The sequence below is a fragment of the Anoxybacillus kestanbolensis genome (genome assembly GCF_001996285.1).
In the GTDB taxonomy this organism is placed as follows: Bacteria; Bacillota; Bacilli; order Bacillales; family Anoxybacillaceae; genus Anoxybacillus; species Anoxybacillus kestanbolensis_A.
Window position 1 is genome coordinate 1 of sequence record NZ_MQAD01000008.1, and the last position, 57,671, is coordinate 57,671.

Below are 57,671 nucleotides of genomic sequence, written 5' to 3' on the forward strand. Positions count from 1 at the left end.
CCGTTGTTTCCACATATCTACGATCTTCTTGATGACGTTGAAGCATCCGATTTCCCCCTCCTATACCCTTATACCTATATATTAAAACAGCTTGTCGACTTTGTCGACAAGCTGATCCTTTTATTCATCTCACCGTCGAAACTTCAACCCCAAGCGGCAGAGCGGCTCCGCCTGCATGCATCAGTTCAAGTGAAAGAACGTCTTGGTTTGAGAAAACAGTATAATCGATATAGGCCGATTGGGTAATCGGTTGAAGCGGTGGGATGAGATAAACAACCCCGTTTATTTTCACAGCTCCACAATAAGCCCCGCCGCGACCGCTAAAACGAAGGCGAATCGTTTTTATTTCCCCTGTTTCATTTTGAATCGGAAGCGATAGACGGTATGTTAAGCCGTAATGCCCTGGATTGTGTACCGTTTCGCTCGGATGGCTTAATGCATTGGCTACTGAAAGTAAATGGTCCGTTTTTCCGTTTGATATACTGTAAGCAACAGGTTCACCATCGATTGTATATGTCGGCAATGTTGCTTCTAATGTTGTCCCTTTCCATACGCCGCGCGGATGGGTTGCATAAGAATCAATCGGTGCGAGCGTAGGAGAAATGGTTGAAAAATTAGCTGCTGCATTTGTCACCACCGTGCGAATACGATAATTTGCTATGCCGCTTTCTTGTTGGACGGTAAAGTCATATAAAAATCCGAGCAGTTGGTTGTTTGAGACGTCAAATGCTTGAATGACCGCGCTCGTTCCTGCTTTCACTTTCACTGCTTGAGCAGTTGCGAGCGATTGGCGCAATATCGCTTCGGCAAGTGGCAACCCGACATCGTAATGCCCCCAGCTATTTGGACTTGTGCGGTATGTTCCTTTTATATTCGTTACTATTATGTCGTTTGCTGAACGATTATCAATAATCATTGCGACAGTGACGCGCGTGCCTAAGTTATTGACGTGCCAGCCAAACACGCGATGGTCCATTGCTTGAAATGAACCTTGTACGTCGTCAAGCGCTAATGTTGCTTGTCCAAGCGGCACAGTAGTAGCAGTTAACGCTTCTGGATTGTCGCTTATTAATAGACGCCGTCCATCTGCCATGCTTGGCGTTGTGACGTGTTGTGGAACAGTAATGGGAGCTTCGGTAATCGGTAGCAATGGACTACGAAACGTTGTTCGTGGGATAGAGAAACATAAATCGTTATTTCCGTTGCGAGTCATTTGTGCACCAAAAACAGTCATCACCCATGAAGCCGATACGTACCATTCATCGTTTAGTCGAATGGGAGCAAGTGGTGCGACGATTTCATGATCATCAACGACTAATTGTTTTTTTCCTGCCGTAATTGTCATTTGTCCGCGAGATAAGCGAATGCGCATCGTCTCATCTGTTTCGATCCAGTCGACATTGACATCAATGGCCGTCAGTAGTTTCTTTAAGGGAATATATGTATATACTCCATCGGTCATGGCGTTGTTTGTTATTTTCGTTTCGTTTACGTACACCGCCCCGGCACTTGTCTGGAGAGTTGACCAAGAGAGGCGCACCTCTTTTCCTGTCCATTGCACATTCGCATCGAGCGCTTCAGCGATAAAACGAATCGGTACAAGCGTGCGTCCTTTGTAAATGATCGGCGGGGCATCAAGTGTAACGGTTTGATCGTTGATGGTCGCTGTCGATGATTGAACGGTAAGAAAAATGACCTTTTTGTTTTTTTGAACAGTCACTTGTTTTGTATTTGCATTCCAAAAAACATTCGCTCCTGTTGATTGGGCAATTGCTCGAAATGGCACAAGAATACGATTGTTCACCATGATCGGTGAAGTATCTGTTTGTAGCACTTTCCCGTTTGAGATGATGGGGATACGTACCGTTCGAACATTTGTCGCCTCGGCGGATGTCGCCATAGTTGAAAAACTAATGAAAGCAACAAGTACATATGTAATCATTTTTTTAAACAAAACTATCACCCCTTCCTAGCACATTATACCATACGATTTCCTTTTGTCACGTATTTTGGAATTTGGAGTAAAAAAGACGCCCGTTTGGACGTCTTTTACTGATTAACGACTGTAATTCTACCTTCTACTGTTGGAATTGGTTTTTGTGCTTGTAAGTAGTTCATGACGACTGTACTTAACAATTCACCACTATCAAATTCGATGTTGCTTGCGGCGAACATATCGTAACCGTCGCCACCTTTGGCGATAAAGTCATTTGTTGCGACAGTATATGTTTTCGTTTCATCAAGCGGTTGACCGTTCACTTCAACAGATGTTACACGAGATCCAGCTGGTTTCGTGGCATCGAATGTAAAGCGAATGCCTGAGACATGCGGGAAGCCCCCGTTTTGTTCAGGGTAGAGACGCACGCCGTGTTCAAGCGCTTTTTTCAAGTCTGCGCCACTCATTGATACTTTCACAAGTGTATTGGCAAAAGGTAATGTTGTTAGCACGTGATTGCGTGTGACCTCTCCTTGTGGAATAGAAGCGCGAATGCCCCCACCGTTTGTTAGTGCCACATCCGTTTGAAGTGCTTGGCGCATCGCATCAGCGATAAGGTTACCAAGGTTCGTTTCTTTTGTGCGTACGTTTGCACGCTCGCCGTCCAAGTTGACATCAATCGTTGCGATCACTTGTTGTAGTGTGGAGTCTGTCGTATTTTTGTACGTGTCTACGATGGAACGGATCGCAGCATCTTCTTGTTTTGTCGCATGATCGCGATATAAGAAACCGTTGACGCCAATCAGTTTACCTTTATAAAACAATAAATTTGTTTGTCCGAGCGCTTTTCCGTATTCGAACGCTTGCGAAACGTATGCGTATTTAAACTTTTTCGGCGCCTCAATCGTATCGTGGCTATGACCGCCGAGAATGACATCGACACCCGATACATTGTTTGCCAGTTTTTCATCCGTCTGTAAACCAGAGTGTGATAGGACGACAATATGGTCGACTTTTCCTTTTAATTCGCTCACAAGTTGTTTTAACGTCGCTTCTTCATCAGCGAATGTGATGCCGACGATGCCAGCAGGGTTCGTTTTGACTGCTGTGTCTGTCGCGGTTAAACCGACAAGGGCAATTTTTTTATTGCCGACTTGCTTAATTGTATAAGCAGGTAAAAACGGTTTTCCATCTTTGTAAATGTTTCCGCTGACGACTGGGAATTGAACGGCTTGCTTTAGCTCAAGCAAACGATTTTGACCGTAGTTGAAATCGTGGTTGCCTGGAACCATCGCATCATATTTCATCGCATTCATTAAGTCGACGACAGCTTGTCCACTATTTAAGTTGACGTATGTCGTACCGTGGAACGTATCACCTAAATCGACAAGGAGTGTTTGTTTATTTTTTTGACGCACATCTTGGGCGATTTTTGCGATTTTAGCAAAGCCCATTTCGCCGTTTTTTTCGTTCGCAATAATGCGGCCATGTGTATCATTTGTATGAATGAATGTAATTTTTTCAATGTTTGTTTCGTATCGTTTTAAAATCGCTTTCGTTTGTTCAGCTGTGAGCCATTGTTGCGGTCGAATCGTTTTGTCGCTATATCCTTGAAGTAAGCCGAGGTGAAGGGCTGCAGAGAGCGATTGTTGCGCCCAAGGTTTTGCTGTTGCTCCGTCTTTGTACAATTTAAAGACGTTCGTTGCGTAATGATGGCGAAGCTGTAACGAACGAATGAGAAAGACATACGCTTGTTCACGCGTTATTTTTTCGTTTGGTGCAAATGTCGTTTCTGTCTTTCCGTTTGCGATGCCAAGACGAATGGCCGCTTCGACGTAAGGTGCAAGTTGTGGATCAACGTCTGTAAAAGGAAGCTCTTTTACTTCACTTTTGACGTCTACGCCAAGTGTTGTGATGAGCTGCTGTACAAACTCTCCGCGCGTGACATATTCGCTTGCTTCCGATGCTTGTGGCTGAAGAACAAAGGCAACAGCAAACATACAAGCAAGCATCATCCATTTTTTCATTTTGTGCATCTTTTTTCCTCCTCTATGTAATTTTTACTCTATTAAATTATAACAAGTTTTTTCACTAAAATGTTAAAAAACTATTATTTTTTAGTTAAATCTCTATTTTTATGAAGTTGAAATTTTTGTCTATTCTTGTCGAAATGGACGCGATACAATGGAAGTACGTAGGAGGGAATTTCATATGAGTAGATGGTTATGGCTATCATTTATTTTTCTTTTTATCCCACAAGTCGTTTGGGCGAGTGAAAAAGAAGAATGGATCGTTCAAGTTCGCCACACCTCGGACGTTCGACATCTTCAACCGTACGTTGTGGATACGATCGGGACGTTTGTGAAAGTGGCGGTAACAGAAGAAGAGCGAGAAAACATATCCCGTTTACCGTTTGTGTTAAACATGGAGAAAAATGACATCAAACGAGCCGCTGTCGATGATCCGTTGTTTTCGGAGCAGTGGTCTTTAGCGATGATTGATTGGCATATCCCCTCGCTAACATCTATGAATCGGCTAATTGGTAAACAGATGATTGTTGATGGACGAGAATACGTGTACGATGGTGAATCGTTTGAAGGGGAACATATCGTCATTGCGCTCGGAGAAGAAACATTATCTCGCCTTTCTGTCACAGTCGATCATATCGAAGGACCGTGGCGTATACAAGTGAAAGATGAAACAGGGGCGATGTTAGGGGAAAACGAAGGAGAACTTGCTCGTCTGGATGTTCTTCTCTCTCGCCCTTCCTCAACGGTTCATTTATATGTTACAGCACCAAATTGGACGAATCGTCCGCGCATCGTGGAGTTGAAAGGAGTCAATCATGTCATTGTGGCGATTGTCGATTCGGGCGTTGTACAACATGAAGATTTGAACGATCATGTGCTGTATAGTGTAAGCGTTGATTATGCAGAAAACAAGCGGTATGCGGATGATACGTTTGGGCATGGGACACATGTGACAGGCATTTTAGCTGCTAGCGTCAATAATGGAAAAGGAATAGCAGGGCTCATTGGAGATGCGCCGATTGATATTTTACCGATTAAAGTGTTGGACCGTTATGGAGTCGGCGGTGATTTTGAAATTGCAAAAGGAGTGAAATATGCCCTCGATCATGGCGCTTCCGTTATTAATTTAAGCTTAGCCGGTCAAGGAGAGACGGAAGTGTTAAAAGCGATCATTGAAGAAGCTGTAAAACGTGGCGTGCACGTCGTGGCAGCGGCTGGCAATAGCCATATGCCAACGACAAACATTTATCCTGCTAGTTATCCAGGGGTCATGACGGTAGCGGCGGTTGATCGGAAACAAATGCCGCTTTCTATTTCAAATTATGGTTGGGACGTAGAAATAAGCGCCCCAGGAGATTTTTTAATAAGCACATATTTGTCTGGCTATCGTACGATGCGTGGAACATCGATGGCAGCTCCGCACGTCTCTGCATTACTCGCTATATTGCGCGCGATGTATCCTGAAGAAGATGCGATTCAGCTTCGTAAACGTGTATGGAAAACAACAAAAGACGTGTATTGGCGTGGATATGATATGTATACCGGATATGGGATGATCCAATGGCAACAAGCACTTGCGTTATCGGCTCCACTAGGTATCGATTGGCTCAATTTACAACCGGGGCAGCCTATCGAAAAAAATCGCACGTATATTTTAGGATTATCTTCTCCATTTGTCGGGAAACAAGGTCATCTTTTTGTGGATGGAAAACTCGTTTATTCGTTTAACGTAGATAGGGAAATGATGTCGTTTCGCTTATTTGATTTAATGAAACAGCAAGGGGATGTGGCGGTCGTCATCACGGACGAGAAACGAGTGATCGCTTCCGATGTTCGTGCTACCCCTATTCGGCCAACGCCGTTTTCGGATGTAAAGAAAACATATTGGGCGTATAGCGATATTTTACAGGCGCAACAGTTAGGAATGATACGCGGGTATGGAGATGGTACGTTTCGTCCAAATAACCCTCTCACGCGTCGCGAAAGTATTGTAATGCTTGCTCGCCTATTCGATTGGGAAGCGCCATCTTTGTTGTCCGCTCCTTTTGTCGATGTGCCATTGACAACTACAAATGCACTGTTAGTAGCAACAGCGGCGGAAAAAGGAATTGTGAAGGGGGTAGGGGGAAAAGCGTTATTACATGAGCGGCTGACACGCGGACAGCTTGCGCTACTTCTTGTACGTGCACTTCAACTAGAAAATGAACCGATTCGCTCCGTTTACCCATTTCAAGATGTGAAACAACAAGACGTGTGGAAAGCGGTACAGCTATTAGCGGAAAGAGGGATTGTTGCGAAAGTCCCACATTTTCACCCGAATGAACGTGTGACGAGGGCGCAAATGTGTGCCATAATGGTGCGAGTGTCGACGTTCGTTCGACAACATTCGACAAAATCAGCATAAAAAAAGCCCCGTCATTTCCAAATGACGGGGAGGCTGACTTAGCAACCAAAACCTTATCGCATAAGTAAGTATAGCCGTTTTTTCAAAAAAAAACACTACAAAAATAATAACTTTGTTGTATATTTTTGTCGTTTTGTGTCGTTATTTGTCGAAAAAGATTGAGGGATTTGTCGAATAGAAAAATGTGCATTATCGGGTATGGAAAAGGTTAGAATTGTTTGTTATGCTTAAGGATAGAAAAATGTCGAAAGGGAGAAGAACATGCTGGGGAAACGACGCGTATATTGTCTAATTATCGTTTTTCTTGCTTTGTTTTCTGTTGCTTCACCTAGTTGGGCGAATACGGAACTAAAGCAAGCAGAGCGATTCGTTGATGTCACGGACGATCATTGGGCAAAAAATGAAATTGATTTTTTAGCAAATGAGCAAATTATTAACGGGTATTCAGTTGGACAAACATCAGAGTTTCGTCCAGCACAATCGGTGACGCGAGCAGAAGCAGCAAAAATGATCGTCAGCGCGCTTGGACAAACGGAGTGGAAAGAAGGAACGCTATCGTTTCAAGATATTCCTCCAAATCATTGGGCGCGCGACTGGATTGCACGCGCAGTGCAAATGGGTATTATGGGCGGAGACGGGACGGCGAATTTTCGTCCGGACGCCGAATTATCCCGTGCAGAAATGAGCATCGTGTTAGTCAATGCTTTTTCTTTGCCGAGCAAAGGGGCTGCTGTTGAATCTGCTGCGGTGTTTAAAGACACAGCAGGACATTGGGCGTTAGCGCATATTAATCGTTTATATTACCACGGCATCGCGAACGGAAGGGACGGTCAATTTTTCCCGAGAGATGCCATTTCACGCGCAGAATTTGCTACGTTGTTAGCGCGAACGATTAACGATCAATTCCGCTTGCCGCTACCGGATTTAATTGAGCAAGGGAAAACGAATATTCAAGGTATAGTGACGACTGCAACTCTCAACGTCCGACAAACGCCGTCTGCGACAGGAACGCTTGTCGGAACTTTGAGAAAAGGACAAGTTGTCGATGTGTACGATATAAATGGGTATTGGGCAAAAATCGTTTACAATGGTCAATTTGCTTACGTGCATAAAACGTATGTAAAATTGCGAAATGTAGCAGGCTCTCCGGTGAAAGGGCGCATTATCGTTGTCGATGCAGGACATGGTGGAAAAGACCCTGGTGCAGTTGCTGGTGGGGCGAGCGAGAAAACGATCGTGCTTGAAGTGGTGAAATTATTAAGAGAGAAGCTTGAAAAAGCGGGAGCAACGGTTGTTATGACGCGCGAGACGGACGTGTATCCGACGTTGCAAGATCGCGTTGATATTGCGAAAAACAATTATGCGGAAATGTTTGTCAGCATTCATACGAATTCGGCGACGAACACAAGTGCGAAAGGTGCTGAAGTATATTACGATTCATCGACAAATCCGAATGCTGAAGAAAGTAAAAAATTGGCACAATACATTCAAGGAGAAATTGTTCGTATGGCGAACATGGTCGATCGTGGCGTGAAAAATAGCGGATTGTATGTGTTGCGCAACAATAGTGTGACGAGCGTGCTCGTGGAGCTTGGATTTATTTCTAACGCTGAAGATCGTGCGAAATTAACGTCAGCAGAGTATCAAAATATATATGCCGAAGCGATTTATCAAGGGATTGTGAAATACTATACGTCACAATAATGGAGGGAATGTTTTGAAAAGATGGATTGTTTTCATTAGTTTGCTTTTCCTTGCGGCATGCGAGCAAGAGCATGCCGGAGCAAGTGGGGGACAGGAAATTGCGACGGCGCCATGGACGGAGCAGCAGCTAGCGGATACAAATAGCCGTATGAATCAAATCGATGACAAAATGAAACAATTGGAGCAGGAGTTAGCTAAAATAAAAGTAGCTGCCGATTCTCCGCAAGTGTTTAAAGATGTACCGATTGATCATTGGGCGTATGTTCATGTTGTTCGTTTATATCATCAAAATATTGTTGGCGGTGTCGGAAACGGCTTGTTTGCACCTAAACAGGCAATTACGCGCGCGCAAGCTGCCGCAATGCTCGTTCGAGCGTTTCAATTGCCATTATCAACAAAACCGTCTATTTTTACGGATGTGCCAAACTCTCATCTGTTTGCGCGCGAAATTATGACAGCGTACGAGGCAGGCTTTTTCGGCGGATATCCAAACAATCGCTTTGCTCCACAAGAGTCGATGAAGCGGCAACATATGGCAATGGTTATTCAACGGGCCTTTCGATTACAAGCAACATCCGCACCGTATGCAGGGTATAAAGATGTGAACGAAAGAACGCAAGGAGCGTTAGAAATTCGTATCATTTCCCAACATGGTATTGCGGAAGGGGATAACGGTTATTTTTATCCAGAACAACCAACGACTCGTGCCCATTTTGCGACATTTATGGACCGAGCGCTGCAAATCAAATAGGCTGTGCATATGCACAGCCTATTTGATTTTTTTCACTTCAATGCCTTTATAATAATGTTTCAAAATTTGATCGTATGTGAACCCTTTTTCAGCCATAGAGCGGGCACCCCATTGGCTCATGCCGAGTCGATGTCCCCAGCCATTGCCTGTGAACGTAAATTCCGTTGGAGCGGTCGGATAGTACATCGTTTCGTTTTCTGTCCGAATCGAAGCATTTCCTGTTGCGATCGTCGTTTGTCCGCTAGTTGTTTGAAGCGCATAGCCAGCGATGTGATCAACTGTCTGCTCGGATCCGTCTGCTCGTTTAATTTTCACGTTTGCATTTCCTTTTACATCAAAGGCAATACTTTTTAGTGAGACGCCAAAAAACGAACGAAACGCATCAGATGACGACACGAATGAAGGGCGAGCTTGGACGACTCGCTTTTGCCCTGTTGCAGCATTGTACACTGTTGCTTCCATTTGTTGAACGCTTCCGGCATTCGTTCTTTGTGTAACGCGAAGGGATACGACTTGTTCGTTTGTTAACTTAAATCTTGATGATACAGTGCTTGTCGCAACTTTTGTATTCCATCCGTAGTGTGGGTTGCTTGCATGGCGATCGTACGGATCGGCAACGGAACGGATGTAAGGAACGACCGAGCTCCATACGTTCTCGCTATTTTCCGTATTTCCACCAGAGCTTGAGTGAAAATAAGCAGAAATCGGTTCATTTTGGTATGTCGCATATACACCGGCTGTTTCATTTACTGCCGCAGTAGAAGCAGCTTGTTCTTTCGACTTCCCGCCATATACTTGGCTCGCTACTGTCATTTGTAAAAACGACGTATTTTTCAATTGGGCATACGCATAGCTACGCGCTGCGACCGCTTGTGCTTTTAGCGCCTCTTTATGCCAAGAAGCAGGCATTTCTCCAGGGACGACCCCTTTTAAATAATCTTCCATATCTAACGTATTAAATAAGTTTGGTGCTGTCGTCCCAGGAGTGATCTCGAATGAACCGCGATATGTGACGGGTGCAGACGTGCCTCCTGCTTGTTGAATGCTGCTGATAGTGACGTCATGTTGTTCGCCTCTTGTTACTTCATCTAATAAAAAGCCGCTTGTTGACGTATACGAAACGCCATTAATTGTCGCGACGACTGCTCCGTTCGTTTGTGAAAAGACGATCGGATTTGTAAACGGGATGACTTGTTTCGTTTTTATATCGATCAGTTGATAGTTCCCATTCACCGTTGCTAAAAACGTTGCAGTCGGCAATAGTTTTACTTTTACAGGTGTTGGGTACGAAGCGGCGGCAACCGTCTGTGGAACGAGCAACAACATACTAAACGCAAAACATATCCAGCGAGCGATTTTCATATTTATTTCGCCGCCTCTAATTGTCGTTTTAGCTTTTCGACTTCTTGTTCGAGCTGTTGCACCCGCTGTTCTAGCTTTGTTACTCGTTCATTTAACGGATTGATTTTTGCTAGTACCCATTCTACACTTGCAAGTACAGGTTCGCTGTTCGCTAACGCTTTTGATGCAGATACAGTCAGCATCGCAGCAAGCAACATGACGGCAATCGTTTTTTTTCTCACTTTTTTCTCCTCCCTTATTCTATCTATCTCCCATTATAGCAAATGATTTCAACAAAAAGGACGAAAATGTAACAAAATTCTAGTTTTCTATTTTCTATTTGTCGATTTTAAAATTTATGGTATAATGTCTGATAGGTTTGCGAAAAGAGATGGTAGAAAGTGTTACTTTTTAAGCAATAATTGATCGAAAAATCGGGAATGCTAACAAATAGGGAGGTTTCCTATGGTTTATTTCACCTTGTTTCTGTGCTTTATCGTAGCTGTGCTTATTACGCCTGCTGTGAAGTGGTTGGCGTTTCGGATCGGAGCAACAGATAAACCAAATCAGCGAAAAGTTCATCAAAAAATTATGCCACGTTTAGGTGGATTAGCTATTTTTATTAGTTTTATCATCGGCTACTTCGTATTGAAGCCAGCTAGCCCGTACGCAACAGCAATTGTCATCGGAGCAACGATCATCGTATTAACGGGCGTGCTTGATGATATATATGAGCTACCACCAAAATGGAAATTGCTCGGTCAAATCGTGGCAGCTGTTGTCGTTGTGTATGGTGGTATTCGAGTCGATTTCATTAACTTACCATTTGGCGGTCATTTACAATTTGGGTTATTAAGCATTCCGATCACAATGCTTTGGATTATTGGGATTACAAATGCGATTAACTTAATCGACGGGTTGGACGGCTTAGCTGCTGGCGTATCGTCGATTGCGCTTGTCACGATTGCCGGAATGGCGGCGACGATGGGCAATACGTACGTATTCGTTTTTGCGATGAGTTTATTATTGCTCGGAAGTACGCTCGGTTTTCTATTATATAATTTCCATCCGGCGAAAATTTTTATGGGTGATACCGGTGCATTGTTTTTAGGCTATATGATCTCTGTACTATCGCTTCTCGGCTTTAAAAACGTTACGGTGTTTTCGTTAATTATCCCGATTCTCATTTTAGGGGTGCCAATTTCGGACACGCTATTTGCCATTGTCAGACGGATCGTCAACAAACAACCGTTATCGGCGCCGGATAAGTCGCACTTGCATCATTGTTTGTTGCGTCTTGGTTATAGCCATCGTCAGACGGTTTTAATCATTTACGGTATGGCGGCGATGTTTGGACTAGCTGCTGTCGTATTATCGAAAGCGACGATGTTTGGTGCGTTGCTTGTGATCGCATTTGTGTTGCTTGTCGTTGAACTTGTCGTCGAGAAAATTGGTCTTGTCGGGAAAGACTATCGCCCACTGCTAAAAATGGTTCGGGGGATGAGAAAAATATCATAAAAAAGAGGGTGTCGCGCGGACACCCTCTTTTTTTACTGCTCTTGAGCAAATTGCTCCGTTCTCGCTTGGTAAGATGATACATCGAGATGAGTTTTCAACGTCTGTTTAATTTCATCGACTGTTGCTTCGTCGAGACGGTAATAATATACCCCACTAATACGTGCGTCTTCTCCTTTGAGATGGAGCGTTTCGATGTTCGCTCCTGCATCTTTCGTTGCGTAAGCGAAGAAACCTTTCATTTCTTCAAACGTTAAGTTCGTTGTCATATTTTTGCCGACCGCTTCCATGATATCATCAAACTTAGTTAACGATTTTATGCTCATCGCTTTTTTGAAAATGGCTTTCATGAGCTCTTGTTGGCGTTTGCCGCGCTCGATGTCGTTGTCATATTTGCGCGTTCGAGCAAGCGCCAACGCTTCTTCACCGTTTAATGTTTGTAAGCCAGGCTTTAAGTGAATCGCATTTTTGCGATCGTTGGAGTCCATCTCACGAATTTCATAAGGGACATCAAATTCAATGCCGCCAAGTTCATCGACAACATCGACGAACGCTTCAAAGTTCATTTTGACGTAATAGTCCACTGGAACATCAAGCAATTCTTCGACTGTTTCTACCGTTGCTTTTACGCCACCGTAAGCGTGGGCGTGTGTAATTTTATCGTATTTTTTTTCAATTGGAATGTACACGTATGAATCGCGCGGAATGCTAAGCAATTTGACTGTCTTATCTTTGACGTTAAATGTCGCTAGGACAAGCGCATCGGAACGTACTGCGCCCATTCCTTTTTTTTGGCGGATGTTGCTGTCATCGACACCGATAAATAAAACGGAGATGTTATCTGAATTTGGATCGACTTCCTTCATTCGTTTCTCCGATTTTTCGCGACCGTCAATTTGTTCAAACGATTGTTGAATGACAGACTGCGCTTTATTGAAGAGAAATGTCGCATATGCCCCTCCGCCAATGAGGAGAAGAAGCAATGGAAGCAATACGAACGTCCATATTTTTTTTCGTTTTCTCTTCTTCTTTTTCATATATACTCGTCTATTTTCCATCGTCGTTCCCCTTTTTCAAAAGTTCAACAAATATCGACATGTAAACAATCATCATTTTACAAAATTTTTATGAAGTCGTAAACGAAAATTTTTTACTGTGCGACGTCAAACTCCACATATACGTGCTCGCCTTCTATGATTGTGCTTTTCCCATTTGTCAGTTCGGTCATCCATGCGCGGAATTCGTCTTTTCGTTTTTCTTCAACGTATGTGTCGATCGTGACGTGCTCGGCATAATGAATGTCTTTAATGGAGTAGGTTGAAGCGCGCAGTTCATTTTCGACTTTCCCAAGCCATGTATAGTCGATCGTTGTATGCATCATGCGCATAAGCTTACGTTCGACAATGCCTGCTGCTTTCAATCCTTCTGTGACCGCTTTACCGTAAGCGCGTACGAGACCGCCAGCGCCGAGTTTAATGCCTCCGAAATATCGCGTCACGACAACGACTGTATCTTTCAACTTTTTCTTTTTTAACACTTCTAGCATCGGAACACCTGCCGTGCCGCTCGGTTCGCCATCATCGTTTGCTTTTTGAATATGGTCGTGTTCCCCAATGATATACGCGGAACAGTTATGCGTCGCATCCCAATGTTTTTTCTTGATTTGATGGATAAAGCGCACAGCTTCTTCTTCCGTTGTCGCGCGTTCGACATAACAAATGAAGCGCGATTTTTCAATGATGATTTCTGTTTCTCCATATCCTTTTACCGTATAGTATGCCTCTAACAAAACGAAATCACCTCAATGTTTATTTGGAATGTTGTGTGCATGTTGTCGAAAAATGCTGATGGAAATCGTCGAAACATGCTATAATAAAAATTATAAGGCGAGATGTGACATGATGGAAGTACGAATAAACGTCAGCTAAAAGTCAGAAAAGTCATTTCAATTGACTTTTGGTCATATTTTCTTTAGGTGGTGTATATGTCCAATAAAAAACTAGATGCGCGGCAGCTTGACCGTATTGTAAAAAAAATGATTGAAACAGTCGATCAAAGCAAAGCAGAAATTTTTCATATTAGTGAGCAATCACGAAAAGAACATGAGCGGTTGCTTGAAGAGTTACGGCGGACGAAAGAAGAAGTACAACGTGTCATCTTTCAAACAGATAACTTAGAAATGAAAACAAAGTTAGCGCGACAACGACTGTCGGACGTCAGTAAAAACTTCTCGCGTTATACAGAAGCTGAAATTCGCCAAGCATATGAGAAAGCGCATTCGCTACAAATGGAATTAGCGATGGTGCAAGAGAAGGAAAAGCAGCTGCGTCAACGTCGCGATGAGTTAGAGCGGCGCTTGACAGCTGTGAAAGAGACGATTGAACGGGCCGATCATTTAATTGGGCAAGTGACAGTTGTGCTGAACTATTTGAACGGGGATTTTCGAGAATTAAGCGACTTTATTAACGGTGCAAATGAAAAGCAAGAGTTTGGTCTGCGCATTATTGAGGCGCAAGAAGAGGAGCGAAAACGGCTGTCGCGAGAAATTCATGATGGACCGGCGCAAATGCTTGCGAACGTCATTATGCGTTCTGACCTGATCGAGCGCATTTATCGCGAACGCGGGGCGGAAGAAGCGATTGGCGAGATGCGCGATTTAAAAAAGATGGTTCGCTCCGCGTTGTATGAGGTACGTCGCATCATTTACGATTTACGACCAATGGCTCTTGATGATCTCGGTTTAATCCCAACGTTAAAAAAATATTTACAAACGATCGAAGAATATCATAAAAAAACAATTACGTTTACATACATAGGAGAGGTGCGTCGTCTGTCCGATCGTTTTGAAGTCGCCATTTTTCGTCTCGTGCAAGAAGCGGTGCAAAACGCATTAAAGCATGCGGAGGCGAAGGAGATTCAAGTGAAAATGGAGCTAAAAAAAGATCATTTGCTGATCGTCGTAAAAGATGATGGCAAAGGCTTTAATCCGAACGAAAAAAAAGATAAAGCGTTCGGGTTAATCGGTATGCGTGAGCGAATCGAATGGTTGGAAGGAAAGCTGCATCTTTACTCACAACTTGGACGCGGAACGATTGTCACCATGCACATTCCGCTCCAGAAGACAGAAGGGAAAGGGGAACGACAGCAGTGAAGACGCGCATTGTTTTAATTGATGACCATAAATTATTTCGAGAAGGAATTAAACGTATTTTAGATTTCGAGCAAGATTTCGAAGTTGTTGCGGAAGGAAGCGACGGTGACGAAGCGTTAGCGCTTGTTGAGCGATATAAACCTGATGTTGTCATTATGGACATTAACATGCCTCATGTTAACGGCGTAGAAGCGACACGTCAGCTGATTGAAGCATATCCAGATACAAAGGTGATCATTTTGTCGATTCATGATGATGAAAGTTACGTCATGCATGCGCTGCAAACGGGAGCGATGGGGTATTTGTTGAAGGAAATGGATGCGGACGCTTTAATTGAAGCGGTTCGTGTTGTGGCAGAAGGTGGTTCATATTTGCATCCGAAAGTGACACACAATCTTGTGAAAGAATATCGCCGTCTCGTCGCAGGAGAAGGAGTAGAAAAAGAAAAGCAAAATCAAGGTGTATGTCGTCCGTACCATTTATTAACGCGCAGAGAGTGTGAAGTATTGCAGCTGTTGGCGGACGGAAAAAGCAATAAGGGTATTGCGGATGCACTATATATTAGCGAAAAAACAGTGAAAAACCATGTAAGCAATATTTTACAAAAGCTAAATGTTAACGATCGTACACAAGCGGTTGTCGTTGCGATTAAAAACGGCTGGGTCGAAGTGAAATAAGGTTGTCGAGTGGATTCGACAACCTTTTTCAATGCAATGGTAGTTATAATGTAGTACAATGCAGATAGGAAAAATTTTGGACAAGGAAGGTAAGGATGATGAAAACGGCGATTTTAACGGACAGTACAGCATATATCCCGAAACATATTCGCGAACAGTTGAATATACATATCATTCCTTTAAGCGTCGTCTTTGGAACAGAGACGTATCGTGAAGAGATTGACATGAGCGCAGAAGATTTTTTTGACAAAGTAAAAACGAGCGAACAACTGCCGACAACGTCACAGCCGCCGATTGGACTATTTGTTGAAACGTTCGAGCAGCTAGCGAAACAATACGACGCCGTCATTTCGATTCATTTATCAAGCGGCATTAGTGGCACGTACCAAGGGGCTGTGTCCGCAGGGCAAATGGTTGAGGGGATTCAAGTGTACGCATACGATTCAGAAATTAGCTGCATGGTGCAAGGGTTTTATGCGATCGAAGCAGCGGAAATGGCGCAAGCAGGTGCGCATCCCGAAGCCATTATTGCGCGTTTAGATGAAATGAAACAGTCGGTGCGCGCTTATTTTATGGTTGATGATTTATCCCATTTACAGCGTGGCGGACGGTTAAGTGGGGCACAGGCGTTCATCGGTAGCTTGCTGCAAGTGAAGCCAATTTTACATTTCGTTGATAAAGTGATTGTGCCGTTTGAAAAAATTCGTACACGGAAAAAAGCGTTAAGCCGAATAGAAGAGCTATTTGCTGAAGATGCGCGTCTTGGCGTTCCGATGCGTGCCGTCATCATTCATGCGAACCGTGAAGAAGAAGCGCGCGCATGGAAAGAAAAGCTCGAACAACAATATCCACACGTAGAATTTTTCTTCAGCTATTTCGGCCCTGTCATCGGCACGCATTTAGGTGAAGGCGCGATGGGATTCGGTTGGTATAAAAAATAAGCAGGAATTTTTTTAATGCATGCGAATAGAAGAAGTGGGCGATTCGTCCACTTCTTTTTTAGTGAGGTGATTCGTTTGTCTCTTGTTGGAAAACAGTTGTTAAAGTCTGAGCTTTCCTTTCCTTACGATAAGCAACATGTGCAAATTATAGACAGCATCATAAAAACAAAGCGAGGCTATGTTTGCATCCGTTGCAATAACGATGACCAACAGCTATTTGCTTCGTTTCCGTGTGCGCGCTGTGGACGCGTATGTACGTACTGTCGAAAATGTATTATGATGGGACGATGTAGCGAATGCAATCCGCTCGTCATTTGGATTGGACCAACTCCTTCGACCTCTTTTTCTTCACCGCTACAATGGAACGGTCAATTATCTCCAGCACAACAACTTGCTTCTCATGAAGTTTGTCATGCGATTGAACGTAACGATTCGTTGCTTGTTTGGGCGGTATGCGGAGCGGGAAAAACAGAAGTGCTATTTGCAGGCATTAACATGGCGCTGTCGCACGGAAAGCGCGTTTGCATTGCTGCTCCGCGCACCGATGTTGTATTGGAGCTAGCTCCGCGTTTGGCGAGTGTATTTCCGTCGGTCGATATGGCGGCATTATATGGCGGCAGCCAAGACCGTGGCAAACTTGCTTCATTGACGGTGACGACGACGCATCAATTGCTTCGCTATTATCACGCTTTTGATGTGATGATTGTCGATGAAGTTGATGCGTTTCCGTATAGCTTTGATCCGATGCTTTCATACGCCGTTGAACGCGCCCGAAAACCGACATCTTCCCTCATTTATTTGACCGCAACCCCAAATGAACAATGGCAACGTGAAGTAAAAAGCGGAAAACGAAAAGCGGTGACGATTCCTGCGCGCTATCATCGTCGTCCACTTCCTGTTCCGACATTTGAATGGTGCGGAAATTGGAAAAAAAAGTGGCGTAATCAACGTTTGCCATCCTGTGTCGTTCGATGGGTAAACGAGCATCTCGAAAGAAACAAACAAGCCTTTTTATTCGTTCCTCACATCGACTTTTTACAACAAGTTGTTCCGTATTTCCAACAATTTCATCCTCATATCGAAGGGGTGCATGCCGAAGATCCGAAACGAAAGGACAAAGTGCTCGCTTTTCGGCGTGGGCAAATTCCGCTTCTTGTGACAACAACCATTTTAGAGCGTGGGGTGACTGTGCCAAACGTCGATGTAGCTGTATTAGGTGCAGAACAACCGATTTTTACAGAAAGTGCGCTTGTGCAAATTGCAGGGCGCGTCGGGCGAAGTGCTCAGTATCCGACAGGTGATGTGCGCTTTTTTCATTTTGGAAAAACGAAAGCGATGATCGCCGCCAAGCGTCATATTGTACGCATGAACGATGAAGCACGAAAGCGAGGGTTGCTTGACGAATGAAATGTTTGATTTGTCATGATGAGTGGGTGCCAGCGATGTCGTTTGCGCTGCTTTTAACGCTTCGCCAAGCGGATGTTTGTTGCCCGCGTTGCCGATCCCGTTTTATTCGTCTTGAGGGAAATCGCTGTGAACGATGCAGCCGTTTAAGCGATCAAGCGATATGTGAAGATTGTATCGGGTGGGAAAAACGAAAAACGGTGTTGAAACAAAACGTCTCGGTGTATATGTATAACGATTGGATGAAAGAAATGATGAATCGTTTTAAATTTCGTGGCGATTATGAGCTTATTGAAGCGTTTCGTTCCGATGTTCGTCGCGTGTTTGATGAACATTTTTCTTCGGATGTGTGCCTCGTCCCGATTCCTCTTAGCTCCTCTCGATTAGCTGAACGTAGGTTTAATCAAGCGGAGGCGATCGCTTCACTTTTATCGGTACCGATGATTTTTGCCTTACAACGAATCGACGACGAAAAACAGTCGAAAAAAACGAGACGTGAACGCTTTGTCGGACGGAAGTTTTGTTTGACAGGAGAAGATGTAGCTGAAAAGCGCATCGTCATCGTGGATGATATTTACACGACAGGGGCAACAGTGCACGAAGCAGCAAAACTGCTATATGACGCAGGTGCGCAAGATATTTGTTCGTTTACACTCGTCCGTTCATAGTTGGGAACAAACTCCCATTGAAAACCGCATGACTCTAGTCGATATAAAGAGTAGGAAAATCGGAGAACGGAGATGGGTCGTTATGGAAATTCGCGGATACGGACATTATCGCTCGGCATCTTCACATTCAACGACTGTGACGTTAAAAGCAGGAGATGTGTATGAGGCGGTCGTCAAAGAACAAGTAGGTGAAAAAGAAGCGATTGTACAATTAAGAGGTGTTGACATTCGGTTTCGTTTTGAAGGCGACGTACCGCCATCTGGACGAGTGAAAGTGCAAGTGACAGGTGGAGATGGGGATATAGTGGAAGGAAAGGTTGTCACGCCTCCTCCAGCATCATCATTTGAAAAGTTCGAAACACCTGAGCTTCGCCAAGCGGCGATGATTGTCACCCAAAAACAACTGCCACTCACTCGTGAAACGGTAGAGTCTTTGCGTACATTTTTAACAGAAGGAAAAGGAACGGTCGAACAAAAGTTAGAAACGATTCAAATCGCAGCAACGAAAAAGCTTGATATGACGATAAAGCAGCTGCAAGCCGTTCATGAAGCGCTCCATGGCAAGTCGTTCAGCGAATCGTTACATGATATCGTTCAGGCGATTGATAAGCATTTTTCATTTACGCCAATCGTCAAACAACAGTCGCAAACGGTTAGCGAGCTACGTGCACAACTGCAACAGGAGCGAAACATGGATCGTGTGCTCGAACTGGCGAAGCAGTTTGCAGAGGAAAACAGACATGACGAAATCGCGAAAGCTGTGCGTGAGGCGACCATTTTGAAAGAGCGCGGACATGAGACGTTTGCCCGAAGCCGCATTATGCAAGCTGTTGATGTGGCGGAAACGAATGAAAAAATAGATCATGGACAAATGGAACGTGCGACAACGAAAGAGAAGCAACTGAAAATGGTACGTCAGCAAATTGAACGTGAGCCGATTGTCGCCAAAGCGCTTACCATTGCGAAAGGAAGCGACGTCGTTCGCCAAACGCTCGGTCGAGCGTTACAAGAAGCAGAACAGTTGTATCGCTCAGGTCAACCGCTTAGCGCAAAAGAGCGATTGCTTGAAGCGTTTGCTTCAGTAGAGGAAAAAGACAATGTACCGACACAACTTTCCCCAACTACGCAAAAACAAATGGTCGATGAAGCGAAACGAATGGTTCGCAACGCGCGCTCGATAGAAGATGCCGTTCGTCAGTTGAAAGAAACGGCGCTTCCACGCATCGAAGCGAATGAATTACATGAAGCGATTGAACGTGTAGAACAACTAGGAGAAAAGGCGAAAACCGATCTTATCCAAGCATTGCGAGCAGTAGGAGCAATGAGAGAAACGTTGCGTCCGAACGCGCCAATAGCGAAAGTAAACGCGCAAGAAGCTCAGCTGAAACAAGTGGTAGAGGTACGAAAACAAGTAGAAAACGCTCCGACGGTGAAAGCGGTAGAACCGCAAGTAAGAGAACTGGCTCGTACGTTGCCAGCGGAGCAAGCAGAGAAAGTGGTTCGTGCACTTGAGCAGTCGAAACAGCAAGAGACAATGGGACGCAGCGTAGAAGCGCGTCAACAGTTGTCGCAAACATTACGTGCGGTGGAAGAAGATACGATTGCGGGCGTCGTACGAACAGCGAAAGAAGCGGTACGAGCAAATACACCAGCGACAGCGGTAGAAACAAAAGAAGCCCAGCTGAAACAAGTGGTAGAGGTACGGAAACAAGTAGAAAGCACACCGACCGTGAAAGCGGTAGAACCGCAAGTAAGAGAACTGGCTCGTACGTTGCCAGCGGAACAAGCAGAGAAAGTGGTTCGTGCACTTGAGCAGTCGAAACAGCAAGAGGCAATGGGACGTAACGTGGAAGCGCGTCAACAGTTGTCGCAAACATTACGTGCGGTAGAAGAAGATACGATTGCGGACGTCGTACGAACAGCGAAAGAAGCGGTACGAGCAAATACACCAGCGACGAAAGTAAACGCGCAAGAAGCTCAGCTGAAACAAGTGGTAGAGGTACGAAGACAAGTAGAAAACGCTCCAACAGTGAAAGCGGTAGAACCGCAAGTAAGGGAATTGGCCCGCACGTTGCCAGCGGAGCAAGCAGAGAAAGTGGTTCGTGCGCTTGAGCAATCGAAACAGCAAGAGACAATGGGACGCAGCGTAGAAGCGCGTCAACAGTTGTCGCAAACATTACGTGCGGTGGAAGAAGATACGATTGCGGACGTCGTACGAACAGCGAAAGAAGCGGTACGAGCAAATACACCAGCGACAGCGGTAGAAACAAAAGAAGCCCAGCTGAAACAAGTGGTAGAGGTACGAAAACAAGTAGAAAACGCTCCGACGGTGAAAGCGGTAGAACCGCAAGTAAGAGAACTGGCTCGTACGTTGCCAGCGGAACAAGCAGAGAAAGTGGTTCGTGCATTAAGTCAAGCAAAATTATTTGAAACGGTTGGTCGTGGCGTAGAAGTTCGTCAACCACTTGTGCAAGCATTGCAATCTATTGAACAACAGCTTGAGCCTGAATATATGAATCGTGCAAAAATGATTGCTGATCGCCTCGAGCAGCAAACGATGACGTTAACAGAAGCGGTTCGTCAGCTACAAGCAGACGCTATGCTCACGAAACAACCAAATATGCCACAAACGCTTCAGCAAATGGCACAGATGCTAGATAAACAGCGCGAACAGCTTTTCACGGCGATTGCGACAATTGAAAATGAACAACGTGCAACCAATGACGTTCGCGCGCTAATTGCGCAAGCGATAAAAACGATACAAAAGGAGCCAAATGTCAAAGAAGCGTTACAAATGGCGCGTGCGCATCTTGCGCAACATATGGAACCGCTGCTTCATGATGCGTTCGCCCGTGCTGACGAACTCGCAAAAAACGGGAGAGAAATGGCTGCAAGACAAACGGTCGTCCAAGCACTTCAACAAATCGAAACGACGTTGCCGACAAATGACGCTTCCTCACCTGCTGATGCGGCGTACGAGTCGTTGGTGGCACTCGGTTTACAGTCGAAAGATATGATCGTTCAAACAGTAACGAAACGAATGGCGGAAGCAACGAAACAGTTTCAACAAGCGAAGCGTGATATGATGCGCAATTTAGATGCGATCGATCATCTGATTACTCAATATAAGCAAGCGGCGCGACCGCAGGCAAAACAGTTGCTGGAAACGACGATTAAACAGCTTGACCAAACAATTTTAAAAAGTGATGCGATGTTGTTTGCGGATATGACGATGGAGAAAAAATTGCTGCAAGCCAGTTCACAATTGGCGGAGGCGAAAAAGCTGCTAGATAAAGGACAAATGGCAGAAGCACAAAAAATCGTGAAGCAAGTAAAAAGTACGCTCGAACAAATGCAATTTAAACCGTCAGATGTGAAAGTAAAACATTTTGTTCAAGCGCAGTCGCTGAAACAACAAACACCAGAACAAGCACTGCTGACGCAATGGAACGAAATCGTTCAGCCTGAGCCGTCCGCGCGCCACATGCTACAAACGATTCACCGCCTTGGTTTTATGCACGAAGCGGATATAGCAAATTCACTCGTATTTCATGGCGAAAGCGAACAGTCTGAAGAAACGATGAAAGGACTGCTCATGAAATTAGCACAAACGGGTGGCGAAGGATCGAAACAAGCCGAACAAGCGTTGACGCATATGACAGGGCAACAACTTTTAAACAAAAACGACCAAGGAAGTGCGATGCAAACGCTCTTTTTCACCATTCCTCTTCTGCTTCAAAAAGAAGTAAAAGACGTTAAAGTATATGTGAACGCCCGTAACGACGGAAAGAGAGTGGATTGGGAAAATTGCAGTTTGTACTTTTTACTTGAAACGAAAAAGATCGGTGATGTCGGGGTGTTGCTGAGCGCGAACGAGCGCACGCTTTCCGTGACGTTCCGCAACGATCGGGAAGATTTTGCGGAGCGCATGCGCCCACTCGTCGAAACGGCTACGAAGCGCCTTGAAGAAATCGGCTACCGCGTCGGAAATGTACAATTTACAACGTTTGCAAAACATGAAGAAAAGTCAAACGAGCCAAAACGAGCGACATGGACAGAGAAAGGATATGATTTTACAATATGATGTACTTTAACCAAAAACGAAAACGAGAAATAAACGGCCCATCGGCGGCGGTTATTCGCTACGAACAAGGAGATAAAGCGCCGACCGTCGTCGCCCACGGGCGCGGTTACGTCGCTGAAAAAATTATTGAACTGGCAAAACAAAACGGAGTGCCGATCGAACAAGATGCCGCGCTCGTCCAACATTTGCTTGACCTCGACCTCGGCGATACGATTCCGCCACAATTGTATGCCGTTATCGCAGAAATTTTAATTTTAATTGAAAAAATGGAACGAAACTATTAAACAATAACAAATCGTGACGATAAATAAAGTAGGTGAACGACAAAAGGAGAGTGAGCGCGTGGAGTTTTTAACAGAAGAAGTGGTGTATAAAAAAACGCCACAACAATTAACAGCGCTACTTTATGAAGGATTAATGGAAAGTGTAGAAGAAGCGATCGCAAGCACAAAAAAGGGCGACTATATTCATGCCAACAAAAGACTCCAAAAAGCAAATGATATTTTACGTCGTCTTGGCGTTGGTTTGAAGTATGATGCGGGCATTATCGCCCACCAATTAGACGCGCTATATAACTATATGGCGGAGCGTCTTATCGATGCAAATATGAAAAAAGATGTAGCGATGATGGAAGAAGTGCTCACGATCGCAAAAGAAATTGCGACCGCATGGAATGAAGCGTTGAAAAAACAACCGACAACAAACGTCGCAGCGAAAAAAGCAGCGGCATATGAGCAATTTATTAAGATAGAGTAAGGGAGAGAAAAAAGATGAGAATTAACCATAACATTCAAGCATTAAACGCTTATCGTAACTTGGCAGTGAACCAATCAAACACAGCAAAAAACTTAGAAAAGCTTTCTTCCGGTTTGCGCATTAACCGCGCCGCAGACGACGCTGCAGGATTAGCGATCTCAGAAAAAATGCGCTCGCAAATTCGCGGTTTAGAAGTCGCAGAACGCAATGCGTTAGATGCGATCTCGCTTATTCAAACGGCGGAGGGGGCGCTGAACGAAGTACACAGTATTTTGCAACGCATGCGAGAATTGGCGGTGCAGGCTTCTAACGACACTCTTGAGCCTAGTGACCGCGCGGCCATTCAGGCGGAAGTGGATCAATTAACAAAAGAAATCGATCGGATTGCAGATACAACTCAGTTTAACCAAAAGCTTTTATTTAGCGGTTCTCCAAAAGGAAAAGCGTTTGCGGAAGTGAATTCTCCAAAAGTGAGTTATGCAGGGAACGGGACTTGGCAAGGAGTTGTAACAGCTGCTCCGACAGAACCTGCTGAAGTCGTTCTAGACATTGCGGCGGCACTTGGTGCTGAAACCCAAGCTAACATTGATGGTAAAACATTTACTATTAACGGTAAAGTTTATGAAATTGATGTAACAAACCTTCTTCCAGCACCGAACGGTCTAACGAATACAGGACATATTGCGGTCAATGTAACGTGGACTGACTCTCCAACTACTGATGCTGATAAGATGACGAATGTTAATAACTTATTATCAGCATTGAAAACAGCTATCGAAGCAAGAGACTCTCAAACATTTGGTACTAATATACAGAAAATTGACGTAACAGACCCAGATCCTCTTACTGACGGATCCGCATTAACGAGTGGACGTTTAATTTTACAAACTGTAAATAATATGTCACCAAAAGAAGCGGCGACAATTTCTGTGTCAACATCTTTTGCGTCTAATGTAACATACTTAGATCCTGTAGATTTAACGACTGCTGTAACAACATTGAAGGCTAAAGACCAAGCATTAGCTTCTGAATCATTTACAATAACGTTTGCTGAACCGCCGAAAAATGGTGATGTACTAAAGATTGACAATTTAACAATTACGTTTAGTGATTCAACTTCAAGTAGCTATACATGGAGCGGGACAGAAGGAACCGCAACGATTGATGTAAATGGAAAAGATGTATTTCAAGTACTACAAGACATTGAGCAGGTACTCTCAAATGCCAAAGCAGATACAACTAACAATCCGGTTCGTGCATTAAATTCGCATGCAGTTGTAGGTAGTTCCCTTGTTCTTTCTACCGATCGCACAGATGATGGTAATGCATTCGGTTCAGCAAATGGTCTTGAAATTCGAATCGTCGATAGTGATTTTGAGGCTAATAAAGGAAAAGACTTAACGCTAGAAATGCAAATTGGAGCGAATGAATCGGAAACGCTAGGATTTACTTTAGGTGTTATGGACGCGGCTAGCTTAGGCTTGGCTCGCGCGGCTGACCATACAACTATTCTCACTGTTGGGGTCAACGCTGAAGCTGGAATCGATGTCTCTTCTTCTGCTCAAGTTGCTCGTGCATCGATTTCGGTTATTGACGAAGCGATTCGTAAAGTATCTGAAGAGCGTGGTAAACTTGGTGCGATCCAAAACCGTCTCGAGCACACGATCAACAACTTAAAAACAGCACACGAAAACTTAACGTCCGCAGAGTCACGCATCCGTGATACAGATATGGCGATGGAGATGACAAACTTCACAAAAAACAACATTTTAAACCAAGCGGCACAGGCGATGCTTGCGCAATCAAACCAATTGCCGCAAGGAATTTTACAATTGTTAAAAAGCTAATGGGTAAAAAGGGTAGGTCGATGCGACCTCGCCCTTTTTTTGTAACTGTGGCATAATAAAAATAAAAAGGTGTGAACGTTGATGGAAGTGCAAAAAGTGTCGCGGGCGTCGTTGAACCGTGTGGCGAAAAAAGAGGATGCACCGATGGAATCGGTGTCGTTTACGGAAGTGATGCATAAGAAAAAAAGCGATGTGTTATTTGAACGTTTTCAAACGATGGCGCAACAAATTGAAGCGCAAGGGAAAAAGCTGGCGGAGTCGCAAACGGTGGAAGATTTAAAACAATATAAAAAGTTAGTGAAGCAATTTTTAGACGATGCGGTGAAAAATAGTTTGCAGCTTGAAGAACAGCGCGGATTTAGCCGGGGGGGACGGTCGAAAATTTATAAGCTTGTAAAAGAAGTCGATCAAAAGTTAGTTGAGCTGACGAACGCGGTGTTGGAAAAAGAGAAAAAAGGGCTTGATTTGCTTGGACTTGTCGGTGAAATTCAAGGATTGATTATTAATATTTACACGTAAGGGGGAGCAACATGTTAGATAACTGCCCGAAGTGTGGAAGTTTGTTCGTGCGGACGCAATCTCGTGATGTGTGCGAGGCATGCCATAAAGAAGAAGAGAAATTGTTTGAAAAAGTGTATGCGTTTATTCGCAAGCGCGAAAATCGAACGGCAACGATGTCACAAGTTGTTGACGCGACAGGTGTAGAAGAAGCGCTCATTATTAAATGGATTAAAAAGGGGCGTCTTCAACTCGTTCGTTTTCCAAATCTTGGCTATCCGTGCGAAAAGTGCGGAACAATGATTCGTGAAGGCCGTTTATGTTCGGCATGTATTGACGGCATTCAAAAGGAAATAACGAAACTGCAACAAGAAGAAGAACGGCAAAAACAGGCGAAACGGCAAACGACATATTTTACACAACAAAAGAAGAAAGATTAAACATTTTTCTTTTTTAGCCGATAATAAACGTAGACGAAAAAGAACGGAAAAAGCGAGGTGGGAACATGAAAATTCATCGCATTCAACCGATGAACGTCAATCCGTATGAGCGGACAGCGAGGATAGAGAAGCCAACAAAAGCAACGAAAAAGACCGATCAAGTCGAAATTTCAAGTGCGGCGAAAGAGCTGCAAGAAGCAGCGAAATTTTATTCAGAACGGTTAGAAAAAGTGGAACGGTTAAAAGAAGAGATTGAGTCGGGCACGTATAAGTTAGATGCGCGCGCTGTAGCTGAAAGCGTGTTGCGTTATTATAAACGATGACGAGGCGAATGAACATGATCGATTTAATGCAAAAGCTGCTGAAACTTCACCGCGGTTTACTTCAGCTCGCTAAACAAAAAACAGAAGCGATTAAAAAAAGCGACGTTGTTACGTTGCAAGACATGATGAATAAAGAGCAAACATACGTCATGGCCATTCGTCAGCTTGAGAGCGAACGAATGCGCCTTCTTGCCCATCTACATGAAGAAGAGCGGACGATTCGGCGTTATGCGGAGCAGTTGGAAGAGACAGAACGTGCAACATTGCTTCAACTAGCAAGCGATTTAAGTGAAACTATTGCACGGCTAAAAGAGCAAAATGAACTGAATATGCAGCTGCTGCAACAGTCGCTCCAATTTATTCATTTTACATTAGATTTGATGATACCGAACGAACAAGATGTGACGTATGACCCGAAGCGAACGGATGAATTGCCGCCACGGTCGTCATTTGAAGCAAAAACGTAAGGGGGTTTTTTTGTGCTTTCGACATTTCACGGATTAGAAACGGTGCGGCGTGGGATGACTGCCCAACAACAAGCGCTTTACGTTACCGGCCATAACATCGCCAATGCGAATACGCCGGGATATTCGCGCCAACGCGTCAACTTTGAACAAACGCCGCCGTATCCGTTTGCGTCTCAAAACCGCCCCGTCATGCCAGGACAAATGGGAACAGGCGTGGAAGGGGGCACGGTGCAACGGATGCGCGAAGAATTTTTAGACGTGCAATATCGCGGCGAGAATATGAAATACGGCTATTGGAACACGCGTGCGGAAGCATTGTATAAAATGGAAGAAATTATGAGCGAACCGTCAGATGAAGGGTTAGCGAAAACGCTTGATCGTTTTTGGCAGTCGCTACAAGATTTAGCTGTGAACCCTTCAAACTCAGGTGCTCGTTCGGTCGTTCGTCAGCGCGGTATTGCGGTAGCAGAGACGTTTCATTATTTATCTAGTTCACTTAAGTCGATTCGCGATGATTTAAAAAATGAGTTAGACGTCACAGTAAAAGCAGTAAATTCATTAGCGCGTCAGCTTAATGATATAAACAAACAAATTAGCGAAGTAGAAGTACACGGCTATTTGCCGAACGATTTATATGATGAGCGCAATCGGCTGTTAGATGAGTTGTCGCAATACGTAAATATTAAAGTTACACCTGTATCAAGCGGTGGTAGTGCATTAAAAATTGCGGAAGGACGTTTTACGGTAGAGTTAGTAGATCGAACAGGAAGCACTGTGATAGGTACGCTTGTTGATGGGCGACTAGGACAAGTAAATGAGCTTCAACTAAGCTATCAAGACAATGTGACAAAAACAGGGCCAATTGTTGGCTTTTCACTTGGAAATACACCGTTTTCAACATTTGAACGTTTGAAGGAAAACGGAAAAGTAGGTGCTCTTCTTTATTCGTATGGGTATAGCGAAGATGGGGGTACAACGACGAAAGGATTGTATCCTGAAATGTTAGGCGATTTAAATGCGATGGCGAAAGCGTTTGCGGATCAGTTTAATACCGTTCATTCAAATGGGTGGAGTGTAACGGAGATAAAAAGTAACACAAAGGATGGGAAAACATTTTTTACTTACGATCCGAGTGATCCGGCTGGAACGTTAGATGTTGCACAAATCATTAAAGATTCACTCGACAACATTGCCGCGTCAGCAACAGGTCAAATCGGTGACGGAAGTAACGCTCAAGCGTTAGCTGAAGTGAAAAATGGTATGATGAACATCGCTGGCAATACGACAACAATTCAAAACTTTTATGAAAGTTTAATTGGACAAATGGCAGTCAACGCGCAAGAAGCGAAACGATTGTCTGAAAATAGTGAAGTGCTTCGCCAATCCGTTGATGAACGGCGCATGGCGGTCAGTTCCGTATCGCTTGATGAAGAAATGATGAACATGATGAAATTCCAGCATGCGTATAACGCCTCTGCACGTATGATTACAATGATTGATCAAATGTTAGATAAAATTATTAACAATATGGGCATCGTTGGAAGGTAGGTGAATAACGAATGCGCGTCACACAAATGATGCTTGCAAACAATACGCTGCGCAATGTAAGCAAAAGCTATGATAAGCTTGGCACGTATCAGCAACAGCTCGCGACGGGGAAAAAAATTCATCGTCCATCGGAAGATCCGGTCGTGGCGATGAAAGGGATGCATTATCGTACAAGTTTAACGGAAATCGAGCAATTCCAGCGCAATTTGTCGGAGGCGTATGCGTGGATGGAAAACTCAGAATCGGCGCTTAATCATACGACAAATGTTTTGCAGCGCGCTCGCGAACTCGTTGTGCAAGCGAAAAACGGCACGCTCGGTCAAGAAGACCGCCAAGCGATTGCGCGCGAAATTGAACAGTTGAAAAAAGACTTAGTGCAAGTGGCGAACACAAAAGTGGCAGGAAAGTATATTTTTAATGGCACAAACATCGAACAGGCGCCGGTCAAAGACGGCTCGCCTCCGACTGTCAATAATAACAACGATGATTTTATGGTCGAAGTGGCGAAAGGGGTAAAATTAAAAATTAATGTCACCCCAAACAATGTGTTTAACCAAGATTTGTTTAATACGTTACAGCAAATTGAGAACGAATTAGCTAACCCAACCGGGAATTTAGACAATTTGCTTTCCCAATTAGATGGTCATTTAAACGACGTACTTGCAGAACGTGCAGAGCTTGGTGCGCGCGTCAATCGTTTAGAGCTCGTGGAGCAACGTCTTGCCGAACAACAGCTGATCGCGAAACGAATGATTTCTGATAACGAAGATGCGGAGATTGAAAAAATTATTACAGAATTAAAGTCGCAAGAAAGTGTGCATCGTGCAGCGCTCTCTGTCGGAGCACGCATCATTCAACCGACGCTCGTTGACTTTTTGCGTTAAGGGGATGAGTTAGAATGAAAATCCCGCAACTGACGATGCAAGCGACGTTTCCGCAACTATCCATTACAGTTGAGCGCGGATATATGCATATGCGTCAACAACAAGCTGAGATGTCGATTGAACAACCGAAACCGCAGCTTGAGATGAAAACAACGCCACCGCGCCTCACGATTGATCAAACCGAAGCGTGGGCAGATATGGATTTAAAGCACATTTTCCGTCGCATTGAAGAAGCTGCGCAAGACGGCTATGCCAGTTGGTTATCGTATTTAGAAACGACAGCGATACAAGGCGATGAATTAATGCGCATTGAACAAGGCGGCGACGTGCTTGCGATGCAAGCGCAGGCGAATAGCGAACGACCGCCTTTTGATTATAATGTCGGGCTTATTCCACGCCCATTTAGCGTGAAAGTCAGTTTTGAGCCAGGACATATCAATATGAACTGGCAAACATCAAATGCTCGTATTCATATTGAGCCACGCCTTGTGCAAATCGATTACAAACCAAACGTTGTGCATATTGACTTAGCGCGTCACAACAACTTGCGCATTGACGTGACCGTATAAATGAGGGATGAACATGAATATTGAAACGAAATATCATGGAACAGTTCAGCTTTCTCAGTTGGCACTCGTTTCATTTGAAAACGGACTACCGGGCTTTGAACATGAAAAACAATTTGCGTTGCTTCCGATTCACGATTCACCATTTACAATTTTACAATCAATACAAAATAAAGACGTGGCGTTTGTCATGATTGAGCCGTTTTCGTACTTCCCAACGTACGAAGTCGAGTTAGACGATACGACGTGTGAGCAGTTGAAAATACAAAAAGAAAACGACGTGGCGCTCTATGTCATTTTAACGGTCGCGGAACCGTTTACAAATACGACAGCGAACTTACAAGCGCCTGTCGTCATTAACGTTCATGAACGAATCGGCAAGCAAGTCATTTTAACAAATACACCGTATAAAACGAAACATCGACTTTTTCCAGAAACGGTTGAGGCGAAATAAGGAGGCGAGGACATGCTTGTATTAACACGTAAATTAAAAGAAGCGATTCAAATCGGCGATGACATCGAAGTCGTCGTTCTCGCCATCGATGGCGACCAAGTCAAGCTCGGCATTCGCGCACCGAAACATATCGATGTGCATCGAAAAGAAATATATCTCGCCATCCAAGCAGAAAATAACGCTGCCTCTCTCGCCTCTATAACTTCGCTTCAACAGTTATCTGATCAATTAAAGAAAGGGGGGAAGAAACAATGAGCGTTAGCATCGGCGGTGTTCAAATCCCCGGCGTCATTGCGCGCATCGTCCAAGACAATAAAGCGATCGCGGAACAAGCATTAAACGAAATTGTTAACAAACATAAAGACGACCCAGCTCGCATCGTCAAAGAAATTCAACAACCATCGCCGTTTTCACAATTTCTTGACATTAAAGTATAAAATTTTTTTCTCAACCTATTAAACTTTGAAAAAACGAGCCGATAATAAATGTGAGAGCAAGAAAGAAGGGCGGCCGACTTCAATCTTGCCAACTAAAAACCACAAGGACGTGGACAAACATTCAAGGAGGAAAAAAACAATGAGAATTAACCACAACATCGCAGCGTTAAATACGCATCGTCAATTGACAATGGGTACTAACGCAGCTTCAAAATCAATGGAGAAATTATCTTCAGGTCTTCGCATTAACCGTGCAGGTGACGACGCAGCAGGTCTTGCCATTTCTGAAAAAATGCGTGGACAAATTCGTGGATTAGAGCAGGCATCTCGCAATGCTCAAGATGGAATTTCAATGATTCAAACTGCTGAAGGTGCGTTAAACGAAGTTCACTCTATTTTACAACGTATGCGTGAACTAAGTGTACAAGCTTCAAATGATACAAACACAGCTGATGATCGTCAGGCAATCGGTGATGAACTTGTACAGTTAAAAGACGAGATCAACCGTATTTCTAACACAACTGCATTCAACGGTAAAAAACTATTAAACGGTAGCTTATCTACTTCTTTAGATGCGACTTCTGAAACAAAAGTTGGAACAATTTTAGGTACAGGTGGTAACGGTGTTACTGTAAACAATGTTGATGTTTCAAAAGCGGTTTCTGGAACAACTTATACATTTACAGCTTCTGGTGCTGACTTAACATTAACGGCTACAATTGCAGGTAAAACAGTTTCTGAAACGGTAACAGTTTCTGACATGACGACAGCTGGCTCTCAAACAATTAACTTCTCTACACTAGGAATTAGCCTAGAGTTAAGTGGTGGAGGAGCTGCTAATGATACAGGTGCAAACATCGCAGGTCAGTTTGCTGCTGCGGCTAACGATACAATTGTGACAGCTGCAGGTTCAGGATCAGCTCAATTCTTAATTGGAAGTAACGGTGACGCGAATGAGAACTTAACTGTATCATTTGATAAAATTGATGCGACAACGTTAGGTTCTGGTGCTGGTAACATGCTTTCAGACAAAATCGTAGACAATACAGCTGTTGATACGAAAGCAAAAGCTGACGCATTAATTACAATTATTGATGATGCCATTAAAACAGTTTCTAGCCAACGTTCTTCACTTGGTGCAGCTCAAAACCGCCTAGAACACACAATCAACAATTTAGGAACATCTGCTGAGAACTTAACAGCAGCTGAGTCTCGTATCCGTGACGTTGACATGGCGAAAGAAATGATGGAGTTTACGAAAAACAACATTCTTTCTCAAGCAGCACAAGCAATGTTGGCTCAATCCAATCAAATGCCACAAGGCGTATTACAGTTACTTCGGTAATTTGATTGGAAGGGCGTCTAGCTTGGAAACGAGCTAGAGGATGACTGGGTGAATTGCTGGGAAGTCCTAAAGCTTTCCTTGCCACAACGTAGCTGGAAACGGCAGACGTGACGGCTTGAAAAAAGGAAAGATGCAACAATGGACAATCAGCAGCCAAGCTCCTGTGGCGAAAGCCTGGAGAAGGTTCAACGACTAGGACATACCACCTAAGGCGAAAAGCTATGGTGATGAAGTCCGTAGGGAAACTCCCGAAGTGCCCAGCCCTTCGCTAGCCGAATGGCTAGAAAGGTGAAGATATAGTCTACACAACGTTCGAAAGACGTTGCGGCATGGCAAGCCAACCAACAACCACAAGGAGTTCTGCAACTTCTTCGTTAATTTTAGATTATTTGAAAGGGACTCTAGTTTTGCTAGGGTCCTTTTTCATAATTAGAGCAGATTAATAGAAATTAAATATTTTGAAAAGAGGACAGTCAATGGTTATCACAAAGACAGAAGAGGATTTTATAATTTCTCCTAATATTGAAGTTGCTACTTTTAGAAATGATATTCAATTATTAAATTTAGTACAAACGGGGATGCAGGTTCTAAATTCAAATTTACTAAATTTAGATATGGCTACATTTTTACGGGATGCGTATAAACTAGGTCAGATAAGCCTTAAAGCAATAATCGACGCTAAAAGGAAAAATGGAGATTACATTGAGATACATCGTAAGCAGGTTAATTGGCTCGTAAATTATTTTTATTATTTAAGTGAACTTAGAAAAAACAATATTTCGTATTCTTACTGTCCGGTTTTAAATCAACATCCTTTGGAAGTAATTAATGGAGAACTTATAGGAAAAGAGCATTTAATCAATGCGTGTACTCCAGAAAGAAAAAAAGATATATCCTCGTCCTATGGTGAGGGTTTGGGTTTTCTATTACTAGCAAGTTTACCGAATGTTTCCCCATTTGGAGTGTTGAAAATCATTAATGGAAAAGAATCAACTCCAGACTTTATTGTTATTAATAAATTTAAAAAGGTAGTTATGCTTTCAGAAGTAAAGTCCTCAATAAATGATCGACCTTCAGATCCAAAGGATCAATTATCTAAATACTCGAGTAATATAAGCGGTTTAGGTATTCAGGTGAAATTTAATAGTGGAAAATCCCCTGTTGAAATCATACTAAAAGATCCTCAATATAATATTTTAGATGGAAGTATTGTTTCCTCAATTTATACTAATATTACTATACTAGAAAGTCTTTTGAGAATAGAGGAAAAAGATATCGTAAAAGTAAAGAATCCTGAGTGGGCTAGAGAGGTTGTAAGACTATTCAAAGGTATATTAGAAAATAATCATTTAGAGAGGATGGAAAAAATAAATATCAATGAAGTGATTGTGGATAATTATTTTTTTACCGGGATTGATAAGTTGGATCATTTTTTTAATTTATATTTTGATTATAAAGAAGATGGTAGTAAAGGTTTTGAAAAGATATTTAAGATTATAGTTTGAAATAGAATAAGAGCCAATAGTTATTATACAAGTGCTGTTAAAATTGGCACAAGAGGACAGGCGTCTTGTAACGGATGATGTAATTGTTGGTTTAGTTACCATAATTTACCAAAGTTTCATCAACCACAACGTAACTGGAAACGGTCAGCGTGAAGGTCTGAAAATGATGAAGATGAAACAAAATGGATAATCAGCAGCCAAACTCCTGTCCCGAAAGGGTGGAGAAGGTTCAACGACTAGGACATACACCTAAGGCGAAACGCTATGGTGATGAAGTCCGTAGGGGAAGCAAGATAGCCGAACCGAAGCGCCCAGCCCCTAACAGGTGAAGCTGAGGGTGAAGAGATAGTCTACACAATGTTCGAAAGACGTTGAGGCATGGCAAGCCAACCAACAACCACAAGGAGTATTACAATTACTCCGCTAATAAAGCAAAAAGAGGCCTTAGGGTTCCTAAGGTCTCTTGTTTATTTCTCTCCATTTATACATCACAGACCAGTAGCTTCGTTGCAATGCGTCTGCAATTTCTTGAATAGTTGCCCCATTCTTTTTCATCTTTTTTATAAGTTGTATCTCTTCGTCCGTGTAATTTTTCCAACGGTCAGCGCTGCTTACTACAATGTTGAAATCAGGTTGCTGCCTTTTCCATTTTTCCTTTTCCATTTGCAAGCGTTCGTTCCAATTTGTTTTGTAATACATGGATGGGCAATCGAATGTGATGGGAGAAACAAGATCTAAAAATAAAAACGTATCTTTTACAGACGTTGTTTTTAAGATCATCCCTTGTCCATCTTTTCGTTTGCTCAGTCGGAAAATAACGTTAAAGAATTTTAAAATGTGGTTCTGGAGTTGTTCAAGTTCTTTTGGTGGGTAGCATTGCAAGTACAAATAAATGTGTGGTGTTAGGTAGATGAGTTTTTTTCGCGCGTTGACTGTTGTAGAGATGCAAAGCGAGCCATCATCCATGTACAGCACAGCCAAGAAGTATGGTAATGTACAGTATCGTAATAAGTGGATCGGAATATGCTTTATTCCTTTCTTATCATAAAAATGTGGATAGAGTGTTGTGAATAAAGGTAAAGAAGCAGACCGAACACAGTTGCTTTTTTCTGATATATAGAGTAATCCATCAAAAAATGATATTTTCCATTTGCGGTATGCTTGTTGATCAAGTCCGAAATGCTCACGATAACTATGGTTTTTTCTCCGACTATTCGGGTAGATTTTTGTAATTTCTCCGTCCCCAATAATGCTTGCGATGAGTATGTTTTGTTGAATAGGTGTCAAATACATGAAATTATCCACTATACCTACCTCCTACCTAAAAGAACATATGTTTGCTTTTATTATAGCATTTATTTTTTATGATCAACATAGTTTTTCCTCTCCCCCTTCAAATATCCCTTCCTCCATCCGATATAAACAGTAGAAACGTATATGTCAAAGGGGCGAATGATGATGATTGAACGTATTTCTTCTTCTCTTTCTTCCACATATATGCATGAAAAAACAACGACAGAGCGTCCAGCAGAGCAGCAAAAACAAGAGCAAACCACTCTACAGCAAATGAACGCAAAACAAGAAGAAGAGCGCATCTCGAAAGAAAAACTTGAAGAAATCGTGAAAGGAATGAATGAGTTTTTACAGCCGAGCCATACGTCGTTAAAGTTTAATGTGCATGAAGATTTGAAAGAATATTACGTTCAACTCATTGATGATCGAACAAAAGAAGTTGTGCGTGAAATTCCGCCGAAAAAGCTGTTAGATATGTATGCGGCGATGATGAAGTTTGTCGGGTTGATTGTTGATCGAAAAATTTGAGAGGATGGTGAGAGGGCATGAGTACAATGCGTATCGGTGGCTTAGCGAGTGGTATGGATATTGATCAACTCGTCAGCGATTTAATGAAAGCGGAGCGCATACCTCTTGATAAGCTGTATCAGAAAAAGCAAATTTTAGAATGGCAACGCGATGACTATCGTTCGATGAATACGTTGCTTCAAGATTTGGATAGTTATATTTTTAATAACTTAACGCTGCAAAGCAATATGCTCAAAAAAAAGACAACAAGTTCTGATGAGAGTGTTGTGACGGCAACAGCGAATGCTTCTGCAGCGAATATTAGCACGAATTTAACGGTTACGAAAGTCGCTACGTCGGCCACTTGGGTTTCTGAAGCTTCAGCTAGTTATACACCAAGCGGTACAGATACGACGCTGAAAATTAACGTAACAAATGGGGACGGAACGAGCCCAACAAACCCTGTAACCATTACAATTGCAGCGAACTCATCGTTAGATTCAGTCATTGCTCAATTGAACAGCAATAACGACCTCGGCATTAGTGTGTTCCATGATACGCAAACAGGGAAAATTTCGATTATGAAGAAAGATACAGGTGCCTCAGCAAGTTTAGTCATGGGGGATGCAACGACAGCTTCCTTCTTCCAAAGCCTCGGGTTTACAGGTGCTGCAGATGGCGGGGAACTCACAGGAAAAACGGCAGGAGAAGATGCTCGATTTACAATTAATGGATTAACGACATCACGTTCGTCAAATACGTTTACCATTAATGGTGTGACTTATACGTTGAAAAAACCAGGATCATCGACGATCACCACTTCGACAGATACAGATCATATGTTTAATACCATTAAAGGTTTTGTGGATAAATACAATGAAGTCATTGGAAAAATTAACTCAAAAATATCGGAAGAGCGTTATCGTGACTATACGCCGTTAACGGATGAGCAAAAAGAAGCGATGACAGAAAAACAAATTGAATTATGGGAAGAAAAAGCGAAAAGTGGACTTCTGCGTCGAGATTCGATTTTATCAAGCGGTTTAAGTCAAATGCGGTTAGATTTGTATAGCCAAGTGAGTGATCCAAGTGTTAACAGTAATTATGACACGCTATCTGAAATTGGGATTACGACATCAAGTAACTATTTGGAAAACGGAAAACTGATTATTGATGAGACAAAGTTACGTGATGCAATCGAAAAAGATCCAAATGCCATTTATAAACTGTTTAACGCTAGTGGGGCTGATTTCGACACCAAAGGGATTGCGAAACGTTTGCGTGATACCATCAAAAATACGATCGGAAAAATTGAAGCGAAAGCTGGAAAAACGATTTGGACGAACAATCAGTTTGAAATTGGGAAAAGCTTAAACGATTTGGATCAGCGTATTGATGACTTCGAGGATCGATTAAAAAAAATCGAAGATCGATATTGGCGTCAGTTCACTGCGATGGAGAAAGCCATCCAACGCGCCAATGAACAAAGTATGTATTTGATGAATGCCTTCGGTGGCGGAGTATAATGGGGTAGGAGGAAATGAATATGGCGATGAATAATCCGTATCAATCATATCAAACAAACGCGGTGCAAACAGCGTCACCAGGAGAATTAACGCTTATGCTTTACAACGGTTGTTTGAAATTTATTGCACAAGCGAAAAAAGCGATTGAGGAGAAAGATATTGAAGCGCGCAACACAAACTTATTAAAAGCGCAAAAAATTATTCAAGAGCTCATGGTGACGCTCAATATGGAATATGAAGTGGCGAAGTCGATGATGACGATGTACGACTATATATATCGTCGTCTCGTTGAAGCAAATATTAAAAGCGATATTTCTATTTTAGAGGAAGTTGAAGGGTATGTGAAAGAATTTCGCGATACGTGGAAGCAAGTCATTCAGCTGAATCGTCAACGTCAATACGCGCAAGGCGGTCACGTGTAATGAGCATTGTGTCGGAACTTTTGGATATCACGAAAGCGATGGTAAAGTTGCTTCGTGAGCCGATCGAGAAAGAAAAGCGTGATGGCGTCATTGAACAAGTTGAACAACTGCTGGAGAAGCGTGAACAGCTTCTTCTGCACCTTCCCAACGTATTGACAGATGAAGAAAAACAAATGGGAAAAGAGCTGCTTATGCTTGATCGCGAGGCAAACGCTCTTCTCCAACAATTGAAGCAACAAATTCAACAAGATTTAAAGCAAATGAAACAAACGAAAGTGGCAGCACACCGATATCATGATCTGTATGAGCCGTTATCGATTGACGGTATGTTTTATGATAAACGAAGGTAGGTAGAACATATGGTACATTTAACTCCAGAACAATTAACAGTCGTTCGTCAATATGCGGCGTTATTAGACACAATTGAAGAAGGCTTTCAATATGTCATTGAAAGTTTTGCGAATTACGAACGTACGCAAGGGGATGTCGTACTCGCTGATATTTTTACAGCGTTCGGTCAAATTGATGCGACAAATGAGCGTTCGCTTGCGCATTTTTTCGTTGATGATACGGCGTTGTTGAATGAACTTCAACGTTTTTCTTCTGTCGTCGAAGAAGCGTGGAAATTAGACGGAAAGCTACATGATCCGAACGCGAAGCAACAAATTGTCGAAAAACATGTAGCGCCAGCGTTTGAAGCGTGGAAAGTAAGCGTGATGCAACATCTTCGTCCGTATGTGGAGCAATAATAAAAAGGTGCGAGTAGCTCGCACCTTTTGTAGTTTAAAACGCTTCGACAATCGTGACGTTCACTTCTTTTCGTAAGTCAATTTCAAACGGTGATTTCAGCACTTCCCCGTTTGGATTTTGTAAAATGCGAACGACAGGGCGAAGCGGATATTCAGGGAAAATGTTTGAGACGACACCTCGGTATCCTGTGTTTAATACGACGTTTGTGCCGAGCGGGTAAATGGCGACATATTTTAAAAACGTTTTAATGAGTTCATAGTCAAACAACGTATTGCCGGCTGCGCATAAATATTCAGCTGCTTCGTGCGGCGAGTGTTGTTTGCGATGGTCACGCGGAGAAGTGAGTGCATCGAACACGTCTGCGATGGCGATAATGCGCGCGAATTCATGAATGTATTTGTTGTTGTTGTCGCACGACTGGGCTAATCATCGGTTTTTCTTCAATATCAAATGTAAAAATGTCGTGAATATAAATATGACGAATGCCGTTTTCAAGCAATCCGCGAATGTATGAGTCGGTCAGTTTAACTCCCTTTGCAAGCAAAACTGCACCGTTCGGTCCGTAAATATCAACGGCGAGCACATCACCACTTTTTGCTTCAAATATGTGCACTTTGCGCATGCGATCACACCTCAGTAGAAAAATACGAACACTTTCCATTATCTATAAATTATAGCATAATTATCCATTGTTTTGTTCATCATTTTTTCACAAAAAATGTGACGATTGAGAAGGAGTTTTGTAGGGAATTGTAGAAATAAGTAAACAACCTTTCATAAAAGGAGGAACAGCGTATGAAGTACAACATTCGCGGAGAAAACATCGAGGTTACACAAGCGATTCGAGAGTATGTCGAGAAGAAAATCGGAAAATTAGAGCGCTATTTTGAATCAACGGAAGGAGTAACGGTTCACGTTAATTTAAAAGTATATAACGATAAACAGGCGAAAATTGAAGTAACGATCCCAATGCCACAAATTGTGTTGCGTGCCGAAGAGCGTCATGATGATATGTATGCCGCCATCGATTTGGTCGTCGATAAACTCGAACGCCAAATTCGCAAACATAAAACAAAAGTAAATCGAAAAATGCGTGAAAAAGAAGCGAATGGTGTCACGCTAACAGCAACTGCTCCTGTCGCGACAGAAGAGTATGAAGAAGAGGAATTTGAAGTTGTACGTACGAAGCGCTTCAGCTTGAAGCCGATGGATAGCGAAGAAGCCATTTTACAAATGAATATGCTTGGCCATAACTTTTACGTTTTTATTAACGCGGAAACAAACCGCACAAACGTCGTTTACAAACGAAAAGACGGTAAATACGGCTTAATCGAAGCGAACTAACCTATTCACCCTCTGTCGAATGAAGACAGAGGGTGGTATAATGTGAAAGGAGGTGAAAAAAGGATGGAAGCGATTTTGCGTGAAATTTTAGGGAAGTTGACGAATGTCGAAAGTCATTTTCTACAGTTTCAACAAGAAGTGCGTAACCAATTTGCTCGAATTGACGAACGATTCGCACAGATAGATAGACGATTTGAACAAATGGAAGCGCGATTTGCCCAGATTGATGAACGATTCGCTCAAATTGACGAACGGTTCGCACAAATTGATGAACGATTCGTGCAAATTGACGAACGATTCGCACAAATGGAAGCGCGATTTGCTAACATGGAAGCTCGTTTAACCGCACTTGAACAAGAGATGAAAGAGGTAAACACGCGCATTAGTCGTCTCGAAGAAGAAATGTGTGATGTCAAAAAACGTCTGGAACATGTCGAGATGCAACTAAGCGACGTAAAAGAAACAGTGCATCGTTTAGAAATTCAACTAGCTAACGATGTACAAACATTACTGCAACATATTTATAAAAAGATTGACGAAAAAGGTTTTGAAATTTATGCTCTCAACAAACGACTCCACCATGTCGAAGCAACGATCGAACAACTTCAATCACCTCAACGATAACATCTCCCCAGCGTCCCCTACGCTGGCTTTTTCTTTTCTTTCGTATGAGTTGTCACCTTTTCTTGTAAGTGATATGATGGTAATTAGCGACTATATAAGCAAGGGGCGTTTTTGTATGCTTGGAATGTTGAAAAAAGTGTTTGACCCGAATAAACGACAAATTGCGCGATTAGAGAAAATCGCGAATGAAATTGATGCGCTCGGTCCGCAAATGGCGCAGCTTTCTGATGACGAGTTGCGTCAAAAAACAGAAGAGTTTAAGGCGCGTCTTGAAAAAGGCGAAACGCTTGATGATTTACTTGTTGAGGCGTTTGCGGTCGTTCGCGAAGCAGCGAAGCGCGTGCTTGGCATGTATCCATATAAAGTGCAATTAATGGGGGGCATCGCACTTCATGAAGGCAACATTGCTGAAATGAAGACAGGGGAAGGAAAAACGTTAACCGCAACGATGCCGGTATATTTAAACGCATTAACAGGAAAAGGTGTTCATGTCGTCACGGTCAACGAATATTTAGCAAGCCGCGACGCAAATGAAATGGGCAGACTGTATCAGTTTTTAGGTTTATCTGTTGGACTGAATTTAAACAGTATGTCGCGTGAAGAAAAGCAAGCGGCTTATAACGCCGACATTACATACGGAACGAATAACGAGTTTGGTTTCGACTATTTGCGCGATAACATGGTGCTCTATAAAGAACATATGGTGCAACGCCCGCTTCATTATGCGATTATTGACGAAGTTGACTCTATTTTAATTGACGAAGCCCGTACACCGCTCATCATTTCTGGGACGGCGCAAAAGTCTACAAAATTGTACATTCAAGCAAACGCGTTCGTCCGCACATTAAAACGCGATGTCGATTATACGTACGATGAAAAAACGAAAAGCGTGCAGCTGACGGAAGAAGGAATGAACAAAGCAGAGCGCGCGTTTGGAATCGACAACTTATTCGATTTAAAACATGTGACGTTAAACCACCATATTAACCAAGCGTTGCGTGCCCATGTTGTGATGCAGCGCGATGTCGATTACGTCGTTGAGGACGGAAAAATCGTCATCGTCGACCCGTTCACAGGCCGTCTCATGCGCGGACGTCGCTATAGCGATGGGCTTCATCAAGCGATTGAGGCAAAAGAAGGGCTTGAAATTCAAAACGAATCGATGACGCTTGCGACGATCACGTTCCAAAACTATTTCCGCATGTACGAAAAGCTGGCGGGGATGACGGGAACAGCAAAAACAGAAGAAGAAGAGTTTCGTAACATTTACAATATGCAAGTCATCGTTATTCCGACAAATAAACCAGTCATTCGCGATGATCGCCCAGACTTAATTTATCGCACGATGGAAGGAAAGTTTCGTGCGGTTGTTGAAGATATTGCGGAACGTCATGCGAAAGGACAACCTGTTCTCGTCGGTACGGTGTCGATTGAAACGTCTGAATTGTTATCGGGCATGTTAACGAAGCGCGGCATTCGCCATAACGTGTTAAACGCGAAAAACCATGCGAAAGAGGCAGAAATTATTGCGCAAGCTGGTCAAAAAGGAGCCGTAACGATTGCGACAAACATGGCAGGACGCGGAACGGATATTAAACTCGGCGAAGGAGTGCGCGAACTTGGCGGCTTAGCGGTCATCGGTACGGAGCGTCACGAAAGCCGCCGCATCGACAACCAGTTGCGCGGTCGTTCCGGCCGTCAAGGTGACCCTGGGGTATCGCAATTTTACTTGTCGCTTGAAGATGAACTCATGCGTCGCTTCGGCTCAGAAAATATGATGGCAATGATGGATCGTTTAGGCATGGACGATTCACAGCCAATTCAAAGCAAAATCGTATCTAAAGCGGTCGAGTCGGCACAAAAACGCGTCGAAGGAAACAACTTTGATGCGCGTAAACAACTATTGCAGTACGACGATGTATTGCGTGAACAACGTGAAATTATTTATCGTCAACGCTTCCAAGTGCTTGATTCGGAAAACTTGCGTGACATCGTTGAAAAAATGATTCAATCGGTTATCGAGCGTGTCGTACGCATGCATACACCAGATGAAGAAATGCCAGAAGAATGGAACGTGCAAGCGATCGTTGATTATGTGCAAGTGAACCTCCTTCCAGAAGGAGATGTGACTGTCAACGACTTGCGCGGCAAAGATCCAGAAGAAATGATTGAATTCATTTGGAATAAAGTACGTACACGTTACGATGAAAAAGAAAGCCGCATTCCAGCGGAGCAAATGCGCGAGTTTGAACGCGTCATCGTGTTGCGTGCGGTCGATATGAAATGGATGGAACATATCGATGCGATGGAACAGTTGCGTCAAGGCATCCATTTACGTGCTTACGGTCAAATTGATCCGTTGCGCGAATATCAAATGGAAGGATATGCGATGTTTGAAGCGATGATCGCTTCCATTGAAGAAGAAGTCGCTCGTTACATTATGAAAGCGGAAATCGAAAGCAATCTTGAGCGACAAGAAGTCGCGAAAGGTGAGGCTGTCCATCCGAAAGAAGGCGAAGAAGTAAAACGCAAGCCGGTGAAAAAAGCGGTGGAAGTCGGTCGAAACGATCCATGCCCGTGCGGAAGCGGAAAAAAATATAAACATTGTTGCGGACGATAAGTGAGGGATGTTCCCTCGCTTTCGTTATGTTGCGTTCGCCGAGATGTTTGCATACAATAATGGTTGAGGTGAAGGACATGATCGATTTAGTAGAAATTAAGCAAGAGCTTGAAAAAATGGCTAAGCGATTAGCGGATATTAGGGGGTCTCTTTGACCTCGAAACGAAAGAAGCCCGCATTGAACAACTAGAAGCGCAAATGGCTGCCCCTGACTTTTGGGATGATCAAAAAGCGGCTCAATCGGTCATTAGCGAGGCGAATGCGCTCAAAGATTTAGTCGGCGAGTTTCGTTCACTTGAAGAGCGATTTGAAAATTTAGAAGTAACATACGAACTTGTCAAAGAAGAACCTGATGAAGAATTACAAAAAGAGCTTGTAGCTGAGGCGAAAAAACTATCGAAAGACTTTGGCGAATTTGAACTGCAGTTACTATTAAATGAACCGTACGATAAAAATAACGCCATTTTAGAACTTCATCCTGGCGCAGGTGGAACGGAGTCACAAGACTGGGCATCGATGTTGTTGCGTATGTATACGCGCTGGGCGGAGAAAAAAGGATACAAAGTGGAAACGCTCGATTATTTGCCTGGTGAGGAAGCGGGAATTAAAAGCGTCACGTTGTTAATTAAAGGGCATAATGCATACGGATATTTAAAAGCGGAAAAAGGCGTGCATCGCCTCGTGCGCATTTCTCCGTTTGACGCTTCCGGTCGCCGTCATACATCGTTCGTTTCGTGCGAAGTGGTACCTGAATTTGATGACAACATTGAAATTGACGTGCGTCCGGATGAAATAAAAGTGGATACGTATCGTTCGAGCGGTGCGGGTGGTCAGCACGTCAATACGACTGACTCAGCGGTACGTATTACACATATCCCGACAGGTATTGTCGTCACGTGCCAATCGGAGCGGTCGCAAATTAAAAACCGCGAAAAAGCGATGAATATGTTGAAAGCGAAGTTGTACCAAAAGAAACTAGAAGAACAACAAGCGGAGCTCGCTGAAATTCGCGGTGAACAAAAAGAAATCGGTTGGGGAAGCCAAATTCGTTCTTACGTGTTTCATCCATACTCGCTCGTAAAAGATCATCGAACAAATACCGAAGTCGGAAATGTGCAAGCAGTGATGGACGGAGAAATTGATGTCTTTATCGACGCATATTTACGCTCGAAATTAAAACAAGGATAAGGTGTCCGACATGGGCACCTTTTTATGTGGTGAAAATTTTTAATTAAGTTGTTTGAAAATATTAAAAATTTTAATAAAAAATGTTTAAAGATAAAACTGTTTTTGTTATTATTATAAGTAGGAGGTGATGAGATGAAAGCGAAAGAAGTATTAGAGTTGTTGCAAATATCAAGACCAACGCTCACTAAATATGTAAAAGAAGGAATCATAAAAGTCCATGTCTTGCCTAACGGAAGATATGATTATGACAAAGAAAGTGTATATCAATTGTTTAATAAAGGCGTGGAAAGAAAAACATATATCTACGCCAGAGTTTCTACGCCAAAACAGAAAGCCGATTTAGAAAATCAAATTCAGATGCTAAAACAATTTTGTTTTGCGAATGGCTATTCTGTATCCAAAGTTTTTTCAGATATTGCAAGTGGCATCAGTTTTGAAAAGAGAAAAGACTTTTTTCGTATGCTTGATGATGTGTTGGCTGGAAAAGTTGAAAGAGTTGTCATTAGTTACAAAGATCGGTTGAGTAGAGTGGGTTTTGAATTATTTCACCATTTGTTTAAAAAATACCATTGTGAAATTGTTGTGATGAGCGAAGTGGGTTCTGAAAAATTAGACAGCGAGGAAATATTTGAAGAAATCATCAGCCTGTTGCATTGTTATTCCATGAAGATGTACAGCAAAAGAAAAGGCGAGAAGATCAAGCAAATATTAAGCGAAGGAGAACTTCCGTCATGATGGCGAATCGAGTGGAAAGGCATATGATTTGCGCCACTCATCCGTATTATCCGATGATCGACGAATATTGTTTTCGGTCAAAAAACTTGTACAACTTCGCCAACTATCAAGTCAGGCAAACGTTTTTCCAACACGGCACGTATCTTTCTTACAACAAGCTAGACAAGCTGCTGAAAACAGAAGGGATGGATGCAGACTATCGAGCGATGCCAATGGCTCAATCCGCCCAACAAACGTTAAGAATGTTGCACCAAAACTGGAAGGCATTTTTTAAATCGATGAAAGATTGGGCAAAAAACAAAGACAAATATACAGGCAGACCGAAACCGCCCAAATATCTCAAAAAAGACGGACGGTATGTACTTGTGCTAACGAATCAATCATGCAAAGTCGTCGATGAACACATCACGTTTCCTGCCTGTTTCCAAGGGTTTCAACTAAAAACAAACATGAAAGGGAAGCTTCAACAAGTCCGATTTATTCCAAAACACCGCCATATCATCGTCGAAGTCGTTTACAAAATCCCTATTCCACCGCAAAAACAAGATCACAACAGATACATCAGTATTGATTTGGGTTTAGATAACTTCGCAACCATTGTGAATAACGTGGGCAAACAACCGATTGTCATCAATGGTAAAGGTCTAAAATCCGCCAATCAATACTATAACAAAAAAATGAGCCACTACCGCAAAGTAGCGAAACAGATGAATGGACTTGATTGGACAAAACGAATGAGCAACATGACAGAAAAACGAAACCGCATCGTAGAAAACTTTATGCACCAAGCGAGTGCCTTTGTCATCAAACATGCGTTGGCTTTAGACTGCGATACGATTGTGGTGGGGATAAATAAAGATTGGAAGCGTGAAGTCCATCTCGGAAAGCGCACGAATCAAGCGTTCGTTCACATTCCGTATCAAACGTTTCTTCATCAGTTGCAGTACAAAGCGGTACAGCATGGCATTCGCGTCGTCGTGACAGAAGAAAGCTATACATCCAAATGCAGTTTTTTAGACATGGAAGAAATGAAGAAACAAAAACAATACAAAGGAAAACGAATCAAGCGTGGGCTGTTTCAATCTGAAAACGGAACGCTCATCCACGCAGATGTCAATGGAGCATACAACATCATGAGAAAAGTATTCCCAAAGGCGTTCGCCAATGGGATAGTGGGTGTGGGGTTACACCCGATCCGAGTACATGTCGCTTAAACGGCGTGGACGGATAAACAATTTTATTAAAATCTTCCCCATGATTTTGATAAAATTGATAACCTACTCACGAGGGAAGGTGAGAAGCATGCGAAAAAGAAGCAACATAACAAATCCATTCGTTGAAAAAGTGCTCGAATACGTATACATTCTTGTTGGCTCGGCTGTTGTGGCCGTTGCGTTTAATTTATTTTTACTCCCGAACCGTGTTGCGTCAGGCGGTGTGAGCGGCATTAGTACTATTTTACATGCGACGCTTGGTTGGCAGCCAGCATACGTGCAATGGTCTCTTAACATTCCGCTATTTATCGCAGGCGTGTTGTTGCTTGGAAGACAGTTCGGCATTAAAACGTTAGTTGGCACTGCTTTTTTGCCGTTTGTCGTATATTTGACGCGTGATGTCGCATCAGCAACAAACGACGCTCTACTTGGGGCGTTATTTGGCGGCATTGGCGTCGGTATAGGATTAGGGATTGTATTTCGTGGCCGGGCATCAACGGGAGGAACGGATTTAGCTGCTCAAATTATTCACAAATATACGGGTCTATCGTTAGGGACATGCGTCATTTTAATTGATGGCTTAATTGTTTTAACAGCTGCACTCGTCTTTGACTTAGAACGGGCGTTATATGCACTCATCGCGTTATTTGTGACGAGCAAAACAATTGATTTTGTTCAAGTTGGTTTCGGTAATTCAAAAATGGCGATGATTATTACAGAAAAAGAAGAACAAGTGCGTGAAGCGATTTTGCATAAAATTGACCGCGGTGTGACAAAACTACATGCATACGGCGGATATACAGAAAAAGAGCGGCCTGTTCTTATGTGTGTCGTAGCACAAAGTGAGTTCACAAAATTGAAACAATTGGTGAAAACCATTGATCCGTCTGCGTTTGTCGTCGTTATGGACGCAGCGGAAGTGCTTGGAGAAGGATTTAAACGTGTCTAACATAAAAATGATGCGATATAATAGAAATATATGAAAATGTTTACAAGGGGGACGCATATATGAAGAAGAAGCTATTCGGTTTGTTCGCTAGTACGGCGATTGTGTTAGCGGCCTGTGGTGGCGGAAATACTGCAACAGAAAAGCCAGCGACTGGTGGAGAGGCGGTTTCAGCTGCTGAATCTTTGTATAAAAAATCATGTGCAAGCTGTCACGGCCAAAACTTAGAAGGTGGCGTTGGACCTGCCCTTGATAAAGTAGGCGGAAAATATTCACAAGACGAAATTAAAAACATTATCACAAACGGTCGTGGAGGCATGCCAGGTGGCTTACTTCGCGGTGAAGATGCTGATAAAGTAGCAGAATGGCTAGCTGCGAAAAAGTAAGAGGATGCGATTTTGTGCATCCTCTTTTTATTTGTAACAGTGTTGAAATATAACTGTAAATAAAATTCGCCCCCTTTTTGCGACAAATGATGATATAATGGACGAGGTAAGAATTTTGCAGGAATATGTAGAAAAACATCGAATACTTAGGTGGTTGCTTATGATTGAAATGCAAGATGTATATAAAACGTATCCGAACGGAGTGATCGCATTAAACGGCATTTCCGTTCGCATTAAGCAAGGTGAATTTGTATATGTCGTCGGTCCGAGCGGTGCTGGGAAATCGACGTTTATTAAAATGATGTATCGCGAAGAGAAGCCGACAAGCGGCAAAATTATGATTAATGGCGTGAACTTAGCGAATATAAAAGACAGTAAAGTGCCATTGCTTCGCCGAAATATCGGGATCGTCTTTCAAGACTTCAAGCTTCTTCCAAAGTTAACGGTGTATGAAAACGTCGCGTTTGCTTTGGAAGTCATTGAAGAATCGCCAAAAAACATTCGCAAGCGCGTCATGGAAGTGCTTGACTTAGTGCGACTAAAACATAAAGCGCGCTTTTATCCAGACGAATTGTCTGGAGGAGAGCAACAGCGGGTGTCGATCGCTCGTTCAATCGTCAACAACCCAGCAATTGTTATTGCTGATGAACCGACGGGAAATTTAGATCCAGATACATCTTGGGAAATTATGGACATCTTCGAGCGCATTAACGATCGTGGGACGACCATTGTGATGGCGACGCATAACCGCGAAATCGTCAACACGATTCGCAAGCGTGTCATTGCGATTGAACGCGGGAAAATTGCACGCGACGAAGTGAAGGGGGAATACGGTTATGAAGCTTAACACCCTTCGTCGTCATTTTCGTGAAAGTTTAAAAAGTCTCGGACGAAACGGTTGGATGACGTTTGCGTCCATTAGTGCTGTTACGGTGACGCTGTTGCTTGTCGGTGTGTTTCTCGTCATTATGCTCAATATTCAACATATAACGAAGCAAATTGAGCGCGATGTTGAAATTCGCGTGCATGTTGATTTAAGTGCAACAGACGCAGACAAAGATGCGCTTCGAGCCAAGCTTGAAGCTCTTTCTGGCGTGGAAAAAGTGGCGTATTCATCTAAAGATGAAGAGCTACAAAAATTGATTGAAAGCTTTGGAGAAGATGGTCAATCGTTCCGTCTATTCGAACAAGACAATCCGTTGAGCGATGTATTTATTGTGAAAGCGGAAAATCCGCTTGATACGGAAAAAATCGCAAAACAAATTGAAACTTTGCCTTCTGTCAGCAAAGTCAAATACGGAAAAGGACAAATTGAAAAGCTATTTGCGGCAACGACGACGATTCGCAACGTCGGATTGGCGCTCATTGTCGGATTATTATTTACGGCGATGTTTCTCATCTCAAATACGATTAAAATTACAATTTTTGCCCGTCGTCGTGAAATTGAGATTATGAGATTAGTAGGGGCGACTAACGGATTTATTCGCTGGCCGTTTTTCCTCGAAGGGCTATGGCTTGGCGTTTTCGGAGCAGTTGTTCCGATTGTGATCGTTCTTTCAGCGTACTCGTACGTATTTGATTTATTATATCCAAAGTTGAAAGATACATTTTTTCAATTGCTTCCGTTTTATCCGTTCGCATGGCAGTTGGCAGCTGTGCTCGTCTTATTAGGTGCATGTATCGGCATATGGGGAAGCATGATGTCCGTCAGACGATTTTTGAAAGTATAGAAAGAGAGAGGGGTTTACGGTGCGAAAAAGATGGGGAACGATGGTAGCTACTGCAATACTTCTTTTGTCAAGCGTTGCTGCGCCTGCATATGCGGTAACGAATCGGGACATTCAACAAAAGAAACAAGAAATTCAAAACGTACAACAAAAACAGTCTTCGATTGAAAGTAAACTACAACAGTCGCAACAAGAAATTGAGCGATTGAAAGCAGAACAAGAGCAATTAGATGCAGAAATTAAAAAGCTAGATTTAGCGGTGGAAGAAACGAGCGCGAACATTCGGACGAAACAGCAAAACATTGAAGAAACGAAACAACAAATTGTTGCGCTTCGAAAAGAAATTGAGGAAGTCACAGCGCGCATTGAACAGCGCAATGAATTGTTAAAAGAACGCGCTCGCTCACTGCAAGAAAGCGGCGGTGTCGTCAGCTATTTAGACGTATTGCTTGGTGCGAAAAGCTTTAGCGACTTTATTGACCGCATGAGTGCGGTGGCGACGATTTTTGAAGCGGATCGTCAAATCATTAAAGAACAAGAAGCGGATAAAGCGTTAAAAGAAGCGAAAGAGAAGGAATTAAGTGACAAATTAGTCAGCTTACAAGAACAACTGACTGATTTGCAAAAGTTGAAACAAACATTAAACGAACAAATTGCAGCGAAAGAAAAATTAATGGCACAGTTAAAAGAAGAGCAAAAACATGAAGAAGAAAAACAGCTCGCTTTAGAAGAAGAAAAAGAGTTGCTTGAAAAACAAGAAGCGGCGATGAAAAATCAACTACAAGAAATGATTCGTCGCCAAAAAGAACAGGAAGAAGCGCGCAAACGAGCATTATCAAGCCGCGGATCGTCATCAGAGAGCGGTGGCAGTTTGCCTCCTGTGTCGAACGGTGCGTTTATGCGTCCAGCGAACGGTCCAATTACATCGACATTTGGCCCGCGTTGGGGTGAATTCCACTACGGTGTAGACATTGGTAAGCGTGGTGCTAGCGTTCCTGTCGTGGCAGCTGCTGACGGGTATGTGTATCGCTCCTATTACTCCTCAAGCTATGGAAACGTTATTTTTATCATGCATTATATTAATGGACAAGTATATACGACCGTATATGCTCACTTAGAATCGCGTCTTGTCGGTGAAGGACAAAACGTCAGCAAAGGTCAAATGATCGGCTATATGGGCAACACAGGTCGTTCGTTTGGTGCGCACTTACATTTTGAGTTGCATCGTGGGCCTTGGAATGCATCAAAATCGAATGCGGTAAATCCAATGCAATACGTTCCGTTTTAAAGCACAGCTTGCCTGCTGTGCTTTTGCGTATTGGTTGAGAAAATGGTACGCTCGGTGTAAAATAAATACATCTTCATCAGTTATGAACAGTACAAGCTATTCATATAATGAAAACAAACAGGCATCGCACACGGTGTGATGCCTTTCATGTATCGAAGGGTGAGGAGGCAAAACATGAATAAAAAAACAATCGCAGCACTCATGGCTTTATCGATGTTGTTCGGATCTGGGGTGACGTATGTCGGGATGCAGTCGCTTTCTTCCGATACGTCAACGATGACGATCAACATCCCAACAACAACGGAGAAGCCATCGAACGAAGAACTACAAAAAATTGAACAAGCATACAGCATGATTAAACAAAAATACGTTCAAAACGTAGATGAAAAGCAGCTCATTGACGGTGCGATTCAAGGAATGATTGCGACGTTAAAAGACCCATACTCCGTTTATATGGATAAAGAAACAGCGGAGCGGTTTAACGAGTCGCTTGATTCTTCTTTCGAAGGAATTGGAGCGGAAGTGAGCATGGTCGACGGCAAAGTGACGATCGTTGCTCCATTTAAAGGATCGCCTGCGGAAAAAGCTGGGCTCCGTCCGAATGACCAAATTATTAAAGTGAATGGGGAAAGTTTAGAGGGGCTTGATTTGTATGAAGCTGTCTTAAAAATTCGCGGAAAAAAAGGGACGGTTGCTCGCTTGGAAATTATTCGCCCTGGTGTAAACGGTGTATTGACAATTGATGTCGTTCGTGACGAAATTCCGATCGAAACGGTATATGCATCAATGAAAGAAGTAAATGGCAAACAAATTGGCTACATTGAAATTACATCATTTGCAGAAAAAACAGCAGAAGATTTTAAAAAGAAGTTATCCGAGTTTGAGAAAAAAGGAATCGCAGGGCTCATTATCGACGTGCGCGGCAATCCGGGAGGGTATTTACAAAGCGTGGAAGATATTTTAAAAGATCTTGTTCCGAAAGATAAACCGTACGTGCAAATTGAAGAACGTGATGGCGATAAACAACGCTTCTTCTCCAATATAACGAAGAAAAAAGATTATCCAATTGTTGTGCTTATTGATAACGGAAGCGCCTCAGCATCAGAAATTTTAGCCGCAGCGTTAAAAGAAGCGGGTGGCTATCCGCTTGTCGGTGAAAAAACGTTTGGAAAAGGAACGGTTCAACAAGCGTTGCTGATGGATGATGGCAGCCATATTAAATTAACGTTATATAAATGGCTCACACCAAACGGAAATTGGATTCATCAGAAGGGCATTGAACCAGATGTGAAAGTGAAGCAGCCAGACTTTTTCTACGCTCATCCGCTTCAAATCGATAAGCCGTTGGCATATGACATGAACAACGAACAAGTGAAAAGTGCACAACAAATGTTAAAAGGTCTCGGTTTTGACCCAGGTCGCGAAGATGGCTACTTCAGCAAACAAACGGAGCAAGCCGTTCAATCGTTCCAAAAAGCGAATGGCTTACAAGTGACCGGAAAAATTGATAAGCAAACAGCGAATATGTTGCAAACAAAAGTGATGGAAGCTGTTCGCGACGAGCGATACGATGAACAATTGAAACGGGCATTGCAACTCATTGCGAAATAAAACATATCCCCCTGCCCATGTTGAAGGCAGGGGGAAACTATTATAAAAAGAAGCTAATAATGCCACGTCGTTTTTGTTTTGTTGGTTGCTCGATAGCTGGTTCGATTTGTTTTTGTTTTTCAAGTTGTGCGATGCGTTGTTCGAGCTGTTGCATATATTGAAGCATTTCTTCCATTTCTCGCCGATGTTGCAATAGTTGAAACGAGACGACGTCATCTGCTTTTTGTTCGATTTTCCGTTCCAGTTCGTGTAATCGTTGTTCTACTTCTTCCCAATCGACATGTTCCTTCTCTTCTTCCTCTATGCCGAGAAACTTATATTTTTCTAGTTGTTCGACCGCTTCGTTCGTAAACACATAATGTCCTGCCTCGTTTTTTTTGCATGGAATGTTATATTTTTTCACCCAACGTTGCACCGTTTTTGTTGATACGCCAAGCCGTTTAGCTACTGTACTCGTTTTTAGCTCCATCGTTCCACGCTCCTCCTCATCTTATATGAGAAAACAGTTAGACACTTCTTTTGAAATTCCTTTTACCTTGACAAAACTAGTGTTTATTCGGCAAAGAAAGTGAATTTTCGTCAACAATAAATGCTTGAAATTTGTTACAATACAAAATAGATGATCGGAAAAAATGGAGATGATGGAAATGGAATTATGGGGACTAGAATGGTTGAAAGCATTCGGAACGTTTTGGCTGCAACCGTTGTTATATTATGTAATCATATTTGCATTTTTTATTGGATGGCGTCGCGTGCAACGCGAGCGGCGCGATTTTCATACGCGCGTCTATCGTTCTTCTCGTGAGCTGCGTGCGATCGTTCGCTCACGCAGTTGGTTTGCCATTGTTTTTTCAATTGTAACCGTTGGCGTTGGACTTGTCATTCCGAATGATACGCTCGTTTTTTGGACGATTGTGACGATCGTATGCAGCTTTATGATGCAGCTCCGGCTTTTATCGGCTGCATATATCGGGAGCATCGTCATATTTACTATTAGTTTTTTGGCGCAAATGGAGTGGGCACAGCCGTTTTTTGTTCGTTTCTTCCCACACGTCGCACAAACGAGTGTAACCGCCTTAGCGCTTCTTATGGGGTTGCTTTTGTTTATCGAAATGTGGCTCGTTTACCGCGAAGGAGCAGAACTCAGCTCTCCGCAACTTGTGACGAGTAAGCGAGGGCTTACGATCGGTGAGCAAGTTGTTCAACGGCTTTGGATTGTTCCATTAATGATTCCTGTACCAGGAGATGGTGTGCAATCGTTTGCTGCTTGGTGGCCGATCATTGCAGGTGGTGACGCATATTCGTTTGTGCTAGTACCGTTTTTACTCGGTTTTTCTCAACGCGTACAAACAGGAATGCCTGTTCATTTGACGAAATGGACAGCAAGACGTATCGGTTGGCTCGCTACGGTTGTTAGTTTGCTAGCGATTGCTAGCTACTGGTGGGAGCCGCTAGCGATCGTTGTTGCAGTTGTCGCTATTTTATGGAGGGAATGGATTGCTTTATCAGCGAAATTGTATGAACAAAAGCGGCCTCCGTATTTTACAAAACGAACGAATGGGCTTGTTATTTTAGGCGTGTTGCCGGATACGCCAGCACATAAAATGGCGCTTTCGGTCGGAGAAGTAATTGTGAAGGTAAACGGTATACCGGTCGTGACGGAAGATGAATTTTACGCAGCATTGCAACATAATCGTGCATTTTGTAAGCTAGAAGTATTAAACGAGAGCGGAGAAGTTCGCTTTGCGCAATCGGCTTTATTTGAAGGCGAACATCACGAACTTGGACTGTTATTCGTAAGAGATGAGGGATAGTATGTGGTTTTTGTTAGCGTTAATTGTACCGGCGTTGCTAGTTATTTTATTTACGCGGGTGACGTATAACCATTATGTCGGAACGTTGCTTACTGTCGCGTTGCTCGTAGCATCGTATGTGAAAGGATATACAGATCAATTGTATGAAATTGTTGCTGATATAGCGTCGCTCATCGTCGGATTTTTGTATGCTAAACGCATGGTAGAAAAGCAAAAACAGTCGTAAACCTGTCCATATGGGCAGGTTTTTTCATAGAATATTTGTTCGTATTTTTCGCTTTTCGATTCGTGAATATGGTACAATGAAAATAGAAATGAAGTGGAGGGACGATTGTGGACACATTTCAATTAGTATCCGCTTATAAGCCGCAAGGTGATCAGCCGAAAGCGATTGCCGAACTCGTTGCAGGCATTCAACAAGGAAAAAAACATCAAACGTTGCTCGGAGCAACAGGAACAGGTAAAACGTTTACGATTTCTAATGTCATTCAACAAGTCAATAAACCAACGCTCGTCATCGCTCATAATAAAACGTTAGCGGGGCAGCTATATAGCGAGTTTAAACAATTTTTTCCTAACAATGCTGTTGAATACTTTGTCAGCTACTATGACTATTATCAGCCAGAAGCGTACGTGCCGCAAACGGATACGTACATTGAAAAAGATGCGAGCATTAACGATGAGATCGATAAATTGCGCCATTCCGCGACGTCTGCGTTATTTGAACGACGTGACGTGATTATTATTGCGAGCGTTTCATGTATTTACGGGTTAGGTTCGCCTGAAGAATATCGCGAACTTGTCGTTTCGCTTCGTGTCGGCATGGAAATCGAGCGGGATCATTTGCTTCGTCGCCTTGTCGACATCCAATATGAACGAAACGATATTGATTTTCGCCGCGGAACGTTTCGCGTGCGCGGAGATGTCGTTGAAATTTTCCCTGCGTCACGTGATGAGCATTGCATTCGCATTGAGTTTTTTGGTGACGAAATTGAACGCATTCGCGAAGTAGATGCATTGACGGGGCATGTGATGGCAGAGCGAGAACATGTGGCGATTTTCCCAGCATCGCACTTCGTCACGCGTGAAGAGAAAATGAAGCTAGCCATCGAAAATATTGAAAAGGAATTAGAAGAACGGCTTCGCGAGCTGCGTGAACAAGGAAAATTGTTGGAAGCGCAACGACTCGAACAGCGGACGCGCTACGATATTGAAATGATGAAAGAGATGGGTTTTTGTTCGGGCATCGAAAACTATTCGCGCCATTTAACGTTGCGTCCACCGGGTTCAACGCCTTATACGTTACTAGATTATTTTCCTGATGATTTTTTAATTGTCATCGACGAATCGCATGTGACGCTGCCGCAAATTCGCGGCATGTATAACGGGGATAAAGCGCGAAAAGAAGTGCTTGTTGAACACGGCTTCCGTTTGCCGTCGGCGCTCGATAACCGGCCATTGACGTTTGAAGAATTTGAACAAAAAGTCAATCAAGTCATTTACGTATCTGCGACGCCAGGTCCGTATGAGCTTGAACATTGTCCAGAAGTCGTCGAGCAAATTATTCGTCCGACAGGGTTGCTTGATCCAACGATCGACGTACGGCCAATTGCGGGACAAATTGACGATTTAGTCGATGAAATTCAAAAACGTATCACTCGTAAAGAACGAACGCTTGTGACGACGTTGACGAAAAAAATGGCGGAAGACTTAACCGATTACTTAAAAGATATTGGCATTCAAGTGGCATATTTGCATTCAGAAATTAAAACGCTTGAGCGAATTGAAATTATTCGTGATTTACGATTAGGAAAATATGATGTGCTCGTCGGCATTAACTTATTGCGAGAAGGACTTGATATTCCAGAAGTATCGCTTGTCGCCATTTTAGATGCGGATAAAGAAGGCTTTTTACGTTCTGAGCGTTCACTTATTCAAACGATTGGACGGGCGGCGCGCAACGCTAACGGTCACGTCATTATGTATGCCGATACGATCACAAAGTCGATGGAAATTGCGATCAATGAAACGAAGCGACGTCGCGCGATTCAAGAAGCGTATAATCGCGAGCATGGCATCGTACCGAAAACGATTCAAAAAGACATTCCAGATGTCATTCGTGCGACATTTGCTGCGGAAGAAAAAGAAACGTATGAAACGAAAGATGTTCGTCATTTATCAAAAGAAGAGCGTGTTGCGTTCATCGCCCAACTTGAACAAGAAATGAAAGAAGCTGCAAAAGCGCTTCATTTTGAACGTGCGGCAGAACTGCGCGATCTCATTTTAGAACTGAAAGCTGAGGTGTAGCGTATGGATCACATTATCGTCAAAGGAGCGCGTGCACACAATTTAAAAAATATTGATGTCGTCATTCCGCGCAACAAGCTCGTCGTGTTGACGGGATTGTCTGGATCAGGCAAATCATCGCTTGCATTTGATACGATTTATGCAGAAGGACAGCGGCGATATGTCGAATCGTTGTCGGCATACGCCCGTCAATTTTTAGGGCAAATGGATAAACCGGATGTCGATTCGATTGAAGGTTTGTCACCTGCCATTTCAATTGATCAAAAAACGACAAGCCGCAACCCACGATCAACAGTTGGAACAGTCACAGAAATTTACGATTACTTGCGCTTACTGTTTGCACGCATCGGTCGCCCTGTTTGTCCAACACACGGCATCGAAATTACGTCGCAAACAATTGAACAAATGGTTGACCGCCTGATGCAATATCCAGAGCGGACGAAAATGCAAATTTTAGCGCCCATCGTCTCTGGCCGAAAAGGGACACATGTAAAGACGTTAGAGGAGATTAAAAAACAAGGATATGTGCGCGTCCGAGTTGATGGGGAATTGCGCGATGTATCAGAAGACATCATACTTGAAAAAAATAAGAAGCATTCGATTGAAGTGGTCATCGACCGCATCATCATGAAAGAAGGTATTCAGTCGCGCCTGGCTGATTCGCTTGAAGCGGCGTTGAAGCTTGCGGACGGTAAAGTGCTCGTCGATGTCATCGGACAAGAAGAGTTGTTATTTAGTGAACATCACGCTTGTCCGCACTGCGGTTTTTCAATCGGTGAACTAGAGCCGCGTTTATTTTCGTTTAACAGCCCGTACGGTGCGTGTCCATCGTGCGACGGATTAGGAGCAAAACTGGAAGTCGATCTCGATTTAGTCATTCCAAATAAAGAGTTGACGCTTCGTGAGCATGCGCTCGCGCCATGGGAGCCGCAAAGCTCGCAATATTATCCACAACTGTTAGAGACGGTATGCCGTCATTACGGCATCGATATGGACGTGCCTGTGAAGCAATTGCCAAAACAACAGCTCGATCTTTTATTGTACGGATCAAATGGAGAAAAAATATATTTTCGCTATGAAAACGACTTCGGTCATGTGCGCGAAACGTATGTGGAATTTGAAGGTGTCGTGCGCAACGTTGAACGCCGCTATCGTGAAACGACGTCCGATTACGTGCGTGAACAAATGGAAAAATATATGACCGAACAGCCTTGTCCGACGTGTCATGGCAACCGATTGAAAAAAGAAAGTTTAGCGGTTTTCGTTGGCGGCAAACATATCGGTGAAGTGACGGCGATGTCGGTGAACGAAGCGCTGACGTTTTTTGAAACGCTTCAGCTAACGGAAAAAGAACAAAAAATCGCTCATCTCATTTTACGTGAAATTGTTGAGCGACTTGGCTTTTTAAAAAATGTTGGGCTCGATTATTTAACGTTAAACCGCGCGGCAGGGACATTGTCAGGCGGAGAAGCGCAACGTATTCGATTAGCGACGCAAATCGGATCGCGGTTAACAGGTGTATTATACGTGTTAGACGAACCGTCAATCGGACTTCATCAGCGTGATAACGATCGGTTAATTGCGACGTTACAAAACATGCGTGATTTAGGAAATACGCTCATTGTCGTCGAGCACGATGAAGATACGATGCTTGCGGCAGATTATTTAATTGACATCGGACCGGGAGCAGGGG

Annotated in this window: 56 protein-coding genes (1 of these 56 running past the window's edge); 46 read left to right on the plus strand and 10 right to left on the minus strand. The window is 43.2% G+C overall.

Going from position 1 to position 57,671, the window contains the following annotated elements:
• Positions 1 to 124 precede the first annotated feature (124 nt).
• Complete coding sequence (locus BO219_RS07025; RefSeq protein WP_226373788.1) at positions 125 to 1,963, minus strand: stalk domain-containing protein; 1,839 nt, start codon at positions 1,961 to 1,963, stop codon at positions 125 to 127.
• Between the two features lie 86 nt (positions 1,964 to 2,049).
• On the minus strand, positions 2,050 to 3,972 hold the full coding sequence (locus tag BO219_RS07030) for a 5'-nucleotidase C-terminal domain-containing protein (RefSeq protein WP_077428999.1): 1,923 nt from the start codon (positions 3,970 to 3,972) through the stop codon (positions 2,050 to 2,052).
• Between the two features lie 175 nt (positions 3,973 to 4,147).
• On the opposite strand from BO219_RS07030, the gene BO219_RS07035 reads away from it, so the two are divergent.
• The 3 genes from BO219_RS07035 (at position 4,148) to BO219_RS07045 (ending at position 8,825) form a co-directional block, all read left to right on the plus strand.
• Positions 4,148 to 6,370 (plus strand): S8 family peptidase, encoded by a 2,223-nt coding sequence (locus BO219_RS07035; RefSeq protein ID WP_077429000.1) that lies wholly within the window; start codon positions 4,148 to 4,150, stop codon positions 6,368 to 6,370.
• A 261-nt stretch (positions 6,371 to 6,631) separates the two neighbouring features.
• Positions 6,632 to 8,074, plus strand: a complete 1,443-nt coding sequence (locus BO219_RS07040) for an N-acetylmuramoyl-L-alanine amidase (RefSeq protein WP_077429001.1) — start codon at positions 6,632 to 6,634, stop codon at positions 8,072 to 8,074.
• A gap of 13 nt (positions 8,075 to 8,087) precedes the next feature.
• Complete coding sequence (locus BO219_RS07045; RefSeq protein WP_198936665.1) at positions 8,088 to 8,825, plus strand: S-layer homology domain-containing protein; 738 nt, start codon at positions 8,088 to 8,090, stop codon at positions 8,823 to 8,825.
• An 18-nt stretch (positions 8,826 to 8,843) separates the two neighbouring features.
• On the opposite strand, the gene BO219_RS07050 is transcribed toward BO219_RS07045, so the two are convergent.
• Both BO219_RS07050 and BO219_RS07055 read right to left on the minus strand, forming a co-directional pair.
• Positions 8,844 to 10,187, minus strand: coding sequence for a SpoIID/LytB domain-containing protein (locus BO219_RS07050; protein WP_198936666.1), 1,344 nt, complete (start codon positions 10,185 to 10,187; stop codon positions 8,844 to 8,846).
• 2 nt (positions 10,188 to 10,189) lie between these two features.
• A complete protein-coding gene (locus tag BO219_RS07055) occupies positions 10,190 to 10,408 on the minus strand; it encodes a hypothetical protein (protein ID WP_004892712.1) in 219 nt (72 codons plus the stop codon).
• A gap of 223 nt (positions 10,409 to 10,631) precedes the next feature.
• On the opposite strand from BO219_RS07055, the gene BO219_RS07060 reads away from it, so the two are divergent.
• Positions 10,632 to 11,684 (plus strand): glycosyltransferase family 4 protein, encoded by a 1,053-nt coding sequence (locus BO219_RS07060; RefSeq protein WP_077429004.1) that lies wholly within the window; start codon positions 10,632 to 10,634, stop codon positions 11,682 to 11,684.
• A 32-nt stretch (positions 11,685 to 11,716) separates the two neighbouring features.
• Here BO219_RS07060 and BO219_RS07065 read toward each other — a convergent pair whose 3' ends face one another.
• Positions 11,717 to 12,739, minus strand: a complete 1,023-nt coding sequence (locus BO219_RS07065; protein WP_077429005.1) for an LCP family protein — start codon at positions 12,737 to 12,739, stop codon at positions 11,717 to 11,719.
• Between the two features lie 92 nt (positions 12,740 to 12,831).
• On the minus strand, positions 12,832 to 13,470 hold the full coding sequence (locus BO219_RS07070) for a YigZ family protein (RefSeq protein WP_077429006.1): 639 nt from the start codon (positions 13,468 to 13,470) through the stop codon (positions 12,832 to 12,834).
• Between the two features lie 195 nt (positions 13,471 to 13,665).
• Here BO219_RS07070 and BO219_RS07075 point away from each other — a divergent pair, with 195 nt between their 5' ends.
• From BO219_RS07075 to BO219_RS07175, 21 genes are all read left to right on the plus strand, one after another.
• Positions 13,666 to 14,832, plus strand: a complete 1,167-nt coding sequence (locus BO219_RS07075; protein ID WP_077429007.1) for a sensor histidine kinase — start codon at positions 13,666 to 13,668, stop codon at positions 14,830 to 14,832.
• Positions 14,829 to 15,509 (plus strand): response regulator, encoded by a 681-nt coding sequence (locus BO219_RS07080; protein ID WP_077429008.1) that lies wholly within the window; start codon positions 14,829 to 14,831, stop codon positions 15,507 to 15,509. The genes BO219_RS07075 and BO219_RS07080 overlap by 4 nt, the downstream gene beginning before the upstream one ends.
• Positions 15,510 to 15,607: 98 nt before the next feature.
• A complete protein-coding gene (locus BO219_RS07085) occupies positions 15,608 to 16,450 on the plus strand; it encodes a DegV family protein (protein ID WP_077429058.1) in 843 nt (280 codons plus the stop codon).
• Between the two features lie 66 nt (positions 16,451 to 16,516).
• On the plus strand, positions 16,517 to 17,857 hold the full coding sequence (locus tag BO219_RS07090) for an ATP-dependent helicase ComFA (protein ID WP_077429009.1): 1,341 nt from the start codon (positions 16,517 to 16,519) through the stop codon (positions 17,855 to 17,857).
• Positions 17,854 to 18,522, plus strand: coding sequence for a ComF family protein (locus BO219_RS07095; RefSeq protein ID WP_077429010.1), 669 nt, complete (start codon positions 17,854 to 17,856; stop codon positions 18,520 to 18,522). Before BO219_RS07090 ends, BO219_RS07095 begins: the two co-directional genes overlap by 4 nt.
• An 82-nt stretch (positions 18,523 to 18,604) precedes the next feature.
• Positions 18,605 to 22,606, plus strand: coding sequence for a metal-dependent peptidase (locus BO219_RS07100; protein WP_077429011.1), 4,002 nt, complete (start codon positions 18,605 to 18,607; stop codon positions 22,604 to 22,606).
• Positions 22,603 to 22,890, plus strand: coding sequence for an EscU/YscU/HrcU family type III secretion system export apparatus switch protein (locus tag BO219_RS07105; RefSeq protein WP_003397391.1), 288 nt, complete (start codon positions 22,603 to 22,605; stop codon positions 22,888 to 22,890). The genes BO219_RS07100 and BO219_RS07105 overlap by 4 nt, the downstream gene beginning before the upstream one ends.
• 58 nt (positions 22,891 to 22,948) lie before the next feature.
• The gene (gene fliS, locus BO219_RS07110) at positions 22,949 to 23,362 is read left to right on the plus strand and encodes a flagellar export chaperone FliS (RefSeq protein ID WP_077429012.1); all 414 of its coding nucleotides are present in this window, start codon (positions 22,949 to 22,951) and stop codon (positions 23,360 to 23,362) included.
• 14 nt (positions 23,363 to 23,376) lie between these two features.
• Positions 23,377 to 25,209 (plus strand): flagellin N-terminal helical domain-containing protein, encoded by a 1,833-nt coding sequence (locus BO219_RS07115; protein WP_077429013.1) that lies wholly within the window; start codon positions 23,377 to 23,379, stop codon positions 25,207 to 25,209.
• Between the two features lie 81 nt (positions 25,210 to 25,290).
• Positions 25,291 to 25,728: a YaaR family protein gene (locus BO219_RS07120; protein ID WP_006320059.1), complete on the plus strand. Its 438-nt coding sequence runs from the start codon at positions 25,291 to 25,293 to the stop codon at positions 25,726 to 25,728.
• Positions 25,729 to 25,739: 11 nt separating this feature from the next.
• Positions 25,740 to 26,147, plus strand: coding sequence for a TIGR03826 family flagellar region protein (locus BO219_RS07125; RefSeq protein WP_077429014.1), 408 nt, complete (start codon positions 25,740 to 25,742; stop codon positions 26,145 to 26,147).
• 65 nt (positions 26,148 to 26,212) lie between these two features.
• Entirely contained in the window at positions 26,213 to 26,470 is a 258-nt protein-coding gene (flgM, locus tag BO219_RS07130) for a flagellar biosynthesis anti-sigma factor FlgM (RefSeq protein WP_077429015.1), read from the plus strand.
• Positions 26,471 to 26,484: 14 nt separating this feature from the next.
• Positions 26,485 to 26,937: a flagellar protein FlgN gene (locus tag BO219_RS07135; RefSeq protein WP_077429016.1), complete on the plus strand. Its 453-nt coding sequence runs from the start codon at positions 26,485 to 26,487 to the stop codon at positions 26,935 to 26,937.
• Positions 26,938 to 26,949: 12 nt separating this feature from the next.
• Positions 26,950 to 28,485, plus strand: coding sequence for a flagellar hook-associated protein FlgK (gene flgK / locus BO219_RS07140; protein ID WP_077429017.1), 1,536 nt, complete (start codon positions 26,950 to 26,952; stop codon positions 28,483 to 28,485).
• Positions 28,486 to 28,496: 11 nt separating this feature from the next.
• A complete protein-coding gene (flgL, locus tag BO219_RS07145) occupies positions 28,497 to 29,369 on the plus strand; it encodes a flagellar hook-associated protein FlgL (protein ID WP_077429018.1) in 873 nt (290 codons plus the stop codon).
• A 14-nt stretch (positions 29,370 to 29,383) separates the two neighbouring features.
• Positions 29,384 to 29,938: a DUF6470 family protein gene (locus BO219_RS07150; protein WP_077429019.1), complete on the plus strand. Its 555-nt coding sequence runs from the start codon at positions 29,384 to 29,386 to the stop codon at positions 29,936 to 29,938.
• Between the two features lie 13 nt (positions 29,939 to 29,951).
• Complete coding sequence (gene fliW, locus BO219_RS07155) at positions 29,952 to 30,389, plus strand: flagellar assembly protein FliW (protein ID WP_077429020.1); 438 nt, start codon at positions 29,952 to 29,954, stop codon at positions 30,387 to 30,389.
• 12 nt (positions 30,390 to 30,401) lie between these two features.
• Positions 30,402 to 30,644, plus strand: a complete 243-nt coding sequence (gene csrA, locus BO219_RS07160) for a carbon storage regulator CsrA (protein ID WP_077429021.1) — start codon at positions 30,402 to 30,404, stop codon at positions 30,642 to 30,644.
• Positions 30,641 to 30,826: a hypothetical protein gene (locus BO219_RS07165; RefSeq protein WP_035047206.1), complete on the plus strand. Its 186-nt coding sequence runs from the start codon at positions 30,641 to 30,643 to the stop codon at positions 30,824 to 30,826. Before csrA ends, BO219_RS07165 begins: the two co-directional genes overlap by 4 nt.
• Before the next feature lie 139 nt (positions 30,827 to 30,965).
• Entirely contained in the window at positions 30,966 to 32,171 is a 1,206-nt protein-coding gene (flgL, locus tag BO219_RS07170) for a flagellar hook-associated protein FlgL (RefSeq protein ID WP_077429022.1), read from the plus strand.
• Between the two features lie 476 nt (positions 32,172 to 32,647).
• On the plus strand, positions 32,648 to 33,676 hold the full coding sequence (locus BO219_RS07175; RefSeq protein ID WP_077429023.1) for a hypothetical protein: 1,029 nt from the start codon (positions 32,648 to 32,650) through the stop codon (positions 33,674 to 33,676).
• A gap of 453 nt (positions 33,677 to 34,129) precedes the next feature.
• On the opposite strand, the gene BO219_RS07180 is transcribed toward BO219_RS07175, so the two are convergent.
• Entirely contained in the window at positions 34,130 to 34,981 is an 852-nt protein-coding gene (locus BO219_RS07180) for a DNA endonuclease (RefSeq protein WP_077429024.1), read from the minus strand.
• A 153-nt stretch (positions 34,982 to 35,134) separates the two neighbouring features.
• On the opposite strand from BO219_RS07180, the gene flaG reads away from it, so the two are divergent.
• The 5 genes from flaG to BO219_RS07205 are packed head-to-tail and all read left to right on the plus strand — an operon-like array spanning position 35,135 to position 38,173.
• Positions 35,135 to 35,497, plus strand: coding sequence for a flagellar protein FlaG (flaG, locus tag BO219_RS07185; RefSeq protein ID WP_077429059.1), 363 nt, complete (start codon positions 35,135 to 35,137; stop codon positions 35,495 to 35,497).
• Between the two features lie 17 nt (positions 35,498 to 35,514).
• The gene (locus BO219_RS07190; RefSeq protein ID WP_077429025.1) at positions 35,515 to 37,002 is read left to right on the plus strand and encodes a flagellar hook-associated protein 2; all 1,488 of its coding nucleotides are present in this window, start codon (positions 35,515 to 35,517) and stop codon (positions 37,000 to 37,002) included.
• Positions 37,003 to 37,022: 20 nt separating this feature from the next.
• A complete protein-coding gene (gene fliS, locus BO219_RS07195; protein WP_077429026.1) occupies positions 37,023 to 37,424 on the plus strand; it encodes a flagellar export chaperone FliS in 402 nt (133 codons plus the stop codon).
• The gene (gene fliT / locus BO219_RS07200; RefSeq protein ID WP_077429027.1) at positions 37,424 to 37,774 is read left to right on the plus strand and encodes a flagellar protein FliT; all 351 of its coding nucleotides are present in this window, start codon (positions 37,424 to 37,426) and stop codon (positions 37,772 to 37,774) included. The genes fliS (BO219_RS07195) and fliT overlap by 1 nt, the downstream gene beginning before the upstream one ends.
• 9 nt (positions 37,775 to 37,783) lie before the next feature.
• Positions 37,784 to 38,173, plus strand: coding sequence for a DUF8042 domain-containing protein (locus tag BO219_RS07205; protein ID WP_077429028.1), 390 nt, complete (start codon positions 37,784 to 37,786; stop codon positions 38,171 to 38,173).
• Positions 38,174 to 38,207: 34 nt separating this feature from the next.
• Here BO219_RS07205 and BO219_RS14780 read toward each other — a convergent pair whose 3' ends face one another.
• Complete coding sequence (locus BO219_RS14780) at positions 38,208 to 38,531, minus strand: hypothetical protein (RefSeq protein ID WP_226373789.1); 324 nt, start codon at positions 38,529 to 38,531, stop codon at positions 38,208 to 38,210.
• 28 nt (positions 38,532 to 38,559) lie between these two features.
• Entirely contained in the window at positions 38,560 to 38,796 is a 237-nt protein-coding gene (locus tag BO219_RS14785; RefSeq protein ID WP_226373790.1) for a hypothetical protein, read from the minus strand.
• Positions 38,797 to 38,969: 173 nt separating this feature from the next.
• Here BO219_RS14785 and hpf point away from each other — a divergent pair, with 173 nt between their 5' ends.
• The 12 genes from hpf (at position 38,970) to BO219_RS07270 (ending at position 51,857) form a co-directional block, all read left to right on the plus strand.
• Positions 38,970 to 39,518: a ribosome hibernation-promoting factor, HPF/YfiA family gene (gene hpf / locus BO219_RS07215; protein WP_077429029.1), complete on the plus strand. Its 549-nt coding sequence runs from the start codon at positions 38,970 to 38,972 to the stop codon at positions 39,516 to 39,518.
• Positions 39,519 to 39,581: 63 nt separating this feature from the next.
• A complete protein-coding gene (locus BO219_RS07220; RefSeq protein WP_077429030.1) occupies positions 39,582 to 40,142 on the plus strand; it encodes a hypothetical protein in 561 nt (186 codons plus the stop codon).
• A 115-nt stretch (positions 40,143 to 40,257) separates the two neighbouring features.
• Positions 40,258 to 42,762: a preprotein translocase subunit SecA gene (gene secA, locus BO219_RS07225; protein ID WP_077429031.1), complete on the plus strand. Its 2,505-nt coding sequence runs from the start codon at positions 40,258 to 40,260 to the stop codon at positions 42,760 to 42,762.
• An 80-nt stretch (positions 42,763 to 42,842) separates the two neighbouring features.
• Positions 42,843 to 43,950, plus strand: a protein-coding gene (gene prfB / locus BO219_RS07230; protein ID WP_143271278.1) for a peptide chain release factor 2 whose coding sequence is annotated in 2 segments (ribosomal slippage) — positions 42,843 to 42,914 and positions 42,916 to 43,950 — 1,107 coding nt in all. Because the reading frame shifts where the segments join, the coding sequence is not laid out codon by codon here.
• A 132-nt stretch (positions 43,951 to 44,082) separates the two neighbouring features.
• Positions 44,083 to 44,685: an IS607 family transposase gene (locus BO219_RS07235; RefSeq protein ID WP_009362398.1), complete on the plus strand. Its 603-nt coding sequence runs from the start codon at positions 44,083 to 44,085 to the stop codon at positions 44,683 to 44,685.
• Positions 44,682 to 45,899 (plus strand): RNA-guided endonuclease InsQ/TnpB family protein, encoded by a 1,218-nt coding sequence (locus BO219_RS07240; protein WP_077429033.1) that lies wholly within the window; start codon positions 44,682 to 44,684, stop codon positions 45,897 to 45,899. Before BO219_RS07235 ends, BO219_RS07240 begins: the two co-directional genes overlap by 4 nt.
• 88 nt (positions 45,900 to 45,987) lie before the next feature.
• The gene (locus BO219_RS07245; RefSeq protein WP_077429034.1) at positions 45,988 to 46,848 is read left to right on the plus strand and encodes a YitT family protein; all 861 of its coding nucleotides are present in this window, start codon (positions 45,988 to 45,990) and stop codon (positions 46,846 to 46,848) included.
• A 59-nt stretch (positions 46,849 to 46,907) separates the two neighbouring features.
• Entirely contained in the window at positions 46,908 to 47,231 is a 324-nt protein-coding gene (cccB, locus tag BO219_RS07250) for a cytochrome c551 (protein WP_077429035.1), read from the plus strand.
• Positions 47,232 to 47,391: 160 nt separating this feature from the next.
• Positions 47,392 to 48,078: a cell division ATP-binding protein FtsE gene (gene ftsE, locus BO219_RS07255; RefSeq protein WP_064220989.1), complete on the plus strand. Its 687-nt coding sequence runs from the start codon at positions 47,392 to 47,394 to the stop codon at positions 48,076 to 48,078.
• Positions 48,068 to 48,961 carry a permease-like cell division protein FtsX gene (gene ftsX, locus BO219_RS07260; protein WP_077429036.1) on the plus strand — a complete coding sequence of 298 codons (894 nt, stop codon included), beginning with the start codon at positions 48,068 to 48,070 and terminating at the stop codon, positions 48,959 to 48,961. Before ftsE ends, ftsX begins: the two co-directional genes overlap by 11 nt.
• A gap of 19 nt (positions 48,962 to 48,980) precedes the next feature.
• Positions 48,981 to 50,246, plus strand: a complete 1,266-nt coding sequence (locus tag BO219_RS07265; protein ID WP_077429037.1) for a murein hydrolase activator EnvC family protein — start codon at positions 48,981 to 48,983, stop codon at positions 50,244 to 50,246.
• Between the two features lie 174 nt (positions 50,247 to 50,420).
• Complete coding sequence (locus BO219_RS07270; protein ID WP_077429038.1) at positions 50,421 to 51,857, plus strand: S41 family peptidase; 1,437 nt, start codon at positions 50,421 to 50,423, stop codon at positions 51,855 to 51,857.
• A 40-nt stretch (positions 51,858 to 51,897) separates the two neighbouring features.
• Here the strand turns inward: BO219_RS07270 and BO219_RS07275 are convergent, their stop codons facing one another.
• Positions 51,898 to 52,326, minus strand: coding sequence for a MerR family transcriptional regulator (locus BO219_RS07275; protein WP_077429039.1), 429 nt, complete (start codon positions 52,324 to 52,326; stop codon positions 51,898 to 51,900).
• A 178-nt stretch (positions 52,327 to 52,504) separates the two neighbouring features.
• Between BO219_RS07275 and BO219_RS07280 the strand changes: the two genes are divergently transcribed.
• From BO219_RS07280 to uvrA, 4 genes are all read left to right on the plus strand, one after another.
• Complete coding sequence (locus BO219_RS07280; protein WP_077429040.1) at positions 52,505 to 53,671, plus strand: PDZ domain-containing protein; 1,167 nt, start codon at positions 52,505 to 52,507, stop codon at positions 53,669 to 53,671.
• A 1-nt stretch (position 53,672) separates the two neighbouring features.
• Complete coding sequence (locus tag BO219_RS07285; protein ID WP_004892581.1) at positions 53,673 to 53,897, plus strand: CsbA family protein; 225 nt, start codon at positions 53,673 to 53,675, stop codon at positions 53,895 to 53,897.
• Between the two features lie 107 nt (positions 53,898 to 54,004).
• A complete protein-coding gene (gene uvrB / locus BO219_RS07290) occupies positions 54,005 to 55,978 on the plus strand; it encodes an excinuclease ABC subunit UvrB (protein WP_420807099.1) in 1,974 nt (657 codons plus the stop codon).
• Between the two features lie 3 nt (positions 55,979 to 55,981).
• Positions 55,982 to 57,671, plus strand: the 5' portion of a protein-coding gene (gene uvrA, locus BO219_RS07295; protein ID WP_077429042.1) for an excinuclease ABC subunit UvrA. 1,163 nt of this gene lie beyond the right edge of the window; the window shows 1,690 of its 2,853 coding nt (coding positions 1-1,690); the start codon lies at positions 55,982 to 55,984; its stop codon lies beyond the right edge, outside the window.

Coding starts and splice junctions, on each gene's coding strand:
- BO219_RS07065 (WP_077429005.1), bottom strand. CDS start 12,739: ATGGAAAATAGACGAGTATATATGAAAAAGAAGAAGAGAAAACGAAAA.
- hpf (WP_077429029.1), top strand. CDS start 38,970: ATGAAGTACAACATTCGCGGAGAAAACATCGAGGTTACACAAGCGATT.
- BO219_RS07245 (WP_077429034.1), top strand. CDS start 45,988: ATGCGAAAAAGAAGCAACATAACAAATCCATTCGTTGAAAAAGTGCTC.
- BO219_RS07030 (WP_077428999.1), bottom strand. CDS start 3,972: ATGCACAAAATGAAAAAATGGATGATGCTTGCTTGTATGTTTGCTGTT.
- BO219_RS07095 (WP_077429010.1), top strand. CDS start 17,854: ATGAAATGTTTGATTTGTCATGATGAGTGGGTGCCAGCGATGTCGTTT.
- fliT (WP_077429027.1), top strand. CDS start 37,424: ATGAGCATTGTGTCGGAACTTTTGGATATCACGAAAGCGATGGTAAAG.
- flaG (WP_077429059.1), top strand. CDS start 35,135: ATGATTGAACGTATTTCTTCTTCTCTTTCTTCCACATATATGCATGAA.
- fliS (WP_077429026.1), top strand. CDS start 37,023: ATGGCGATGAATAATCCGTATCAATCATATCAAACAAACGCGGTGCAA.
- ftsX (WP_077429036.1), top strand. CDS start 48,068: ATGAAGCTTAACACCCTTCGTCGTCATTTTCGTGAAAGTTTAAAAAGT.
- BO219_RS07085 (WP_077429058.1), top strand. CDS start 15,608: ATGAAAACGGCGATTTTAACGGACAGTACAGCATATATCCCGAAACAT.
- BO219_RS07120 (WP_006320059.1), top strand. CDS start 25,291: ATGGAAGTGCAAAAAGTGTCGCGGGCGTCGTTGAACCGTGTGGCGAAA.
- BO219_RS07135 (WP_077429016.1), top strand. CDS start 26,485: ATGATCGATTTAATGCAAAAGCTGCTGAAACTTCACCGCGGTTTACTT.
- BO219_RS07240 (WP_077429033.1), top strand. CDS start 44,682: ATGATGGCGAATCGAGTGGAAAGGCATATGATTTGCGCCACTCATCCG.
- BO219_RS07075 (WP_077429007.1), top strand. CDS start 13,666: ATGTCCAATAAAAAACTAGATGCGCGGCAGCTTGACCGTATTGTAAAA.
- BO219_RS07165 (WP_035047206.1), top strand. CDS start 30,641: ATGAGCGTTAGCATCGGCGGTGTTCAAATCCCCGGCGTCATTGCGCGC.
- BO219_RS07285 (WP_004892581.1), top strand. CDS start 53,673: ATGTGGTTTTTGTTAGCGTTAATTGTACCGGCGTTGCTAGTTATTTTA.
- fliW (WP_077429020.1), top strand. CDS start 29,952: ATGAATATTGAAACGAAATATCATGGAACAGTTCAGCTTTCTCAGTTG.
- BO219_RS07175 (WP_077429023.1), top strand. CDS start 32,648: ATGGTTATCACAAAGACAGAAGAGGATTTTATAATTTCTCCTAATATT.
- BO219_RS07150 (WP_077429019.1), top strand. CDS start 29,384: ATGAAAATCCCGCAACTGACGATGCAAGCGACGTTTCCGCAACTATCC.
- cccB (WP_077429035.1), top strand. CDS start 46,908: ATGAAGAAGAAGCTATTCGGTTTGTTCGCTAGTACGGCGATTGTGTTA.
- flgM (WP_077429015.1), top strand. CDS start 26,213: ATGAAAATTCATCGCATTCAACCGATGAACGTCAATCCGTATGAGCGG.
- flgL (WP_077429018.1), top strand. CDS start 28,497: ATGCGCGTCACACAAATGATGCTTGCAAACAATACGCTGCGCAATGTA.
- BO219_RS07035 (WP_077429000.1), top strand. CDS start 4,148: ATGAGTAGATGGTTATGGCTATCATTTATTTTTCTTTTTATCCCACAA.
- BO219_RS07040 (WP_077429001.1), top strand. CDS start 6,632: ATGCTGGGGAAACGACGCGTATATTGTCTAATTATCGTTTTTCTTGCT.
- BO219_RS07205 (WP_077429028.1), top strand. CDS start 37,784: ATGGTACATTTAACTCCAGAACAATTAACAGTCGTTCGTCAATATGCG.
- BO219_RS07275 (WP_077429039.1), bottom strand. CDS start 52,326: ATGGAGCTAAAAACGAGTACAGTAGCTAAACGGCTTGGCGTATCAACA.
- flgL (WP_077429022.1), top strand. CDS start 30,966: ATGAGAATTAACCACAACATCGCAGCGTTAAATACGCATCGTCAATTG.
- BO219_RS07100 (WP_077429011.1), top strand. CDS start 18,605: ATGGAAATTCGCGGATACGGACATTATCGCTCGGCATCTTCACATTCA.
- ftsE (WP_064220989.1), top strand. CDS start 47,392: ATGATTGAAATGCAAGATGTATATAAAACGTATCCGAACGGAGTGATC.
- BO219_RS07270 (WP_077429038.1), top strand. CDS start 50,421: ATGAATAAAAAAACAATCGCAGCACTCATGGCTTTATCGATGTTGTTC.
- secA (WP_077429031.1), top strand. CDS start 40,258: ATGCTTGGAATGTTGAAAAAAGTGTTTGACCCGAATAAACGACAAATT.
- BO219_RS07190 (WP_077429025.1), top strand. CDS start 35,515: ATGAGTACAATGCGTATCGGTGGCTTAGCGAGTGGTATGGATATTGAT.
- csrA (WP_077429021.1), top strand. CDS start 30,402: ATGCTTGTATTAACACGTAAATTAAAAGAAGCGATTCAAATCGGCGAT.
- BO219_RS07050 (WP_198936666.1), bottom strand. CDS start 10,187: ATGAAAATCGCTCGCTGGATATGTTTTGCGTTTAGTATGTTGTTGCTC.
- BO219_RS07235 (WP_009362398.1), top strand. CDS start 44,083: ATGAAAGCGAAAGAAGTATTAGAGTTGTTGCAAATATCAAGACCAACG.
- BO219_RS14785 (WP_226373790.1), bottom strand. CDS start 38,796: ATGCGCAAAGTGCACATATTTGAAGCAAAAAGTGGTGATGTGCTCGCC.
- BO219_RS07105 (WP_003397391.1), top strand. CDS start 22,603: ATGATGTACTTTAACCAAAAACGAAAACGAGAAATAAACGGCCCATCG.
- BO219_RS07220 (WP_077429030.1), top strand. CDS start 39,582: ATGGAAGCGATTTTGCGTGAAATTTTAGGGAAGTTGACGAATGTCGAA.
- BO219_RS07280 (WP_077429040.1), top strand. CDS start 52,505: ATGGAATTATGGGGACTAGAATGGTTGAAAGCATTCGGAACGTTTTGG.
- BO219_RS07060 (WP_077429004.1), top strand. CDS start 10,632: ATGGTTTATTTCACCTTGTTTCTGTGCTTTATCGTAGCTGTGCTTATT.
- BO219_RS07115 (WP_077429013.1), top strand. CDS start 23,377: ATGAGAATTAACCATAACATTCAAGCATTAAACGCTTATCGTAACTTG.
- BO219_RS07125 (WP_077429014.1), top strand. CDS start 25,740: ATGTTAGATAACTGCCCGAAGTGTGGAAGTTTGTTCGTGCGGACGCAA.